Annotated in this window: 24 protein-coding genes (2 of these 24 running past the window's edge); 13 read left to right on the forward strand and 11 right to left on the reverse strand. The window is 73.5% G+C overall.

Annotated elements, in window-relative coordinates; translation table 11 throughout:
• The 5 genes in view from ABFJ78_RS17105 to ABFJ78_RS17125 are tightly spaced (at most 11 nt apart) and all read left to right on the forward strand, a layout consistent with a single transcriptional unit that may run on beyond the window.
• Nucleotides 1–11,431, forward strand: the 3' portion of a protein-coding gene (locus ABFJ78_RS17105) for a type I polyketide synthase (protein ID WP_436387328.1). Its footprint begins 12,827 nt before the window's first position; 11,431 of the gene's 24,258 nt are visible here — the last part of the coding sequence; its start codon lies off the left edge, out of view; its stop codon occupies nucleotides 11,429–11,431.
• Nucleotides 11,428–20,226: a type I polyketide synthase gene (locus ABFJ78_RS17110; RefSeq protein WP_436387329.1), complete on the forward strand. Its 8,799-nt coding sequence runs from the start codon at nucleotides 11,428–11,430 to the stop codon at nucleotides 20,224–20,226. Before ABFJ78_RS17105 ends, ABFJ78_RS17110 begins: the two co-directional genes overlap by 4 nt.
• Before the next feature lie 10 nt (nucleotides 20,227–20,236).
• Nucleotides 20,237–30,658, forward strand: coding sequence for a type I polyketide synthase (locus tag ABFJ78_RS17115; protein WP_436387330.1), 10,422 nt, complete (start codon nucleotides 20,237–20,239; stop codon nucleotides 30,656–30,658).
• Complete coding sequence (locus ABFJ78_RS17120; RefSeq protein WP_436387331.1) at nucleotides 30,655–31,413, forward strand: thioesterase II family protein; 759 nt, start codon at nucleotides 30,655–30,657, stop codon at nucleotides 31,411–31,413. The genes ABFJ78_RS17115 and ABFJ78_RS17120 overlap by 4 nt, the downstream gene beginning before the upstream one ends.
• Before the next feature lie 11 nt (nucleotides 31,414–31,424).
• Entirely contained in the window at nucleotides 31,425–32,675 is a 1,251-nt protein-coding gene (locus ABFJ78_RS17125; RefSeq protein ID WP_436387332.1) for an activator-dependent family glycosyltransferase, read from the forward strand.
• Nucleotides 32,676–32,727: 52 nt separating this feature from the next.
• Here ABFJ78_RS17125 and ABFJ78_RS17130 read toward each other — a convergent pair whose 3' ends face one another.
• Nucleotides 32,728–33,921: an aminotransferase class I/II-fold pyridoxal phosphate-dependent enzyme gene (locus tag ABFJ78_RS17130; protein WP_436387333.1), complete on the reverse strand. Its 1,194-nt coding sequence runs from the start codon at nucleotides 33,919–33,921 to the stop codon at nucleotides 32,728–32,730.
• Nucleotides 33,922–34,185: 264 nt separating this feature from the next.
• Between ABFJ78_RS17130 and ABFJ78_RS17135 the strand changes: the two genes are divergently transcribed.
• Nucleotides 34,186–35,400 carry a macrolide family glycosyltransferase gene (locus ABFJ78_RS17135; protein WP_436387334.1) on the forward strand — a complete coding sequence of 405 codons (1,215 nt, stop codon included), beginning with the start codon at nucleotides 34,186–34,188 and terminating at the stop codon, nucleotides 35,398–35,400.
• On the forward strand, nucleotides 35,397–36,455 hold the full coding sequence (locus ABFJ78_RS17140) for a ketoacyl-ACP synthase III family protein (protein WP_436387335.1): 1,059 nt from the start codon (nucleotides 35,397–35,399) through the stop codon (nucleotides 36,453–36,455). The genes ABFJ78_RS17135 and ABFJ78_RS17140 overlap by 4 nt, the downstream gene beginning before the upstream one ends.
• Nucleotides 36,456–36,647: 192 nt before the next feature.
• Here the strand turns inward: ABFJ78_RS17140 and ABFJ78_RS17145 are convergent, their stop codons facing one another.
• The 4 genes from ABFJ78_RS17145 to ABFJ78_RS17160 form a co-directional block, all read right to left on the reverse strand.
• Nucleotides 36,648–36,869 (reverse strand): hypothetical protein, encoded by a 222-nt coding sequence (locus ABFJ78_RS17145; RefSeq protein ID WP_436387336.1) that lies wholly within the window; start codon nucleotides 36,867–36,869, stop codon nucleotides 36,648–36,650.
• Between the two features lie 15 nt (nucleotides 36,870–36,884).
• Nucleotides 36,885–37,577 carry a helix-turn-helix transcriptional regulator gene (locus tag ABFJ78_RS17150; RefSeq protein ID WP_436387337.1) on the reverse strand — a complete coding sequence of 231 codons (693 nt, stop codon included), beginning with the start codon at nucleotides 37,575–37,577 and terminating at the stop codon, nucleotides 36,885–36,887.
• A 351-nt stretch (nucleotides 37,578–37,928) separates the two neighbouring features.
• On the reverse strand, nucleotides 37,929–39,044 hold the full coding sequence (locus ABFJ78_RS17155; RefSeq protein WP_436387792.1) for a cytochrome P450: 1,116 nt from the start codon (nucleotides 39,042–39,044) through the stop codon (nucleotides 37,929–37,931).
• An 85-nt stretch (nucleotides 39,045–39,129) separates the two neighbouring features.
• Complete coding sequence (locus ABFJ78_RS17160) at nucleotides 39,130–40,353, reverse strand: macrolide family glycosyltransferase (RefSeq protein ID WP_436387338.1); 1,224 nt, start codon at nucleotides 40,351–40,353, stop codon at nucleotides 39,130–39,132.
• Between the two features lie 141 nt (nucleotides 40,354–40,494).
• Here ABFJ78_RS17160 and ABFJ78_RS17165 point away from each other — a divergent pair, with 141 nt between their 5' ends.
• Nucleotides 40,495–41,466, forward strand: coding sequence for an ATP-binding cassette domain-containing protein (locus ABFJ78_RS17165; RefSeq protein WP_436387339.1), 972 nt, complete (start codon nucleotides 40,495–40,497; stop codon nucleotides 41,464–41,466).
• Nucleotides 41,467–41,470: 4 nt separating this feature from the next.
• On the forward strand, nucleotides 41,471–42,310 hold the full coding sequence (locus tag ABFJ78_RS17170; protein WP_436387340.1) for an ABC transporter permease: 840 nt from the start codon (nucleotides 41,471–41,473) through the stop codon (nucleotides 42,308–42,310).
• A gap of 85 nt (nucleotides 42,311–42,395) precedes the next feature.
• On the opposite strand, the gene ABFJ78_RS17175 is transcribed toward ABFJ78_RS17170, so the two are convergent.
• On the reverse strand, nucleotides 42,396–43,622 hold the full coding sequence (locus ABFJ78_RS17175) for a macrolide family glycosyltransferase (protein WP_436387341.1): 1,227 nt from the start codon (nucleotides 43,620–43,622) through the stop codon (nucleotides 42,396–42,398).
• Nucleotides 43,623–43,828: 206 nt separating this feature from the next.
• Here ABFJ78_RS17175 and ABFJ78_RS17180 point away from each other — a divergent pair, with 206 nt between their 5' ends.
• Nucleotides 43,829–45,283 (forward strand): ArnT family glycosyltransferase, encoded by a 1,455-nt coding sequence (locus ABFJ78_RS17180; protein WP_436387342.1) that lies wholly within the window; start codon nucleotides 43,829–43,831, stop codon nucleotides 45,281–45,283.
• Between the two features lies 1 nt (nucleotide 45,284).
• Here ABFJ78_RS17180 and rfbB read toward each other — a convergent pair whose 3' ends face one another.
• The 4 genes from rfbB to ABFJ78_RS17200 all read right to left on the reverse strand — a co-directional run bounded on the left by rfbB (nucleotide 45,285) and on the right by ABFJ78_RS17200 (nucleotide 49,557).
• The gene (rfbB, locus tag ABFJ78_RS17185; protein WP_436387343.1) at nucleotides 45,285–46,256 is read right to left on the reverse strand and encodes a dTDP-glucose 4,6-dehydratase; all 972 of its coding nucleotides are present in this window, start codon (nucleotides 46,254–46,256) and stop codon (nucleotides 45,285–45,287) included.
• Nucleotides 46,257–46,275: 19 nt separating this feature from the next.
• Nucleotides 46,276–47,163: a glucose-1-phosphate thymidylyltransferase RfbA gene (rfbA, locus tag ABFJ78_RS17190; RefSeq protein WP_436387344.1), complete on the reverse strand. Its 888-nt coding sequence runs from the start codon at nucleotides 47,161–47,163 to the stop codon at nucleotides 46,276–46,278.
• 374 nt (nucleotides 47,164–47,537) lie between these two features.
• Entirely contained in the window at nucleotides 47,538–48,821 is a 1,284-nt protein-coding gene (locus ABFJ78_RS17195) for a sensor histidine kinase (RefSeq protein WP_436387345.1), read from the reverse strand.
• A 256-nt stretch (nucleotides 48,822–49,077) separates the two neighbouring features.
• Nucleotides 49,078–49,557: a hypothetical protein gene (locus ABFJ78_RS17200; RefSeq protein WP_436387346.1), complete on the reverse strand. Its 480-nt coding sequence runs from the start codon at nucleotides 49,555–49,557 to the stop codon at nucleotides 49,078–49,080.
• Between the two features lie 42 nt (nucleotides 49,558–49,599).
• Here ABFJ78_RS17200 and ABFJ78_RS17205 point away from each other — a divergent pair, with 42 nt between their 5' ends.
• From ABFJ78_RS17205 to ABFJ78_RS17215, 3 genes are read left to right on the forward strand one after another with little or no spacing between them, the layout of a single operon-like run.
• Entirely contained in the window at nucleotides 49,600–51,804 is a 2,205-nt protein-coding gene (locus ABFJ78_RS17205; protein WP_436387347.1) for a LuxR C-terminal-related transcriptional regulator, read from the forward strand.
• On the forward strand, nucleotides 51,788–54,505 hold the full coding sequence (locus tag ABFJ78_RS17210; RefSeq protein ID WP_436387348.1) for an AAA family ATPase: 2,718 nt from the start codon (nucleotides 51,788–51,790) through the stop codon (nucleotides 54,503–54,505). The genes ABFJ78_RS17205 and ABFJ78_RS17210 overlap by 17 nt, the downstream gene beginning before the upstream one ends.
• On the forward strand, nucleotides 54,502–57,249 hold the full coding sequence (locus ABFJ78_RS17215; protein ID WP_436387349.1) for an AAA family ATPase: 2,748 nt from the start codon (nucleotides 54,502–54,504) through the stop codon (nucleotides 57,247–57,249). The genes ABFJ78_RS17210 and ABFJ78_RS17215 overlap by 4 nt, the downstream gene beginning before the upstream one ends.
• A gap of 1 nt (nucleotide 57,250) precedes the next feature.
• Here the strand turns inward: ABFJ78_RS17215 and ABFJ78_RS17220 are convergent, their stop codons facing one another.
• Nucleotides 57,251–57,671, reverse strand: partial view of a response regulator transcription factor gene (locus tag ABFJ78_RS17220; protein ID WP_364462079.1) — the 3' portion only. Its footprint extends 227 nt past the window's final position; only the last 421 of its 648 coding nucleotides appear in the window; its start codon lies beyond the right edge, outside the window — the gene reads right to left on this strand; it ends in the stop codon at nucleotides 57,251–57,253.

Below are 57,671 nucleotides of genomic sequence, written 5' to 3' on the forward strand. Positions count from 1 at the left end.
CGGTGACGCGGATCTGCCGGAGGTGGTGGCTTGCGACCCCGCCGACCGGTACGAACTGGCGCGGGCGCTCCGAGACGTCCCGGACGTCACCACGGCCGTCCACATCGGACTCGCGGACGGCGTGGCCGACCTGCGCGACCGCGCCGACATCGCCTTCAACCTCGCCGAGCTGGACGTCGACCTCGTGGTCCTGACCGCCGCGGGCGGCGAGGGATTGGCCGCGGCGCAGACCGCGGTGCTCGAAGCCGTCGCGCACAGTGCGCTCGCGTACCGTCCCGGTGAGACGTTCGACCTGCTGGGCACCAGGGGCGCGCTCCGCGTCGTCGAAAACGTCCCGGCAAAGGTCAAGACCCGCCGGGTGGTCGCCCAGGTGGCCGACGCGGGCAACGCGCTGCACCAGAAGCTCGCCCGGCTGCCCGAGACCGACCGGCACCGGGCGCTGCTCGACATCGTCCGGACCGAAGCCGCACTCGTCCTCGGCCACGCCGGGCCCGAGGCGGTCGGCGCGGACCGCGCGTTCAAGGAACTCGGCGTCGACTCGCTGACCGCCGTCCAGCTGCGCACCGCGCTGAACACCGCGACCGGCCTGCGCCTGCCCGCGACCTCGGTCTTCGACCACCCGACTCCCACCGCATTGGCGAAGGCCCTGCACGCCGAGCTGTTCGGCGCGGAGGAAGAGCAGACCGAGGCCGTCACCCGGGTCGACGAGCCGATCGCGATCGTCGGCATGGCCTGCCGCTACCCCGGCGGCATCGCCGACCCCGACGACCTCTGGCGGCTGGTCGCCGAGGGCGGCGACGCGATCTCGCCGTTCCCGACCGACCGTGGCTGGGACCTCGAAGCCCTCTACGACACCGACCCCGACGCACCGGGCACCTGCTACGCCCGCGAAGGCGGTTTCCTGCACGACGCCGGCGCGTTCGACCCCGGCTTCTTCGGGATCAGCCCGCGCGAGGCCGTCGCGATGGACCCGCAGCACCGCTTGCTCCTCGAAGTGTCCTGGGAGTCGATGGAACGCGCCGGGATCGACCCGGCCACACTGCGCGGCAGCCGCACCGGCGTCTTCGCCGGCATCACCTACCAGGACTACGGCGGCCTGCTCGGCGCCGCGACCGACAGCTTCGAGGGGTTCCTCGGCACCGGCAACTCGCCGAGCGTGCTGTCCGGCCGCGTCGCCTACACCTTCGGCCTGGAAGGCCCCGCGGTCTCGATCGACACCGCGTGCTCGTCCTCGCTGGTCGCGATCCACTGGGCCTGCCAGTCCCTGCGCGACGGCGACTGCACGCTGGCTCTCGCCGGCGGCGTCACGGTCATGTCCACCCCGGTCTCCCTGGTCGAGTTCAGCCGCCAACGCGCGCTCGCTGCGGACGGCCGCAGCAAGCCGTTCTCGGCCGACGCCGACGGCGCCAGCTGGGCCGAGGGCGCCGGGATGCTGATGCTGGAACGGCTTTCCGACGCCGAGCGCAACGGCCACCGCGTCCTCGCGGTGATCAAGGGCTCCGCGATCAACTCCGACGGCGCGTCCAACGGCCTCACCGCCCCGAACGGACCCTCGCAGCAGCGGGTGATCCGGCGGGCGCTCGCCAACGCGCGGCTCACACCGTCCGAAGTGGACGTCGTCGAGGCGCACGGCACCGGCACCAAGCTCGGCGACCCGATCGAGGCGCAGGCCATCATCGCCACCTACGGCCAGGACCGCGACCGGCCGGTGTACCTGGGGTCGTTCAAGTCCAACGTCGGGCACACGCAGGCGGCCTCCGGCGTCGGCGGCGTGATCAAGATGGTCCAGGCCATCCGGCACGGCGTGCTGCCGAAGACGCTGCACGCGGAAGTCCCGTCCCCGCACGTCGACTGGGACGCGGGCGAGGTGAGCCTGCTCACCGAGACCCGGCCGTGGCTCACCGACGGCCCGCGCCGGGCGGGAGTCTCGTCGTTCGGCATGAGCGGGACGAACGCGCACCTGATCCTGGAGCAGTCGCCAGAACGCCCCAATGTGGCCTTCGGTGCGTCAGACGCACCCAAGGCGGCCTTCGGTGCGTCTGACGCAACCAAGGCCACATTGGGGCGCTTGGGGCCGGTGCCGCTGCTCGTGTCCGGCCGGACCGCCGATGCGCTGCAGCAGCAGGCCGAGCGGCTGGCCACCACCTTGGCCACTTCCGACGTCGCGGATGTCGCGGTGTCGCTGGCCACCACCCGGTCGGCCTTCGAACACCGGGCCGTCGTCGTCGGTGCCGACCGGGACGCGCTGCTCGCCGGGCTGGCCGATCCCGCCGCGCGCGGGGTCGCCGGGACGCCCGGCAAGACCGTGTTCGTCTTCCCCGGCCAGGGCTCGCAGTGGGTCGGCATGGCGCTCGAACTCGCCGAGACCGCGCCGGTGTTCGCCGAGCGGCTCGCCGAGTGCGCGGCCGCGCTCGAACCGTTCGTCGGCTGGCGGCTGACCGACGTCCTCGGCGACGCCGAGGCCCTGACCAGGGTCGACGTCGTGCAGCCCGCCTGCTGGGCGGTCATGGTGTCGCTCGCCGCGCTGTGGGAGTCCTACGGCGTCCGCCCCGACGCCGTCGTCGGCCACTCCCAGGGCGAGATCGCCGCCGCCTGCGTCTCCGGTGGCCTATCCCTGGAAGACGGCGCGCGGGTCGTGGCCCTGCGCAGCCAGGTCATCCGGACGTCGCTGGCGGGCCGGGGCGCGATGGCGTCGGTGGCGCTGCCGGCCGACGACCTCGAGCTGCTGCCTGGCCTGTCCATCGCCGCGTTGAACGGCGCCGTCGCGGTCACCGTCTCCGGCGACCCGGAGCAGGTCGACGCCCTGCTGGCCCGCTGCGCGGCCGACGGCGTCCGCGCCCGCAAGGTCCAGGTCGACTACGCGTCGCACTCCGCGCACGTCGAGGCGATCGAGGCCGAGCTCCTCGACGTGCTGGCCCCGGTGGCTCCGCGAGAGGCGCGGATCCCGTTCTACTCGACCGTCACCGGCGACTGGCTCGACACGACCGAGCTGACCGCCGCGTACTGGTACCGGAACCTGCGGCAGCGCGTGCTCTTCGCGCCCGCCACCCTGGCACTCGGCGAACAGGGCTTCGACGTGTTCGTCGAGTCCAGCGCGCACCCCGTGCTGGGCACCGCGATCGCGGGGACCCTCGACGACGCCGTGGTCACCGGCTCGCTGCGCCGCGACGAAGGCGGGCTCGCCCGGTTCCTGACCTCGGCCGGCGAGCTGTGGGCGCGCGGCGTCGCCGTGGACTTCACGCCCGTGTTGACCGGGTCCATTGTGGACTTGCCGACGTACCCGTTCCAGCGGCAGCGCTACTGGCCGACGCTGCCCGGCCCGGCCGACGTCGCCGCGGCGTCCGACGCCGCTGACGCCGGGTTCTGGTCGGCCGTCGAACGCGACGACGCCGGCGAGCTGGCCAAGACGCTCGGGCTCGACGCGTCGGCCGTCGAAGGCGTGCTGCCCGCGCTGGCCGCGTACCGCAGGCAACGACGTGAAGAATCCACAGTGGACAATTGGCGTTACCGCGTCGGATGGCAGCCGGTCACTGTCGACTCGGCGCCACGCCTCGACGGCACGTGGCTCGTCGTGCGCCGTCCGGACGACGAGACCCCGCTTCCCCTGGAGCGCTTCGGCGCGGAGGTCGTCACAGTCGAGGTCGAGCCCGGGATCGCCCGGGCCGCCCTGGCCGAGCGGATCGCGGACGTCGACGCGGCGGGTATCGTGAACCTGCTGGGGACCGACGAGTCCTATCGCGGGCTCGTCGACACGCTGACCCTGATCCAGGCCGCCGGCGAGGCTCCCTTGTGGACGCTCACCCGCGGCGCGGTGTCGACCGGCAAGGCCGACGCGCTCCGCCAGCCGGCCCAGGCGCCGGTGTGGGGCCTCGGCCGCGTCGCCGCGCTCGAACACCCCGGCCGCTGGGGTGGGCTGCTCGACCTGCCCGCCGGCCTCGACGACCGCGCGATCGACCGGGTGGCCGCCGCGCTCACCGGCGACGAAGACCAGGTCGCCGTCCGCGCGTCCGGTGTCTTCGCCCGCCGCCTCCTGCGGTCGCCGTCGAGCGAGACCCCGCCGGCCCGCGAGTGGACGCCGGAAGGCACGGTCCTGATCACCGGCGGTACCGGTGGGCTGGGCGCCAAGGTCGCCCGCTGGCTGGCCGGCCGCGGCGCCGAGCACCTGGTGCTCACGAGCCGTCGTGGCGCGGACGCTCCCGGCGCTGCCGAACTGTGCGACGAACTCGCCGCGCTCGGTGCCCGTGCGACCGTCGTGGCCTGCGACGTCGCCGACCGCGAGGCGCTAGCCGCCGTGCTCACCGAACACCCGCCGACCGCTGTCGTCCACGCCGCCGGTGTCCTCGACGACGGCGTCCTGGACGCGCTCACCCCGGATCGCCTCACCGCGGTGCTCAAGCCCAAGGCGCTGGCCGCGTTCCACCTGCACGAGCTGACCCGCGACCTCGACCTGACGGCGTTCGTCTCCTTCGCCTCGACGGCCGGGGTCTGGGGTGGCCCCGGCCAGGGCAACTACGCCGCGGCCAACGCCTACCTCGACGCGCTCGCCGAGCACCGGCGCTCGCTCGGGCTGGCCGCGACGTCGATCTCGTGGGGCCCGTGGGCCGACACCGGGATGGCCGACGCCGCCGCTGTCGCCGAGCGCCAGCGCCTCGGCGGCATCCACGCGCTCGACCCGGAGCTGGCGATCGCGGCGCTGCAGCAGGCTCTCGACCACGGCGAGACGACGCTGACCGTGGCCGGTGTCGACTGGGCGCGGTACGTGCCGTCGTTCACCGCCGTCCGCCCGAGCCCGCTGCTGCTCGGCATCCCCGAGGCCCGCGCGGCGATGGAGACCGCGGCGGAGCACCCGCGGGGCCTGACCGAGCGCGACGTGCTGGCGTTCGTCCGCACCCAGGTCGCCGGCGTGCTCGGCTACGCCGGGCCGGGCGACGTCGAGCCGAACCGCGCGTTCACCGACCTCGGCTTCGACTCGCTGACCGCGGTCGACCTGCGCAACCGCCTGTCCGCGGCCACCGGGCTCAAGCTGCCGGCGACGCTCATCTTCGACTATCCGACGACGACCGCGCTGGTCGCCCATCTCAAGACCGAGCTGGGCGAACCGGCCGAGGCAGCGTCCACAGTGGACGTGTCGCCGAAGGCCGTCGAGGACGACCCGATCGCGATCGTCGCCATGGCCTGCCGGTTCCCCGGCGGGGTGCGATCGCCGGAGGACCTGTGGGCTCTCCTGTCCGGCGGCGAAGACGCGATCACCGACTTCCCGGACGACCGCGGCTGGGACCTCGACGCGCTCTACGACCCGGACCCCGACCACCAGGGCACGTCCTACACCCGCCGCGGCGGGTTCCTCGACGGCGCCAGCCGGTTCGACGCCGCGTTCTTCGGCATCAACCCGCGCGAGGCCCTGGCGATGGACCCGCAGCAGCGCCTGCTGCTCGAAACGGCGTGGGAAGCCGTCGAGCGCGCCGGGATCGACGCGGCGTCGCTGCGCGGCGGTCCGGTCGGCGTGTTCGCCGGCTCCAACGGGCAGGACTACACGCCGCTGCTCGCGCTCGGCGACGACGAGGGCGTCGAGGGCTACACCATGACCGGCAACGCGGGTTCCGTGGTGTCCGGCCGGATCTCCTACGCGCTCGGCCTGGAGGGCCCGGCCGTCACGGTCGACACGGCCTGCTCGTCGTCGTTGGTCGCGGTGCACCTCGCGGCGCGGGCGCTGAGGGCGGGGGAGTGCTCCCTCGCGCTGGCCGGCGGCGTCACGATCATGTCGACGCCGTCCGGGTTCATCCAGTTCAGCCGCCAGCGCGGGCTCGCGCTCGACGGCCGCTGCAAGGCGTTCTCCGACGACGCCGACGGCACCGGCTGGGGCGAAGGCGCCGGGATGGTGCTCCTCGAACGGCTTTCCGACGCGCGTCGCAACGGCCACCCCGTGCTCGCCCTCGTCCGCGGCAGCGCGGTCAACCAGGACGGCGCGTCGAACGGCCTGACCGCCCCCAACGGACCGTCGCAGCAGCGGGTGATCCGCGCGGCCCTGGCCGATGCCGGGCTCCGCGCGTCCGAAGTGGACGCCGTCGAGGCGCACGGCACCGGCACGGTGCTCGGCGACCCGATCGAGGCGCAGGCCGTCCTGGCCACGTACGGGCAGGACCGCGACCGGCCGCTGTGGCTCGGCTCGGTCAAGTCCAACATCGGGCACACCCAGGCCGCCGCGGGCGCGGCCGGGATCATGAAGATGGTCCTGGCGCTGGGCCACGACCTGCTGCCGAAGACCCTGCACGCCGACGTCCCGTCGTCCCATGTGGACTGGACTTCGGGGGACGTGCGGCTGCTGTCCGACGCCGTCGAGTGGACGCCGGACGGGCACCCGCGCCGGGCCGGGATCTCGTCGTTCGGCGTGAGCGGCACCAACGCGCACGTGATCGTCGAGCAGGCGCCCGAAGAGCCCGCTGTGGCCGAGCCGGCGTGGTCCGGCCCGGTGCCGTGGGTGCTGTCGGGCCGGTCCGAAGCCGCACTGCGGGCGCAGGCAGCACAGCTCGCCGAACAGCTCGACGAAGGAGCGCGGCCGGCCGACGTCGGCTGGTCCCTGGCCACCGGACGGTCGGCGTTCGAGCACCGCGCGGTGGTGGTCGGCACCGAGACCGAAGAACTGCTGCGGGGTCTGCGCGCCCTCGTCGACGGGCCTCTCCCGGTCCCGGTGAGCGAAGGCCGGATCGGCTTCCTCTTCACCGGACAGGGTGCCCAGCGGCTCGGCATGGGCCGCGAGCTGCACGACGAATACCCCGTCTACGCCGAAGCGTTCGACGCGGTGTGCGCGCACTTCGACACCGAGCTGGACCGGCCGCTGCGAGACGTCGTCTTCGGCGACGAGGACCTGCTGAACGAGACCGGCTACACCCAGCCCGCGCTGTTCGCGGTCGAGGTCGCGCTGTTCCGGCTGCTGGAGTCGTGGGGCGTGCGCCCCGAGTACCTGGCCGGGCACTCGATCGGTGAGCTGGCCGCCGCGCACGTTGCCGGGGTGTTTTCACTTGCGGACGCGTGCCGGCTGGTCGCCGCCCGTGGCCGGCTGATGCAGGCATTGCCGCGCGGAGGCGGGATGCTGGCCGTGTCGGCCACCGAAGACGAGGTCACCCCGCTGCTCACGGACACGGTGAGCATCGCCGCGATCAACGGGCCGACGTCCATTGTGGTCTCCGGCGAAGTCGACGACCTCGACGGGATCGAGCGGCACTTCACCGCACTGGGCCGCAAGACCAAGCGGCTCACGGTCTCCCACGCGTTCCACTCGCCGTCGATGGATCCGATGCTGGCCGAGTTCGCGAAGGTGGCCGAGCGGATCACCTACGCCGAACCGACTCTGCCGATCGTGTCCACAGTGACCGGTGCGGTCGCGTCCGTGGTCACGCCGGAGTACTGGGTGAGCCAGGTGCGGGCGGCCGTGCGGTTCGCCGACGCCGTCACGACCTTGCAGGGCCTGGGCGTCAACCGGTTCGTCGAGATCGGGCCGGACGCCGTCCTCACGCCGATGGTCGACGCGGCCGTGGCGGTGGCCACCCTGCGCGCGGGCCGCGACGAGCGGGTCACCGTGCTGGCCGCCGTCGGTGAGCTGCACGTCCACGGGCAGAGTCCCGATTGGACGGCGGTGTTCGCGGGCACTGGTGCCCGCCGGGTCGACTTGCCGACGTACGCGTTCCAGTACCAGCGGTTCTGGCCGCACCTGACCGGGCTTCCGGTCGGTGACGTCACCGCCGCCGGCCTCACCGCGGTCGACCACCCGCTCCTCGGCGCGGCCGTCTCCGTGGCCGGCTCCGAGGAGGTGCTGTTCACCAGCCGGCTCGCGCTGTCCACCCACCCGTGGCTGGCCGGGCACGAGGTCATGGGGCAGGTGCTGCTGCCGGGCACGGCGTTCCTCGAGCTGGCCGTCCGGGCCGGCGACCAGGCCGGCTGCGCCCGTGTGGAGGAGCTGACGCTCGCCGCGCCGCTGGTACTGCCCGAGCGCGGCGGCGTCCAGCTGCAGTGCTCGGTGGGCGCGCCTGGCGACGACGGAACCCGGACTTTCACGGCGCACTCCCGGGTCGAGGGCACCGACGACTGGGTCCTGCACGCCACCGGCCTGCTCGCCGTCGACGCCGGTGAACCGGGCGGACGGCTGACCGAGTGGCCGCCCGAGAAGGCGGAACCCCTTGCCGTGGAAGACTTCTACGACACCTATGCGGCCGGCGGGTTCGCCTACGGGGACGCCTTCCGCGGCCTGACCGCCGCGTGGCGTCACGGCGACGACGTCTACGCCGAGATCGCGTTGCCCGAACCGGCCCGCGAAGACGCGCGGCGCTTCGGGCTGCACCCGGCGTTGCTCGACGCCGCCCTGCAGGCCCTGCTTTACCTTCCGCTGAAAGGGGCCGGGCAGAGCCGGCTCCCGTTCTCCTGGTCGGACGTCACCCTGCACGCGTCCGGCGCCGCCGCGCTGCGCGTCCGCCTGAGCCTGGCCGGGCCGGACGCCCTGGCCCTGACCATCGCCGACGCTGCGGGCAACCCGGTCGCCACCGTGGGTTCGCTGGCCATGCGCCAGGTCTCGGCCGAACTGCTGGCCGAGCCGCGGCGGCTGCACGACTCGCTGTTCCAAGTGGACTGGGTCCCGCTGACCGGCGGGTCCGGACCGGACACCGCGACCTGGGCCGTCCTCGGCCCGGACCCGCACAAGCTCGGCGTCCAGCTCGGCACCGCCGGCCCTCTGACGTCCTATGTGGACATCGACGCGGTGATCGCCGAAGGTGGCACGCCACCCGAAGTGGTCTTCGCGCCGCTCGTGCCGGACCGTGCGACGGACCTGCCGGACGCGGTCCGTGCGGCCACCGGGCTCGTGTTGGCCACCGTGCAGCGGTGGCTGGCCGAGGACACCCTCGAGGCGGCAAAGCTGGTGTTCGTCACCTCGGGCGCGGTGGCCCACCGCGGCGAGGTGACCGACCTCGCCAACGCCGCGGTCTGGGGCCTGGTCCGCTCGGCCCAGGCCGAGAACCCCGGCCGGTTCGTGCTGGTGGACGTCGACGGCAAGGAAGCGTCGTACGGCGCGATCCCCGCCGCCCTCACCACCGGCGAGCCGCAACTGTCCCTTCGCGACGGTGAACCGCACGCGGCCCGACTGGTACGCGCGGAAACCGCGGGCGGGGTGCTCGCCGCGCCGGCGGACGGGCCGTGGCGGCTCGACGTCGTCGACAAGGGCACCCTCGAGAACCTGACGCTGCTGCCGTGCCCCGAGGTCGAGGGCCCACTGCCGGACGGGCACGTGCGGATCGCGGTCCGGGCGGCGGGCGTCAACTTCCGCGACGTCCTCAACGCGCTCGGCATGTACCCGGGCGAGGCCGGGCAGATGGGCCTGGAAGGCGCGGGCGTCGTCACCGAAGTCGGCCCGGGCGTCACCGGGCTCGCCGTGGGCGACCGGGTACTCGGCATGTTCCCCGGCGCGTTCGGCCCCCTGGCCGTCGCCGACCAGCGGCTGGTCGCTCGCGTCCCGGACGGCTGGTCGTTCGCCGAGGCGGCGTCCGTGCCGATCGTGTTCCTCACCGCCTACTACGCGCTGGTCGACCTCGGCGGTGTCCAGCCGGGGGAGACGGTGCTGGTCCACGCGGCCGCCGGCGGCGTCGGCATGGCCGCGGTCCAGCTCGCGAAGCACCTCGGCGCCGACGTGTTCGGCACCGCGGGCGCCGGCAAGTGGGCCGCCCTGCGCGACCACGGCCTCGCCGACGACCGGATCGCGTCCTCACGCACCCTCGACTTCGAGGAGCGGTTCCTCGCGGCCACCGAGGGCCGGGGCGTCGACGTCGTCCTCGACTCGCTGGCCGGGGAGTTCGTCGACGCGTCCCTGCGGCTGCTGCCGCGCGGCGGCCGGTTCCTGGAGATGGGCAAGACCGACGTCCGCGATCCCGCCGCCGTCGCCGCGGAACACCCGGGCGTCGCCTACCGGGCGTTCGACCTCATCGAAGCCGGGCCGGACCGGATCGCCGAGATGCTGCGGGAAGTCCTCGACCTGCTCGGGAAGGGCGCCCTGCGGCCGGTGCCGGTCACCGCGTGGGACGTCCACCGCGCCCCGGCCGCGTTCAAGCACCTCCAGCAGGCCAAGCACGTCGGCAAGGTCGTGCTGACCGTGCCCGCGCCGCTCGACCCCGCCGGCACGGTCCTGATCACCGGCGGCACCGGCGGCCTCGGCGGGCTGCTGGCCCGGCACCTCGTCACCGAGCACGGCGCGCGGCACCTGCTGCTCACCAGCCGCCGTGGCCTCGCGGCCGAGGGGGCGGCCGAGCTGCGGGACGAGCTGACCGGGCTGGGCGCGACCGTCACCGTGGCGGCGTGCGACGCGGCCGATCGCGACGCGCTGGCCGCGTTGCTGGCCGGGATTCCCGCCGAGCACCCGCTGCGCGCGGTCATGCACACCGCCGGCGTGCTCGACGACGGCGTCATCGGCTCCCTGGACGCGGCCCGCCTGGACAAGGTGCTGCGGCCCAAGGTCGACGCCGCCGTCCACCTCGACGAGCTGACCCGGCACGCCGACCTCACCGCGTTCGTGCTGTTCTCCGGGGCCGCCGGGCTGTTCGGCGGCGCCGGGCAGGCGAACTACGCGGCCGCGAACGCGTTCGTCGACGCCTTCGCCACGCACCGGCACGCCCTCGGGCTGCCCGCGGTGGCGCTCGCGTGGGGGCCGTGGTCGGCCGCCGCCGGCATGACCAGCGGGCTGACCGAGACGGACCTGAGCCGGATGGCCCGCGCGGGCTTGCTGCCACTGTCCGCCGAACTCGGCCTCGCCCTGCTCGACGCGGGCGTGGCTTCCGGCGCGGCGGCCGTGGTGCCGATGCGGGTCGACCCGGCCGCGCTGGCGTCGTCGGGCGCACCGCTCTTCCGGGAATTCGCCACGGCCCCGGCACGGCGGACGGTCGCCGCCGTCGCCGAGGCCGAACCGGTCGGGCTGGCCGAGCGGCTCGCCGCGACGCCGGTGGCGGACCGCGAGGACTTCCTGGTGGACCTGGTGTCCGGTCAGGTCGCCGCGGTGCTGGGCCACGCGTCCACAGTGGACATCGACCCGGCCAAGGCGTTCTCCGAGCTGGGCTTCGACTCGCTCACCGCGGTCGAGCTGCGCAACCGGCTCGGCGCGGTCGCCGGGAAGCGGCTGCCCGCGACGCTGGTGTTCGACTACCCGACGGTCCACGAGCTGGCCGGCTACCTGCTCGCCGAGATCGCACCGGCGGCACCGTCCGCGACCGGCGCCGTCGACGAGCTCCGCAGTTCCCTCGCCGCGCTGCCCGCGGGTTTCGAGGGCCGCGACGAGATCACCGAGCGGCTGCGGTCCCTCCTCGACTGGTGGACCGGCGAACCGCAACTGGACGACGAAGTGGCGGCGGCCTCCGCCGACGAGCTGTTCGACCTGATCGACAAGGAGTTCGGGGCGTGACCTCCGACAACGAGAAGAAGCTGCTCGACTACCTCAAGAAGGTCACCACCGACCTGCGCGCGGCGAACCAGCGGCTGCGCGAGGTGGAGGAGCGCGACGCCGAACCGGTCGCGGTGATCGGGATGGGCTGCCGGTTCCCCGGCGGTGTCCGCACCCCCGAACAGCTGTGGCAGCTGCTGGCCGACGGCGGCGACGGGATGGCGGGCTTCCCCGCCGACCGCGGCTGGCCGGCGGCGCTGTACTCCGGCGACGCCGGGCAGGCGGGCACCAGCTACGTCCGCGAGGGCGGGTTCGTCTACGACGCGGCCGAGTTCGACCCCGGCTTCTTCGGGATGAGCCCGCGCGAGGCGCTGGCCACCGACCCGCAGCAGCGGTTGCTGCTCGAAACGGCGTGGGAGACCGTCGAACGCGCCGGGATCGACCCGCTCTCCCTGCGCGGCACGCGGGCCGGGGTGTTCGTCGGTGGCACGTCGACCGGCTACGGCTCCGGCCTGACCGCGCTGCCCGACGGCGTCGAAGGGCACCTGCTCACCGGCAACTCGACCGCGGTGATCTCCGGCCGGGTCGCCTACCAGCTCGGGCTCAAGGGCCCGGCGGTCACGGTGGACACCGCGTGCTCGTCGTCGCTGGTCGCGTTGCACTGGGCCGCCCAATCCCTGCGACGCGGCGAGTGCTCGCTGGCGCTCGTCGGCGGCGTGACGGTGATGTCGACGCCGGGCATGTTCCTCGAGTTCAGCCGCCAGCGCGGGCTCGCGCCCGACGGGCGGTGCAAGCCGTTCGCGGCCGCGGCCGACGGCACCGGCTGGTCCGAGGGCGTCGGGCTCGTCCTGGTCGAGAAGCTGTCGGACGCGCTGGCCAACGGACACCCGGTGCTGGCCGTGGTCCGCGGTTCGGCGGTGAACTCCGACGGCGCGTCCAACGGCCTCACCGCGCCCAACGGCCCGGCCCAGCAGCAGGCCATCCGGGCCGCGCTGGCGAGCGCCGGCCTGGCGCCGTCCGAAGTGGACGTCGTCGAGGCGCACGGCACCGGCACCACGCTGGGCGACCCGATCGAGGCGCACGCGCTGCTGGCGACCTACGGCCAGGACCGCGACCGGCCGCTGTGGCTCGGCTCGGTGAAGTCGAACCTCGGCCACACCCAGGCCGCCGCCGGCGTCGCCGGGGTGCTCAAGGTGATCCTGTCGATGCGGCACGGGTTGCTGCCGCGGACGGTCCACGTCGACGAGCCGTCGCCGCACATCGACTGGACGGCCGGGCGCGTCGAGCTGCTCACCGAGAACGTCGAGTGGCCCGCCGGGGAAACCCCGCGCCGGGCCGGCGTGTCGTCGTTCGGCATCAGTGGCACCAACGCGCACGTGATCCTGGAGAGCTACGACTCCGCGCCCGCCGAGGCGACCGCGGTGGACGGCGTTGTCCCGCTCGTGCTGTCCGCCCGGTCCGCGGAAGCCCTTCGGGAGCAAGCCGTCCGGCTGCGTGAGCACCTGACGACGGGCCCGTCGCTGGTGGACACGGCGTTTTCGCTGGTCACCGGGCGGTCGGCGTTCGAGCACCGGGCTGTCGTGCTGGCCGACGACACCGCTTCGGCGGTGGCCGGGTTGGACGCGCTGGCATCCGGTTCGCCGAGCCCGTCCGTTGTGGACGGTGTGGTCGGCAAGGCGGGCAAGACCGCGTTCCTGTTCTCCGGCCAGGGTTCCCAGCGGATCGGGATGGGTGCCGGACTGCGCCGCGAGTTCCCGGTCTTCGCCTCGGCCTTCGACGAGGTGTGCGCGGGTCTCGGCCTTCCGCTGGCCGAAGTGATCTCGGGCGAGTCCCTGAACGACACCGGCTACACCCAGCCGGCGCTGTTCGCCGTCGAGGTGGCCCTGTTCCGGTTGCTGGAATCCTGGGGCGTGAAACCGGACTTCCTGGCCGGGCACTCCATCGGCGAGCTGGCGGCGGCGCACGTCGCCGGAATCCTTTCGCTGACCGATGCCTGCGAGCTGGTCGCGGCGCGCGCCCGGCTGATGCAGGCCCTCCCCGCCGGCGGGGCGATGGTCGCCGTGCAGGCGACCGAAGCCGAGGTCACGCCGCTGCTGGGCGAGCGCGTGAACCTGGCCGCGGTCAACGCGCCCGGCTCCGTCGTGCTGTCCGGGGACGAAGACGCGGTGCTCGCGGCCGCGGCCGAACTGGCTTCCCGCGGTCGCAAGACGAAGCGGCTCTCCGTGTCGCACGCCTTCCACTCGGCGCTGATGGACCCGATGCTGGCGGAGTTCCGGCAGGTCGTGGCCGGGCTGACCTTCTCGGCTCCTCGGCTGCCGATCGTCACCGGCGGGGCCGCCGACCTGACCGACCCGGAGTACTGGGTGCGGCACGTGCGCGAACCGGTCCGGTTCGCCGACCGCGTGACGGCGCTGGAAGCCCGGGGTGTCACGCGGTTCGTCGAGGTCGGCCCGGACGGGACCCTCGCCGGCATGGCGAGCGTGCCCGTCGTGGCGATGCTGCGTGCTTCGCGTGATGAACGCGAGTCGGCGCTGTCCGCGCTCGCCGAGCTGCACGTCCGGGGCGGTGCGCCCGACTGGACGGCCCTGCTCGACGGTGCCCGGCGGGTCGAGCTGCCGACGTACGCCTTCCAGCACGAACGCTTCTGGCTCACCTCGCCGGAGTCCGCCGCGGCTGTCGACACCGGCGCGGACGACTTCTGGTCGGCGGTCGAGCACGAGGACCTCGCCGCGTTGACCGATGCGTTGGCTGTACCCGCGGAGACTCCGCTGAGCGACGTCGTCCCCGCGCTGGCTGCTTGGCGTCGTCGTCAGCACGAAGAGTCTCTTGTGGACCGGTGGCGGTACCGGATCGCCTGGCGCCCGGTCACTGCGACGACCACGACCCGGCTGTCCGGCCGCTGGCTTCTGCTCGCGCGGGAGGACTTCGGCGAGCTGGCCGAGGGGTTGCGGGCCCGGGGCGCGGAGGTCGTCGAGCTGTCCGACGTCGCCCAGCCGGCGGACGAGCCCGCCGGAGTTCTTTCGACGCTGGCCGTGGACGACACGCTCGCGCTGATCCAGGCCCTGGGCACGCGCGGCTGGTCCGCGCCGCTGTGGTGCTTGACCCGGGGCGCCGTGTCGACCGGCCGCTCCGACCCGCTTGACCACCCGGCGCAGGCCCAGGTGTGGGGGCTCGGCCGGTCCGCCGCGGTGGAACACCCGCGCCGGTGGGGCGGCCTGATCGACCTGCCCGAGCAGCTCGACGACCGTGGTCTCGACCGGCTGTGCGGAGTGCTCGCCGACGGCGCCGAGGACGAGGTCGCCATCCGGCCTTCCGGGGTCTTCGCGCGCCGGCTCGTGCGCGCGCCGCTGTCCGGCGAATGTCCCGAATGGACGGTCACCGGGACGGTGCTGATCACCGGCGGCACCGGTGCGCTCGGCGGCCACCTCGCGCGCTGGGCGCTCGACCGCGGCGCGTCCCGCGTCGTGCTGGCCAGCCGTCGCGGCCCGGCGGCGAGTGAACCGACCGGGCCCGAGATCACCGTCGTGGCCTGCGACTGCACCGACCGGGACGCGGTCACCGCACTCGTGGCATCCCTGCCGGACCTGACCGCCGTGGTCCACGCGGCGGGCGTGCTCGACGACGGCGTGCTCGACGGGCTCACGCCCGAAAAGCTCGACCGCGTGCTGCGGGCCAAGGCAGTCTCCGCCGAGGTGCTGCACGAGGCCACCGCGGACCGCGAGCTGTCGGCGTTCGTGCTGTTCTCGTCGCTGGCGGGGACCGTCGGCTCGGCCGGGCAGGGCAACTACGCGGCGGCGAACGCGTACCTCGACGCGCTGGCCGCGTACCGGCGGGCCCGTGGGCTCCCGGCGACGTCGCTCGCCTGGGGACCGTGGGCCGACGCGGGGATGGCGGCCGACGATGCCGTCCGCGACCGGCTGCGGCGCGGCGGTCTCACGCCCCTCGACCCGGAACGCGCGGTCGCCGCGCTCGACCGGGCGCTGGGGGCCGGTGACGTCTCGGTCGCACTCGCCGACGTCGACTGGCCCGTCTACGGTCCCGCGCTCACCGCCGTGCGGCCGAGCCGGCTGCTGACCGAACTGCCCGAGGCCGCCGGTGCCCCGGTTGCCGAGCTGTCCGATGTGGACATGCTTACCCTGGTACGCCGTCAGGTCGCGGCGGTGCTCGGCTACACCGAAGAGGTTCCCGCGGACAAGGCGTTCAAGGACCTCGGGTTCGACTCGCTGACCGCCGTCGAGCTGCGCAACCGGCTCGGCGCGGCCACCGGTACGGACCTGCCCGCGACGCTGATCTACGACTACCCGACGGCCGCCGACCTGGCCGCGCGCCTGGCGGGCACGTCAAGCGAAATATCGGTGGTCTCGCAGCCCGCGGTGTCCACAGAGGACCCGATCGTCGTCGTGGCGATGGGCTGCCGCTTCCCCGGCGGCGTGCGGACACCGGAAGACCTGTGGGAGCTGCTGGTTTCCGGGCGCGACGCGGTCTCCGGCTTCCCCGCCGACCGGCACTGGGACCTCGCGGGCCTCGCGGCGGCCGGGGTCGTCACGGGCGGCGGCGCGTTCGTCGACGGCGTCACGGAGTTCGACCCGGCCTTCTTCGGCATCTCGCCGCGTGAAGCACTCGCGATGGATCCGCAACAGCGGCTCGTGCTGGAGACGGCCTGGGAAACCCTGGAACGCGCCGGCGTCGATCCGGCGGGCAGCCCGGACGTGGGCGTGTTCCTCGGGACCAACGGGCAGGACTACCCGGCGGTGCTCGCCGGCTCGGGCGAGGACTTCGGCGGGTTCGTCGGCACCGGGAACGCGGCTTCGGTCGTTTCGGGCCGCGTGTCGTACGTGCTGGGCCTCGGCGGCCCGGCGGTCACAGTGGACACGGCGTGCTCGGCGTCGCTGGTCGCGCTGCACCTGGCGGCGCAGTCGGTGCGCGCGGGGGAGTGCGCGATGGCGCTGGCCGGCGGTGTGACGGTGATGGCGACGCCCGGCGCGTTCGTCGAGTTCTCCCGGCAGGGCGGACTCGCCGCGGACGGCCGGTGCAAGGCCTTCGCCGACGACGCGGACGGCACGGGCTGGGGCGAAGGCGCCGGCGTCGTGCTGGTCGAACGGCTGTCGGACGCGCGCCGGCTCGGGCACCCGGTGCTCGCGGTGCTGCGCGGCTCGGCGATGAACCAGGACGGCGCGTCGAACGGCCTCACCGCGCCGAACGGGCCGTCGCAGCAACGGGTCATCCTCTCCGCGCTGGCCGCCGCCGGGCTGACACCGTCCGATGTGGACGCTGTCGAAGCGCACGGAACCGGCACCGCGCTCGGCGATCCGATCGAGGCCCAAGCGCTGCTGGCGACCTACGGCCGTGACCGCGCCACGCCGTTGTGGCTGGGGTCGCTGAAGTCGAACATCGGGCACACGCAGGCGGCGGCGGGGATCGCCGGCGTCATCAAGATGATCCTTTCCCTGGGGCACGGCGTCCTGCCGAAGACGCTGCACGCGGACCGCCCGTCGCGGCACGTCGACTGGACCGGCGGCGCGGTGGCGCTGCTGACCTCGCCGCAGCCCTGGCCGGCCGGCGAGCGGCCGCGTCGGGCCGGGGTGTCGTCGTTCGGCTTCAGCGGCACGAACGCGCACGTCGTCATCGAGGAGCCGCCGGCCTCGGACGTTACGCCGGTCGAGGCCGGCGTCGTGGCGTGGCCGTTGTCGGCGCGGTCGGAGCCGGCGTTGCGGGAGCAGGCCCGCCGGCTCGCGGCCTTCGACTCGGACGCCGCTCCGGCCGACGTCAGCCTGACCCTGGCCGGCCGGGCGGCGTTCGACCACCGGGCGGTGGTGACCGGCGCGTCACGGGCGGACCTGCTGGCCGGGCTGGCCGCGGTGGCGTCGGGCGGGAAGGGCCCGGGCGTGGTCACCGGGCAGGCCGTCCCCGGTGCGACGGCGCTGGTGTTCGCCGGGCAGGGCTCGCAGCGCGCCGGGATGGGGGCGGAGCTGTACGCGCGGTTCCCGGCGTTCGCGGACGCGTTCGACGCGGCGTGCGCGGTGCTGGACCCGTCGCTGGATCGGCCGTTGCGGGAGGTCGTGTTCGGCGACGCCGCGGCACTCGACCAGACGGGGTACACGCAGCCGGCGCTGTTCGCGCTGGAGGTCGCGTTGTTCCGGCTGCTGGAGTCGTGGGGCGTCTTGCCGGACTACCTGGTCGGGCACTCGATCGGCGAGCTGGCGGCGGCGCACGTCGCCGGGGTGTTCTCGCTGGCGGACGCGGGCAAGCTGGTCGCGGCCCGGGCGGGCCTGATGCAGGCGCTGCCGCCCGGGGGCGCGATGCTGGCGGTGCAGGCCGCTGAGCAGGAGGTTTTGCCGGTCGCGGCAGGCCGGGCGGACCTCGCGGCGGTGAACGGGCCGCAGTCGGTGGTCCTGTCCGGCGAGGCGGATGTGCTGGCGGAGATCGCCGCCGAACTGACCGCGCGCGGGGTGAAGTCTAGGGATTTGCGGGTCTCGCATGCGTTTCACTCGGCTCGTATGGACGCGATGGTGGAGGACTACGCCGAGGTGGCGCGCGGGATCGGCTACGCCGGGCCGCGCGTTCCCGTGGTGTCCACGGTGACCGGGCGGGTCGCGGAGGAGCTGACGGACCCGGGGTACTGGGTCCGCCAGGTGCGCGAGCCGGTGCGGTTCGCAGCGGCGGTCGAGACGGTGCGGTCGGCCGGGGTGTCGCGGTTGGTCGAGCTGGGCCCGGACGGCACGTTGTCGGCTTTCGCGCCCGGTTGTGTCCCGATGCTGCGCAAGGACCGGCCGGAGGTCTCGACGGCGCTGCTGGCCTTGGGGTCGCTGCACGTCAGCGGGCAGACGGTGGATTGGAAGCCGCTGTCACGGGGGACGCGGTGCGTGGCGTTGCCGACGTACCCGTTCGAGCGGCAGGTGTTCTGGCCGGAGCCCGCGGTGCCGAGTGGGTCGCCTTCGGACGCTTGGCGCTATCGCGTGGCGTGGCGGTCGGTGGCGGATGGGCCGCGCGCGGGGTTGACCGGCCGTTGGCTGGTGGCGGTTCCCGCTGGGTTCGACGGGGATCCGCTGGTCAAGGGGGTGTTTGCGGCGTTGGCCGAGGCCGGAGCCGAGCCGGTGGCGGTGACGGTCGGGGAGAGCGACCTCGACCGGGACGCGCTGGCCGGCCGGCTGCTGGGGATCGGCGCCGAGTCGACGCCCGGGCCGGTCGCCGGTGTGCTCTCTCTGCTGGGCCTGGCCGTCCAACCCACCTCAGACTTCCCGTCCGTCCCCCTCGGCCTGGCGCTCAGCACCACCCTCCTCCAGTCCCTCGGCGACGCCGGCATCACCGCGCCGCTGTGGCACGTCACCTCCGGAGCCGTGGCCGTCGAAGCCGAGACCGTCGCCGAGCCGTTGTCCGCGGCAATCTGGGGCCTCGGGCGGACCGCAGCCCTCGAACACCCGGACCGGTGGGGCGGCCTCGCCGACCTGCCCGCCGACCCCGGAGAACCCGAGCTGACCAGCCTCATCACCGCCCTCACCGGCACCGAAGGGGAAGACCAGCTCGCCATCCGCCCGCACGGCACCTTCGCCCGCCGGCTCGTGCGCGCCCCGGTCACCCCAGCCGAGCCGTGGACTCCGCGCGGCACCGTGCTCGTCACCGGTGGGACCGGCGCGCTCGGGAGCGAAGTCGCGCGGTGGCTGGCCCGCACCGGCGCGCCGCACGTCGTGCTCGTCGGGCGGCGGGGCCCCTCCGCTCCCGGGGCCGCCGAACTCGAAGCCGAACTCAGCTCGCTCGGCACAAAAGTCACCGTCGCCGCCTGCGATCTCGCCGATCGCGCAGCCGTCGCCGAACTTCTCGACGAGCTGCCCGACCTCGACGCGGTCGTGCACGCCGCCGGAGTTCTCGACGACGGCGTCCTCGACTCCCTGACGCCACCGCGGCTCGCCACCGTCCTGAAGGCCAAAGTGGACTCCGCCCGCTACCTCGACGAGCTGACGCGCGACCGGGACCTCTCCGCCTTCGTCCTGTTCTCCTCCCTCGCGGCCACCCTCGGCGCCGCCGGGCAGGGCAACTACGTCGCCGCCAACGCCGTCCTCGACGCCCTCGCCGAACAGCGGGCCGGGCTCGGCCTGCCCGCCACCTCCATCGCCTGGGGCCCGTGGGCCGGCGCCGGCATGGCCGCCGGGAACAGCGCCCGCGCCGAACGCGGCGGGATCCGGCCGATGGCCCCCGCCCTGGCCACCGCCGCCCTGCACCGCGCGCTCACGAGCGGCGAGCCGGTCGCGGTCGCCGACGTCGATTGGACGCAGTTCCGCGCCGGCCGGCTCCTCGACGAGCTGCCCGAAGCCCGCCGCAAGGAGCCGGAGCCGGACTTCCGCGCGAAGCTCGACACCCTGACCGGCCCCGAGCGGGACCGCGCGCTGCTCGAGCTGGTGCGCGCGGAGGTCGCCGCCGTGCTCGGTCACGCGAGCCCGTCCACAGTGGACCCCGGCCTCGCGTTCAAGGAATTGGGCCTCGACTCGCTCACGGCGGTCGAGCTGCGCAACGGGCTGGCCGCCGCCACCGGCCTGGCCCTCCCCGCGACGCTCGGCTTCGACTACGCGAACCCGGCCGCGCTCGCCGCGCACCTCGGCCGCGAACTCGGACCGGCGGACCCGGCCGAGGCCGCGCTCGAACGCATCGAAGCGGCCTTGGCCGGTCTGACCGCCGAGCAGGGCACCCGCGTCACCGCCCGGCTGCAGCCCCTGCTGAGCCGGCTGGGCGCGGAACCGGCGGAAAGCACGCGGCAGAAGCTCGAAACGGCCAGCGAAACCGAGATCTTCGACTTCATCGACAACGAGCTGGGGCTCGCGTGACGGGGGCGACGTGAACGAGGAGAAGCTGCTCGGCTACCTGCGCAAGGTCACCGCCGACCTGCACGAGACGCGGGAGCGGCTGCGGGCGGCCGAAGCGGGCGCGCCGGAGCCGATCGCGATCGTGGCCATGGCCTGCCGGTTCCCCGGCGGCGTCGAGACGCCGGAGGACCTCTGGCGGGTCCTGGAAACCGGTACCGACACGCTGACGGACTTCCCGGACGACCGCGGCTGGGACCTGGACGCGGTCTACCACCCCGACCCGGCGCACCCGGGCACGAGCTACGTCCGCCAGGGCGGGTTCGTCCGCGACGCGGGCGCGTTCGACGCCGCCTTCTTCGGGATCTCGCCCCGCGAGGCCCTCGCCATGGACCCGCAGCAGCGGCTGCTGCTCGAAACCTCCTGGGAGGCCTTGGAACGCGCCGGGATCGACCCGCACTCCCTGCGGGGCGCGCCGGTCGGCGTGTTCGCCGGCACCAACGGCCAGGACTACCCGGGGCTGCTCAGCCTCGCGCCCGGCGTCGGCGACGGCTACGAAAGCACCGGCAACGCGGCCAGTGTCCTTTCCGGACGGATCGCCTACGCGCTCGGCCTGGAGGGGCCGGCCGTCACCGTCGACACGGCGTGCTCGTCGTCGCTGGTCGCGCTGCACTGGGCCGCGCACGCGCTGCGCGAAGGGGAATGCGACCTCGCGCTCGCCGGTGGCGTCACGGTCATGACGACGCCCGGCGCGTTCATCGGGTTCAGCAGGCAGCAGGGGCTGGCCGCGGACGGCCGGTGCAAGGCCTTCGCCGACACCGCCGACGGCACCGGCTGGGGCGAAGGCGCCGGCGTCGTCCTGCTGGAACGGCTGTCCGACGCCCGCCGCAACGGCCACCCCGTGCTCGCGATCGTCGCGGGCTCGGCGATCAACTCCGACGGCGCGTCGAACGGGCTCACCGCCCCGAACGGCCCGTCGCAGCAACGCGTCATCCGCGCCGCGCTCGCCGACGCCGGACTGTCACCGTCCGATGTGGACGCCGTCGAGGCCCACGGCACCGGCACGTCGCTCGGTGACCCGATCGAAGCACAGGCCCTGCTGGCCACCTACGGCCGCGACCGCCGGACGCCGCTGTGGCTCGGCTCGATCAAGTCGAACCTCGGGCACACCCAGGCCGCCGCCGGGGTGGCCGGGGTGCTCAAGATGACCCTCGCGTTGCGCAACGGCGTCCTGCCGAAGACGCTGCACGTCGATCAGCCGTCGTCCCGGGTGGACTGGTCGGCCGGTGACGTCCGCCTGCTGACCGAGCCGGTCCCGTGGCCGGACGAGGGGCGGGTGCGTCACGCGGGCGTATCGGCGTTCGGCGTCAGCGGGACCAACGCGCACGTGCTCCTGGCCGCACCGCCGGCCGAAGAGGTCACTCCGCGGCAGGAATGCCCCACCGTCGTGCCGTGGGTCCTTTCCGGACGGTCGGAAGCGGCCCTGCGCGCCCAAGCCGCGCGGCTGGCCGGTGTGGCAGGCGACCCCGCCGAAATCGGGCTGGCGCTCGCCACGACCCGCTCGGCCTTCGAGCACCGGGCCGTGCTGATCGGTGACGCGGCGGAACTGGCCGAAGGAGTGCGTGCCCTCGCCCAAGGCGAGGAAGTACCCGTACGCGGCGTGGTCACCGAAGGGCTGACCGCGTTCCTGTTCACCGGCCAGGGCGCGCAGCGCGTCGGCATGGGCCGCGAACTCTACGCCCGATTCCCGGCGTACGCCAACGCCTTCGACGAAATCTGCGCGGAGTTCGACCGCCACCTCGACCGTCCACTCAAGACGGTCATCGAGTCCGGAGCGGACCTCGACGAGACGGCGTACACCCAGCCCGCGCTGTTCGCGGTCGAGGTCGCGCTGTTCCGGCTGCTGGAGTCCTGGGGCGTGACGCCCGACCACCTCGCCGGTCACTCCATCGGCGAGCTGGCGGCCGCGCACGTCGCCGGCGTCTTCTCCCTCGCCGACGCGGCCGAGCTGGTCGCCGCGCGTGGACGGCTGATGCAGGCACTCCCGCGTGGCGGGGCGATGGTCGCGATCCAGGCCACCGAAGCCGAAGTGACGCCGCTGCTCACCGAGACCGTCTCGCTCGCCGCCGTCAACGGCCCGGATTCCGTTGTGGTGTCCGGCGACGGCACCGAGGAGATCGAGCGGCACTTCGCCGACCTCGGCCGCCGGACCCGGCGGCTCACCGTCTCCCACGCCTTCCACTCGCCGCTGATGGACCCGATGCTCGCGGAGTTCCGCCGGGTCGCCGAGCGCGTCACCTACTCCCGGCCGCGGCTCCCGATCGTTTCGACGGTCACCGGGACAGCGCTCACCGACGAGCTGACCACCCCCGAATACTGGGTCGGGCAGGTCCGGCAGCCTGTCCGGTTCGCCGCTGCCGTGGCGGCGCTCGCGGACCTCGGGACCACCCGGTTCCTCGAGGTCGGGCCGCACGGCGTGCTCGCCGCCATGACCGAGGAATGCCTGCCCGGCGCGACAACCGCCGCGCTGCTGCGCAAGGACCGCGACGAGGTCCGGACCGCGCTGACCGCCGTGGCGACGATGTACGTCCAGGGCGCGCGGGCCGGCTGGAGCGCGCTGTTCCCCGGCGCGCGGGCGTGTGCCCTGCCGACCTACGCGTTCCAGCGCGAGACCTACTGGCCGGAACTGCCCCGCCCGGTGGGCGTTACCACCCGCGACGCCTTGCTCAAGCTCGACTGGGTTCCGGTCGAGCTTGAACAGGGAGTGCCCGGGCCGGCGACGTGGGCCCTGCTCGGCTCCGGCCACCGGGAACTCGCCGCCGCCCTGTTCGCCGAGCTGGGCGCGCTGGCCTGCCACCCCGACCTCGACGGCGTCGCCGAGGCGGGCTCGCTGCCCGACGTCCTCGTCGCCCCGTTCGTCTCGCGGTCCGAAGTGGACAATCCGGGCGAGGCGGCGCGCCGCGCGCTGCAGCTCGTGCGGTCCTGGCTGGCCGACGCGCGGTTCGACGGCCGCACCCTGGTCGTGCTGACCCGTGGCGCCGCCGTCGCCGAGGGCGTTACCGACCTCGCGCAGGCCCCGGTCTGGGGCCTGGTGCGCTCGGCCGCGGCGGAGAACCCCGGCCGGTTCGTGCTCGCCGACGTCGACGACCCGGCGGCCGCGCGGCTGCTGCCCGCCGCGCTCGCCACCGGCGAACCGGAGTTCCTGCTGCGCGACGGCGAGATCCGGGCGTCCCGCCTGGCCAGGGCGGCCGAGCCGGGCACGTCCGCGTCCTTCGGTCCGGAAGGGACGGTGCTGATCACCGGCGGGACCGGGGCGTTGGGCGCGCAGATCGCGCGGCACCTGGTTGCCGGCCACGGCGTGCGGCACCTGGTGCTCGCGAGCCGCCGCGGCCCGGCCGCCGACGGCGCCGCCGAGCTGGCCGCCGACCTCACCGCGCTGGGCGCGGAACCGGTCGTCGCGGCCTGCGACGCCGCCGACCGCGACGCGCTGGCCTCGCTCCTCGCGGCCATCCCGGAAGACCGGCCGCTGACCGGCGTCGTCCACGTCGCCGGCGTGCTCGACGACGGCGTCGTGTCCGCGCTGACCCCCGAGCGCCTCGACACGGTGCTGCGGCCCAAGATCGACGCCGTCACGAACCTCCACGAGCTGACCGCCGGCACCGAGCTGACGGCGTTCGTCGTGTTCTCCTCGATCTCCGGCACCCTGGGCCCGGCCGGTCAGGCGAACTACGCGGCGGCCAACGTCTGGCTCGACGCGCTGGCCCGCCACCGCCGCGACCAGGGCCTGCCCGGGCTCGCGCTCGGCTGGGGCCTGTGGGCGCAGGACGGCGGCATGACCGGCGGGCTCGCCGACCGCGACCGCCGTCGCCTGGGCGCCACCGGCATGATCCCGCTGTCCACCGTGGAAGGCCTGCGGCTGTTCGACGCGGCTTGCCGCGGCGGCGAACCCGCCGTGCTGCCGATCCGGTTCGACTTCGACGTGCTGCGCGCCGCGCCGGCGCTCCCGCCGATCTTCGCCGGGCTCGTCCCACCGCGACCGGTCGCCGAGCCCACCGCCGACCGGCCGGCCGACGTACTCGACGTCGTCCGCACGGCCGTGGCCCTCGTGCTCGGCTACGCCGGCGCGGCGGCCGTCGAGCCGGACCGGGCGTTCAAGGACCTCGGCTTCGACTCGCTGACCGCCGTCGAACTGCGCAACCGGCTGGCCGCGGCGACCGGGCAGCGCCTGCCCGCCACCCTGATCTACGACTACGCCACCCCGAACGCCCTGGCCGCGCACCTGGCCGGCGATGCCACCCCAGTGGCACCGGCCGCAGCGGCCCGGACCGACGACGAGCCGATCGCGATCGTGTCGATGGCCTGCCGCTTCCCCGGCGGCGTCCGCACCCCGGACGACCTCTGGGCGTTGCTCGCCGAGGGCCGGGACGCGATCGGCGGCTTCCCGGCCGACCGCGGCTGGGACCTCGACGCGCTCTACGACCCGGACCCGGACAGCGAGGGCACGTCGTACGCCCGCGAAGGCGGTTTCCTCGACGACGCCGCGTTGTTCGACCCTGCCTTCTTCGGGATCTCGCCGCGGGAAGCCCTCGCGATGGACCCGCAGCAGCGGCTGCTGCTCGAGACGTCGTGGGAAGCCCTGGAGCGCGCGGGGATCGACCCGGAGTCGCTGCGCGGCGCGCCGGTGGGCGTGTTCGCCGGGACCAACGGTCAGGACTACCCCGCGCTGCTCGCGCTGTCGCCGAAGAGCGCCGAAGGCTACCTGGGCACCGGCAACGCCGCTTCCGTGCTGTCGGGCCGGATCTCCTACGCGCTCGGGCTCGAGGGCCCGGCCGTCACCGTCGACACCGCGTGCTCGTCGTCCCTGGTCGCGCTGCACTGGGCGATCCAGGCGCTGCGTGCGGGGGAGTGTTCGCTCGTACTGGCCGGCGGCGTCACGGTGCTGTCGACGCCCGGCTCGTTCGTCGAGTTCAGCCGCCAGCGCGGGCTGGCCCCGGACGGGCGGTGCAAGGCGTTCTCCGACGACGCCGACGGCACCGGCTGGGGCGAAGGTTCGGGAATGCTGGTGCTGGAACGGCTTTCCGACGCACGCCGCAACGGGCACCCGGTGCTCGCGATCGTGCGCGGCAGCGCGGTCAACCAGGACGGCGCGTCGAACGGGCTCACCGCACCGAACGGGCCTTCGCAGCAACGCGTGATCCGGGCCGCACTGGCGAACGCGGGACTGGAGCCGTCCGAAGTGGACGCCGTCGAAGCGCACGGTACCGGGACGTCGCTGGGTGACCCGATCGAAGCGCAGGCGCTGATCGCGACCTACGGCCAGGACCGCGACCGGCCGCTCTGGCTCGGGTCGATCAAGTCCAATGTGGGCCACACCCAGGCGGCCGCGGGAGTCGCCGGCGTCATGAAGATGGTGCTGGCGCTCCGGAACGGGCTGCTCCCGCAGACCCTGCACGCCGACGTGCCGTCGTCCCATGTGGACTGGTCCGGCGGCGACGTGCGGCTGCTGTCGGGGCCCGTCCCGTGGCCGGACGACGACCGCGTGCGCCGCGCCGGGGTTTCGTCGTTCGGCGTGAGCGGAACGAACGCCCACGTCATCATCGAAGCCGCCCCCGAAGCGGCACCTTCCCGGGAAAGTGCCGCTTCCGGATCGCTGACGGCGTGGAGCGTGTCCGGCCACAGCCCGGAAGCGCTGCGCGGTCAGGCCGAACGACTGCTGAGCCACGTTGCGAACCACGAAGCCGAGCCCGCCCAGATCGGGACGGCGCTGGCGGGCCGGACCGTCTTCGGGCACCGCGCGGTCGTCGTGGGCACCGACCGGGACGAGCTGATCAAGGGCATGGCCGCCGTGGCCGCCGACCGGCCCGCGCCCGGCGTCGCCACGGGCGTGCGCGCCGAGGGCGGGACCGCGTTCCTCTTCACCGGCCAGGGCGCGCAACGGCTCGGCATGGGCGCCGGGCTGCGCCGCGAGTTCCCGGTGTTCGCCGACGCCTTCGCCGAGGTCTGCGCGGAGTTCGACACCCACCTCGACCGGCCCCTGCGCGAAGTGATCGACACCGAACCCGGACTGCTCGACCGGACCGAGTACACCCAGCCCGCGCTGTTCGCGGTCGAAGTGGCCCTGTTCCGGCTGCTGGAATCCTGGGGGGTCCGGCCGGACCGGCTGGCCGGGCATTCGATCGGCGAGCTGGCCGCCGCGCACGTCGCGGGCGTGTGGTCGCTGGCCGACGCCTGCACCGTCGTCGCCGCGCGCGGCCGCCTCATGCAGGCCCTCCCCGCCGGCGGTGCGATGCTCGCGATCGAGGCGACCGAGGCCGAGGTCGTCCCGACGCTGCCTCCCGGTGTCGACCTCGCCGCGGTCAACGGACCCACGTCCGTGGTCGTCTCCGGTGCCGAAGACGGCGTCTTGGCGGTCGAACAGCACTGGGCCGGCCGCAAGACCCGCCGGCTGCGTGTCTCGCACGCCTTCCACTCGGCGGACATGGACGCGATGCTCGCGGACTTCGGCCGCGTGCTGAACGGCGTCACCTTCGCCCCGCCGGCCATTCCGGTCGTCTCGACGCTGACCGGGGCGCCCGCGACCGAGCTGACCTCGCCGGGCTACTGGCTGCGTCAGGCCCGCGGAACAGTCCGGTTCGCCGACGCCGTCGCGACCCTCGCCGGGCTGGGCGTGACCCGGTTCGCCGAGCTGGGCCCGGACGGTGTCCTCACCGCGATGGCCGCCGCCTGCCTGGACGACCGCGCACTGGCGGTCGCGCTCGTGCGCAAGGATGAGCCGCGGGATTTGCTGACCGGCTTGGCGAAGCTGCACGTCAACGGCTCCACAGTGGACTGGATTCGTGTCCTCGGCGGACCCGGTGACCCGGCGTCCCTGCCGACGTACGCCTTCCAGCACGAACGGTTCTGGCCCGAGTTCTCCCTGGCCCCGGCCGGTGACGTCACGCTGGCGGGCCTCGACCGCCCGGACCACCCGCTGCTGGGCGCGTCGGTCACGAACGCCGAGAACGGCACCGTGGTGTGCACGGGCCGGGTCTCGCCGCGCACCCACCCCTGGCTCGCCGATCACGTCGTCGCGGGCCGGACGCTGTTCCCGGGCACCGGGTTCGTCGAGCTGGTCCTGCGCGCGGCCGAGCTGGCCGGCGCGGGCGGCATCGACGAACTGGTCATCGAGACGCCCTTGGACCTGCCCCGTGAAGGCGTACAGCTGCAGGTCGTCCTCGGCGCGCCGGACGAGTCGGGTATCCGTGGTGTCACCGTCCATTCGCGACTCGACGACGAGCCGTGGACCCGGCACGCCAGTGGCCGGCTCGCCGCCGAACCCGGTTCCGTCCCCGATGACCTCGCCGAGTGGCCGCCGGCCGGCGCCGAACCCCTGGACCTCGGCGGCCTCTACAGCGCGGACAGCGAGTTCGGCTACGGCCCGGCCTTCCAGGGGCTGCGGGCCGCCTGGCGGCTCGGCGACGAGGTGCACGCCGAAGTGGCCCTGCGGCCCGAGGAGCACGCGGACGCGGCCCGGTCCGGTCTGCACCCGGCGCTGCTCGACGCGTCGCTGCACGTCCTGGGGACGGTCGCCGAGTGGGCGGGCCGGAGCTACCTGCCGTTCTCGTGGAGTGGGGTGACGCTGCACGCGAGCGGCGCCACCGCGGTCCGGGTCACGGTCACCCCGAACGGCCACGACACGGTCAAGCTGAGCCTGGCCGACCCGGCCGGCCGCCCGGTGGCCTCGGTCGGCGCACTGGTGCTGCGGCCGCTGACCGACGGCCCCCAACCGGTCCGGAAGGCCCACGATTCGCTGTTCCGGCTGGACTGGCGGCCGGTGCTGTCGGCGCCGGTGGAAGGCGCCCGGCGGTGGGCTGTCATCGGCACCGACGACCTCGGGCTCGGGCCGGTGCTCGACGCGAGCGGCGTCACCTGTGAGTCCTATGTGGACCTAGACGCGCTCGGGACCGCGGTCGGGCTCGGCATGGCGGTGCCCGAAGCGGTGCTGACCGTCCGGACGACGGCTGGGGGCGCGCTGCCGGACGCCGCCCGGGCGGCTGCCCACGACGTGCTGTCCCTGCTGCGGGAGTGGCTGGCCGACGAGCGGTTCGCCGCCTCCCGGCTGGTCGTGATGACCCGCGGCGCGGTAGCCGCCGCGGCCGGCGACGACGTCCCCGACCTGGCGGCCGCGCCGATCTGGGGCCTGGTCCGCTCGGCGCAGTCGGAGCACCCCGGCCGGATCCGGCTCATCGACCTCGACGCCTCGGCCGATGCGCTGCCGGCCGCGGTTGTGGGTGGTGCCGAGGGGGTCTCGGGTGGCGTGGAGCGGGTCCGGCTCGTTGACCTCGACGCCTCGACGGACGCGCTGCCGGCTGCGGTTGTGGGCGATGGTGCGCTGGGGGCCGGTGGCGGGGCGCACTCCGGCCCGTCGATCGACCGGTCCATGGCGGCGTTGCCGGCCGCGGTCCTCAGTGACGAGCCGCAGCTGGCCGTGCGGGAAGGCACCCTGCTCGCCGCCCGGCTGAGCCGTGCCACCACCGAGTCCGCCACCGGGAAACGGCCGTTCGGGCCGGACGGCACGGTGCTGCTCACCGGCGCCACCGGGAGCCTGGGCCGCGTGCTGGCCCGGCACCTCGTCACCGCGCACGACGTCCGGCGGCTCGTGCTGGCCAGCCGGAGCGCGGCCGGTGCCGCCGAGCTGCGGGAAGAGCTGACCGCACTGGGCGCGGACGTCCGGCTCGCCGCGTGCGACACGGCGGACCGGGACGCACTCGCCGAACTGCTGGCGCAGATCCCCGACCTCGCCGCGGTCGTGCACGCCGCCGGGGTGCTCGACGACGGCGTCATCGACAGCCTCACCCCGGAACGGCTGGACGCGGTGCTGCGACCCAAGGTCGACGCCGCCTGGCACCTGCACGAACTGACCGCCGACCGGCACCTTTCGGCGTTCGTGCTCTTCTCCTCGGTCTCGGCCACGTTCGGCGCACCCGGGCAGGGCAACTACGCCGCGGCGAACGCCTTCCTCGACGCGCTCGCCGCCCATCGCGCCGCCCGCGGGCTGCCCGCCCAGGCGCTGGCCTGGGGACTGTGGGAGACCGGGATGAGCTCCACACTGGACTCCGCGGACCGGCAGCGGATGTCGCGCGGTGGCGTCCGCGCGTTGCCGGTCGAGCAGGGGCTGGCGTTGTTCGACGCCGCGACCGCGCTCGCCGAACCGGCGTTGGTTCCGGCGAAGCTGGACCTGTCCGGCGGCCCGGTCGCCACCGTCCTCAAGGGACTGGTACGCCCGGTGAGGCGGGCCGCGCAAGTGTCCGGTGGGGACACCTTGAATCGAGCGCTGACCGGGAAGTCCGAACAGGACCGGGAAGCGGTGCTGCTGGACCTGGTCCGCGGCGCCGCGGCCACGGTGCTCGGGCACGCCGGTCCCGAAGCGGTCCGCCCGGACGTCGGCTTCCTCGTCGCCGGCTTCGATTCGCTCACGGCGGTCGAGCTGCGCAACACCCTCGGCGCGGCCACCGGCCTGCGGCTGCCGCCGACGCTGGTCTTCGACTTCCCGACCCCCGAAGACCTCGCCGCACACCTGCGCGCGGAGCTGAACGTCACCGAGGAGCCGAAGACGTCCACTGTGGACATCGGTGACACGCTCGGCGCGCTGTTCCGCACGGCTTGTGAACTCGGCAAGATGAAGGAAGGCTTCGAGTTGCTGCAGAATGCGGCGCTGCTCCGCCCCACCTTCGACTCGGCCGCGGACCTGAAGAGCGGCCTCGGATCAGTGAAGCTGGCCGCCGGCGAGCGTACGCCCAAGCTGATCTGCTTCAGCTCGTACGTGGCGCTGGCCGGCGTGCACCAGTACGCCCGGTTCGCCTCGCCGTTCCGGGGCGACCGGGACGTCCACGCGCTGCCGGCACCGGGGTTCGTCAAGGGCGAGGCGCTGCCCGCCACCGTCCGCGCGGTCGCCGAGGTACAAGCCGACGCGGTGCTGAGCGTCGCCGACGGCGAGCCGTTCGTGCTGCTCGGCTCGTCCTCGGGCGGGATGCTCGCGCACGCCGCCGCCGAAGTCCTCGACGAGCGGGGCACGCCGCCGTTGGCGGTCGTGCTGCTCGACAGCTACCTGCCGCGCGCGGACTCGCCGCTCGACCGGTTTCGCGACGAGCTGTTCGGCGGCATGTTCGACCGCGAAGAGGTGTTCGCGCCGATGGACGCCGCGCGGCTGTCGGCGATGAGCTGGTACTTCCGGCTGATGGCCGGCTGGGAACCCGCGAAGCTGCCGGTGCCGCTGCTGCTCGTCCGCTCGTCCGAGCCCCCGGTCGCCGACGCGCGGCTGGCGCCCGAAGAGTGGCAGACGCACTGGGACACCGCCGACACCGTCGTCGACGTGCCGGGCAACCACTTCACCATGGTCGAGGACCACGCCGCCACCACCGCCGAGACCGTGCGCGGCTGGCTCGGCACCACCCTCCAGGACGGAGTGCACGCATGACTGACGACCCGGAGCTGTGGCTCCGCCGCTACCACGACGCGGACGAGGGCGCCGTCCGGCTGTTCTGCCTGCCGCACGCGGGCGGCTCGGCCAGCTTCTACTTCCCGATGTCCGCCGGGCTCGGCCGCTCGGTCGAGGTCCTGTCCGTCCAGTACCCGGGGCGCCAGGACCGGCGGCTGGAGCCGGGGATCGACAGCCTGCCCGTGCTCGCGGACACCCTCGCCGAGGTGCTCGCCGAGCGGACGCGGGAGCCGTTCGCGCTGTTCGGCCACAGCATGGGCGCGACGCTGGCGTTCGAGGTCGCCGCCCGGCTGGAACGGACCGGGGCGACCCCGCTGCACCTGTTCGCGTCCGGCCGGCGCGCTCCGTCTTGCCGCCGCGACGAGTCCGTGCACCTGCTCGACGACGACGGCGTCATCGCCGAGGTGCGCCGGCTCGGCGGCACGAACGCGGCCGTGCTGGGCGACGAGGAGATCCTCCGGATGGCCCTGCCCGCGATCCGCAACGACTACAAGGCCGCCGAGACCTACGTGCGGCGGCCGGGACCGAAGCTGGCCACGCCGATCACCGTGCTGACCGGGGACACCGACCCGAAGACCACGCTCGACGAGGCCCGCGCCTGGGCGGACCACACCGACGGCGAGTTCGAGCTGAAGGTCTTCCGCGGCGGGCACTTCTTCCTCGCCGACCACCAGCCCGAGGTGCTGCGGCTGATCTCCGCGCGGCTGGCGGGCACGTTGTCCGGCCACCACTGAAAGGCGAACCCGTGCGCGTGCTGTTCGTGACGCTGGACGAGAAGTCCCACCTGTACTGCATGGTCCCGACGGCCTGGGCGCTCGTCGCGGCCGGGCACGAGGTGCGGGTCGCGGCCTCGCCGGGGTTCACCGACGTCGTCACGGCGACCGGGCTGACCGCGGTGCCGGTCGGCGCGGACAACACGATGCACGAGGGCATGAAGCAGAACCGCGATGCCCAGGAAGCCGACATAGCGAACTGGAACGACACCGATCCGGCGTCGCACACGTGGGCGGCGTTGCACCAGCGCTACACGTTCACCGTGTGGGCGGGGTTCGCCATCTACAACGACGAGATGGTCGCCGACCTGGTCGCCCACGCGCGGGACTGGCGGCCGGACCTGGTCGTCTGGGACGCGCTGACCTACGCCGGGGCGATCGCGGCTAAGGCCTGCGGCGCCGCGCACGTCCGGCAGCTGTGCTGGGCCGACGTCTGGTGCGCCATGCGCCGGACGTTCCTCGAGGTGATGGCCGAGCAACCGCTGCCGGAGCAGGAGGATCCGCTGTACGACTGGCTGGAGCTGACCGGCCGGCCCTACGGGGTGGACTTCGACGAGGAGCTCGTCACCGGCCAGGCAACCATCGACCCGCTGCCGGAGTCGCTCGGCGCGCGCTCCGGCGTCCGGCGGCTGCCGGTGCGGCACGTGCCCTACAACGGCCGCGCGGTCGTCTGGGACTGGCTGCGTGAACCGCCGTCACGGCCCCGGGTGTGCTTGACGCTGGGTTCGTCCAACACGGACGCCTTCGGCGGCGACTACGTGTCCATTCCGGACATGTTGGCCGCGTTGTCTACTTTGGACATCGAAGTGATCGCCGCCTTGGTGCCCGCGCAGCGGAAGGTGCTGGACGAGGTTCCGGCCAACGTCCGGGTCGTCGAGTCGGTCGCGTTGCACACGGTCTTGCCGAGTTGCGCGGCGATCGTGCACCACGGCGGGTTCGGCAGCTACGGGGCCGCGCTGGTGGCTGGTGTGCCGCAGCTGACGGTGACGACGCCGATCGCCGACCACCTGCTGCGGGCTCAGCGGTTGGTCGACGAGGGGGCGGGGTTGTTGTTCACCCACAACGGGTTTACGGCCGATGACCTGCGGACTTCGGTGGCGAGACTGGTTGGTGAGCCGGGGTTCCGGGTCAACGCCCTGCGGTTGCGTGACCTCGCGCTGGCTCAGCCGACTCCGCACGAGCTCGTGGCTGAGTTGGAAAAGCTGGTGGCCGAGATGACGTGAATGACTCATTCATGTCGCCAGACGACATGAATGAGTCATTCACGTCGTTTGGTCAGGCGCGAGCGGCGAGGCGACGGCGGATCTCGGGCGCGTGCTCGATCGCGAAGGCGATGAGCGCCGAGACGTCCCGGACCTGCTCACTGGTGACCGAGGGACCCGTCGGCAGCGTCAGCACCCGGCGCGAGAACGCGTCGGTGGCCGGCAGCGAGACCGGCCGCTCGGTGCGGTACGGCTCGCACTCGTGCACGCACGGCGAGAAGTACCGCTGCGCCAGCACGTTGTCCGCGCGCAGCAGCTCGAGGATCGTGTCGCGGGACAGGCCGCACTCCTGCTCGTCGACCTTGACGACGTTGTACTGGTAGCTGTTGCGGTTGTCTTCGTCGTAGCGGTGCATCTCCAGGCCGGGCAGCCCGTCCAGCTCGGCGGAGTACTCCTCGTAGTGCGCGAGGTTGGCGGCGATGGTCGCGGGCAGCGCGTCGAGGGAGGTCAGGCCCATCGCCGCCGACGCCTCGCTCATCTTGGCGTTGGTGCCGGCGAACTCGGTGACGTGCTCCTCGCCCCAGCCGAAGTTGTGGGTGTAGCGGGCGAGCTGGGCGAAGTCGTCGTCGTTGGTCACGATCGCGCCGCCTTCGAAGGTGGTGACGACCTTCGCCGCGTGGAAGCTGAACATCTCCGCCCGGCCGAACCCGCCGAGCGGCTGGGAGCCGAAGGTGCAGCCGATGCCGTGCGCGGCGTCGAAGAACAGGGTCAGGTCGTGCACTTCGGCGATCTTCTCGAGTTCCTGGATGGCCGCGGGCTGGCCCCAGAGGTGCACGCCCACCAGGCCGGTCGTGCGGTCGGTGATCAGGCTTTCGACCTGCTCGGGGTCGATGCACCCGGTGGCCGGGTCGAGGTCGCAGAAGACCGGCGTCAACCCGAGGTAGCGCATCGCGTGCGCGGTCGCGACGTAGGTCATCGACGGCATGATGACCTCGCCGGTCAGCCCGGCCGCCCGCGCCATCACTTCGAGGGCGATCGTGCCGTTGCAGGTGGCGACGCAGTGCTTCGCACCGGTGTGGTCGGCGATCCGCGCTTCGAACTCCTTCACCAGCGGGCCGCCGCTGGTCAAGCGGCCGCTGTCGAGCGCCACTTCGAGCCGCTCGTAGAACTTCGCCCGGTCCCCGGTGCTCGGCTTCCCCACCACCAAGGTCTTCTCGAAGGCCATCGGGCCGCCGAACAACGCCAGGTCGTCAACGCTCGTCTTCATGAAGGTCCTTCCCCAGGGGTCGCGGACTGCCCTTACCCGCGGCGACGTGCAGTTCGTTGCTTTTAAACGACTGTTGAGTTCCCCCTCGTTGCGTCGTCTGCAGGATAGGGACGGCGGGTACCGGTGCCCGGTTTTGCCGGAGAACTCTGTGGAAGCCCCTAGTCGTCCCGTGGCGGCACCGTACGAAGTGGACTCGGGGGAAACCGCCAGACCTCGCGTGGTAGCCGGTGCGCCCCGCGGACCGCATCCTGCGACGATGCGGTGGTGAGCAGGCACATCGCTGTCTTCAGCTTCCCCGCGTACGCCCACGTCGCGCCGGTCCTCCCGGTCGTCGCCGAGCTGGTGCGCCGCGGCCACCGCGTCACCTTCGCCGTGGTCGACGAGTTCGCCGCGAAGGTGGCGGCGACCGGGGCCGAAGTGCTGCCCTACACCTCGACGTTCCCGTGGGCGACCGGGCTGGGCGACACCGCGTCCGACGGCTACGCGCTGCGGGCCATGCTGGCGTTCATGGGCGAAGGCCTCGCCCCGCTTCCGGCGGCCATGGAACGGTTCGCCGACGACCCGCCGGACCTCGTCCTGCACGACCTGGCGGCGTCCGAGACGGCGCGGCTGGTCGCGCGGAAGTGGTCGGTGCCGACCGTGCAGTCGTGCCCGGAGTTCGCCTCCAACGCCCATTTCCGGCTGAACGAAGCCCAGGCCGAATCCGACGCCGCCCAGCCGCCCGACCTGACCGATCCCGAACTCGCCGCGTTCGTCGAGCACGCCCAGCGGCTGCTGGCCGAACACGGACTGTCCGATGTGGACGGCAGCGGCGGTGAGCCGCCCTACCACCTCGTCTACCTGCCCAAGGCGTTCCAGATCCACGGCGAGACCTTCGACGACCGCTTCGCGTTCGTCGGGCCGTGCTTCGACCGGACGGTCGCGCCGGGGGAGTGGACGCCGCCCGCGGACGGGCTGCCGGTCGTCCTGATCTCGCTGGGCACCTCGCGCAGCCGGGAGCAGGTCGGCTTCTTCCGCAAGTGCGTGCGCGCCTTCACCGGGCAGCCGTGGCACGTCGTGCTGACGCTCGGCCGGTGGGTCGACCCCGCCGAGCTGGGCCCGCTGCCGGAGAACATCGAGGCACACCCGTTCGTCGCGCACGCGGCGCTGCTGCCGCACACCCGCGTCTTCGTCACCCACGGCGGCCTCGGCAGCACCATGGAGGCGCTGCACTACGGCGTGCCGATGGTGCTGACCCCGTCCCAGAGCGACCAGGTGGTGACCGCGGCCCGGGTCGCCGACCTCGGGCTGGGCCACGTGGTGTCGCGGACCGAAGTCGCCGAAGCGGAACTGCTCGACGCCGTCACGAAGACCGCGTCCGATCCGGTGGTCGCCCAGCGGGTCCGGTGGATGAGCGAGCAGGTCGCGCTGGCCGGCGGGGAGATCCGCGCGGCCGACGCCGTCGAGTCGTGGCTGCGGGCGAAAGTGGAGGCGAAGTGAAGCTGGCGGACGTCTACCTCAGCGGGATCGGCACCTACGTGCCCGAGACCACCGGTGTCGGGCACGCGATCGAGCAGGGGTGGATCACCGCCGAAGACGCGGAGACGTCCGGGCTGACCGGCGCGGCCTGCGCCGGCGAGACCCCGGCCCCGGACATGGCGCTCTGGGCCGGGCAGCAGGCCGTCGCCCGCGCGGACGTCGACCCGGAGGCGCTGGACGTCCTGCTCTACGCCGACAACTACCACTCGGGCCCGGACGGCTGGTTCCCGCAGTTCTGGCTGCAGCGGCACCTGGTGGGCGGCGACCTGCTCGCCGCGCAGCTGCGCCAGGGCTGCAACGGCATGTTCGGGGCGCTGGAGCTGGCGGCGACGTACCTGATCGCGCGCGGCGGCGGGACGGCGATGACGGTCGCGTCCGACAATTCGACGTCTCCGCTGGTCAACCGCTGGCGCTGCCTGCGCCCGGACTTCATCATCGGCGACGGCGCGACGGCGGTCGTGCTGAACACGACGTCCGGCTTCGCGCGGCTCAAGTCGGCGAGCTCGATCACGGTTCCGGAGCTGGAGGGCATGCACCGCGGCGACGAGCCGATGTTCCCGCCGGGCGCGACCATCGGCCGGTTCATGGACTTCGCCGAGCGCATCGACTTCTTCGGCTTCGAGCACCGCGACACGATGCTGCACAGTGGACTCAACCTGCTGAAGACGCGGTCGGAGCTGATCGACCGCGTGCTGGCCGAGGCGGGCATCGGGCTCGACGGGGTCAGCCGCATCGCCTACAACCACGGCTCGCGCAAGTACGTCGAGGACGGCCTGCTGACGATGCTGGGGATCCCCCTCGAGAAGTCGAACTGGGACTTCGGCCGCGGGCTCGGCCACCTCGGGGCGAGCGACCAGGTGGCGTCACTGGCGCACATGCTGGGGACCGGGCAGCTGGCGCCGGGCGACCACGTGCTGATGGTCGGGATCGCGCCGGGCGTCAGCGTGGCGGGCGCGGTCGTGGAGATCCTGGCCGTGCCGGAGTGGGCCGGGCCGGTGGTACCCCGGGCGCGCTGACGCCGGGTGCGGTCGTCACCGTCGGTGCGACCGCTGTTGTCGCAGGGTAGCCATTCTTTGCTGCTGATGGAAACTGACCAACAGTCGGTGAACTCCCGGCGTGATCCGGTCAAACACCCCGAAAAACGCGAATCGGGTGGGTCGAGGTTTCCCTCGGCCCACCCGATCCGGTCGCCTCGTCAGTCCGCCGGCTCAGCCGCCGGAGCCGCCGCCGTACGCGCCACCCAAAAGGCGGCTGCGGCGCTTGCGGTTCTTTTCGTCGTCAGCCTTGGCGTTGTCCGCCTTGGTGTCCGCCGGCTTCTTCTTGGAATCGTCTTCCTTTTTCCCGAAAATTCCCACCAGTTCATCCCTTTCCGGCATTTTGGAAATCGAACCGTGCCCTCGCAGGATAGCGCAGGGGATCTTGGCCCGCACACCGCTGAAAGCGGCTCAGCGGATGTACTGCGGAGTCACCTTCGGCGGCCACTGGCCGATGCAGAGGATGCCCTGCGAGTACGCCTTCGAAACCAGCGCCGAGCGGTTCGGCGACTTGAACTGCCGCAGCATCGCGCCGACGTGGTACTCGATGCCCTGCCTGCTCAGGTAGAGCTTCGACGCCAGCTGGACGGTCGAAATCCCGGCGGCGACGCCTTCGAGGACCTTCGCGTCGAGCTCGCTGAGCAGCTTGGTCTTTTCGACGGCCGGCCTCGGGGTCTCCGCGGTGCGGTCCGGTTTGATCAGCACGACGATCGTGGTGACCTGGCCGGACCGGCTGCGCACCGCGATGCCCGTCAGGCCGCCGGAGAGCACCGGCTGCGCGGGCCGCACGCCGACCAGGCGCGCGCTGAAGCGGTCCCGGCGACCTTCGTTCAGCCGCGCCAGCTGCTGCAGCGTGAACTGCTTGGCGCTCGGGTGCACGAAGTCCACAAAGCTCTGTCCGAAAACGTCGGACGCGGTGCGTCCCAGCTGCCGGAGGAAATCGCCGTTGGCTTCGATGACCCGGAGATCGGGACCCAGGTTCGCGATGCAGACGTCGGACATGTCGAAGGAAGGGACGTTCTGGTTCTGTCTTTCGGCGACGGCCGGGAGGCCGTGCGGTGCGGTGACCGGCCGGTCGACCACGGAATCGAGACGCGTGTTCATAGAGTTCGAACCCCCAGATTCGGTTCTACGTTCGAGGCAGTGCCCACGGACAAAAGACGTCGACGACCCTCGAGCTCCCCTCAGGAGGGTCCGCGGCGGCGGTCCGGATGGTTCTTCTCACCACCCCAGCGGAAACCTCGAGTCCTTCCCCAGAACGATCCTCGAGTCCACCCGGACATCCAGCCGCTTCGGTCCGTTTCGTTGGAAACAAACCAAACGACGTCTCGTACGCTAGCCAACGGGGTATGGCCCGTCAATGCCGGCACGGCGGTTCGGCGCTAACACTGTGGTCCGCCCGACCGCAGGTACGGCACCCCCGGCCCGGCCTTCGGTCGGTGCGGTGCCGCAGCGTCAGCGACCGCTGCCGAAAGTGGTCGTGACCGGCAGCTGCTGCACGCCGAACACGCCGCCGGCGTGGAACGGGACCTCCGCGCCCGGGGCCACCCGCAGGTGCTCGAACCGCTCGAACAGCAGCTCCAGCGCGACGCGCCCCTCCAGCCGCGCCAGCGGCGCGCCGAGGCAGAAGTGGATGCCGTGGCCGAACGCGGCGTGCGAGTTGGGCTTGCGGTGCAGGTCGAACCGCGCGGGGTCGGTGAACTCGCGCTCGTCGTAGTTGGCCGACACCACCCAGGCCCAGACGATCGAGTCGGCGGGGATGACCGTGCCCGCCACCTCGACGTCGGCCGTGGTCACCCGGACCACCCGGGGGAACGGCGGCCGCAGCCGCAGCACTTCCTCCAGCAGCGGTTCCACCAGCGCCGGGTCGGCCCGGACCCGCTCGTAGACGCCGGGCGCGTCCTCCAGGCAGAGCAGGACGTTGCCGAGCAGCATGGTGGTGGTGACGTGGCCGGCGAGCAGCAGCAGCGCGGTGAAGTTGCCGACCTCCTCGTCGGTCAGCCGCTCGCCGTCGATCGACGACTCCACCAGGCGGGTCAGCAGGTCGTCGCGGGGCCGCGCGCGCCGGTCGGCGATCTGCGCGCCCAGGTAGGCCTCCATCTCCTCGATGGCGACCGCCAGCTTTTCGCCGGTGCTCGGGTCGTCGACCTGCAGGGCCATCAGCGCCTCGGCCCAGCCCCGGAACAGCGCGCGGTCCCCGGCGGGCACGCCGAGCAGCTCGGCGATGACGATCACCGGCAGCGGGTAGGCCAGCACGTCGACCAGGTCGAACGCCGTCGCGTCCGGCTCGACCGCGGCCAGCAGCTCCCGGGTGACCTCGGTGATCCGCGGCTCGAGGTCGGCGACGACCTTCGGGGTGAACGCCTGGCTGACCAGGCGGCGCAGCTTGCGGTGCTCGGGCGGGTCGATGACCAGCAGGGTGCCCGGCGGCGCCTGGTCGCCGGGCGAGGTCAAGCGGGTCGTGTCCGAAGAGAACAGCTGCGCGTCGGTGCTGACGCGGCGGACGTCGGCGGACCGGAACACGTGCCACGCCCCGGCCCCGTCCTGCCAGACGGGTGTGTCCGCGCGCATCTTTTCGAGCCAGGTCAGCAGGGCCGCGCCGCCGTCCGGGGCGATCTCCGGGGCGGCGGTCGGCTCGGTGGTGTCCACTTCGGATTCACTCCCAGGGTCGGGCGGTCAGTCGGGCCTCGACGCGGTCCGCGGCCGCCGCGGCGCCCCCGGCGCCGGTGATGTGCTCGCGCATCCGCGCCACGCGCTCGTGCGCCGCGGCGTCCTCGGCGAGGCCGGTGACGGCCGCCCGCAGCGTCTCCGCGTCGACTTCGGCCGGGTCGACCCGGACTCCGAGGCCGAGCTCGGCGATCCGGTCGGCGACGATCTCCTGCTCCAGCGTGCGCGGCACGACCACCGGCGGGACGCCCAGCGCGAGCGACTCCATGGTGCTGCCCATCCCGGCGTGCGAGACGAACCCGCTCGCCCGGCTCAGGACGGCCGGCTGCGGCACCCACGGGTGCAGCTCGAAGTTCGGTGGCACCGGGCCCAGGTCGGCCGGCGAGACCAGGCGGCCGATCGTCATCACGACGTGCCACGGCGTCCCGGCGAACGCTTCGAGGCACGAGGCGAAGAACTCGCGCTGGCGGTGGTAGCCGAAGCTGCCCATGGCGATCAGCAGCACCGGCCGGTGGTCCGGCGGGGTCCAGCCGCCCGCGCGGTCGCCGAGGCACGGCCCGACGAAGGCGAACCCGTCGTCGAAGGTGTCGCCGCCGGGCTGGAACTCCCGCGGCAGGAACACGAGTTTGGTGTCTTCGTCGCCCTGCGCGAACTCTGCGGCGGACGTGCCCGGCAGGTGCTCGGCGAGCGCGTCCTCGACCACCGCCGCGGCCTTGGCCAGCGCGGGGTGCGCCGGATCGGGCGCGGGAACCTTGCCCGCCATCGACGCGTACGGCGAGAACCGTTCGTTCGCGACGAACGTCGAGCACAGCAGGATGGCCGGGACGGCCCACTTGCGCGCCAGCAGCCGCCCGGTGGGGTAGCCGAAGGCGTCGTACAGGAAGACGTCCGGCCGGTCGCGTTCGAAGGCGCCGAGCGCGGTCCGCAGCGGCGCGAAGCCTTCCAGCGCCTGGGCGAGCCCGGCCTCCGCGACGACGTCGCCGGTGATCTCCTCCGGGATCGCCACGGTGTCCCAGGACTTCGGCACGTGGGACTCGTACGGCAGCACGGTGGCCCCGGTGGCGCGCACGGCTTCGGCGTACTGCCCGGCGACGACGTAGCTCACCCGGTGGCCGCGCCGGACGAGCTCGGCCGCCACGGGCAGCGTCGGGTTGACGTGCCCGTGGGCGGGATAGGTGAGGAAGGCGACGTGGCTTCCCGGCGGGGGAGTCATGGTTCGAGGGTCGGACCGCCCGTGGCCGGCGTCAATCATGTCTAGGCGAACCCCTCGGGTCGCGCTTCCGTGCGGGGAAAGGGGTTTCCCGGTGTGCTAACTGTAGCGATGTCCGATCCGGCGCAGCGGAAGGAAACGGCCGTGACCCTGTTCGTCGAGGCCGAGGGGATCACCAAGACCTTCGGCAAGGTCCGCGCGCTGGACGACGTCAGCCTGCAGGTGCCGCGCGGCACCGTCTGCGGCCTGCTGGGCCACAACGGGGCCGGCAAGACCACCCTGGTCAACGTGCTCACCACGCTGGTGACGCCGACGACGGGCCGGGCCAGCGTCGCGGGGCTCGACGTCCAGCGCGACGCCGTGGCCCTGCGCAGCCGCATCGGGCTCACCGGTCAGTTCGCGTCGGTGGACGAGCAGCTTTCCGGCTTCCGCAACCTGATCCTGATCGCCCGCCTGCTCGGCGCCTCCACGAAGGCGGCCAAGGAACGGGCCGACGAGCTGCTGACCGCGTTCGGCCTGCAGGAAGCCGCCGGCCGTCCGGCGAAGACGTACTCCGGCGGCATGCGGCGACGGCTCGACCTCGCCGCCAGCCTGGTCGGCCACCCCGACGTGATCTTCCTCGACGAACCGACGACCGGGCTCGACCCGGCGGCCCGGATCGCCATGTGGGAGATCGTGGAACAGCTCGTGCGCGACGGCTCGACCGTGCTGCTGACGACCCAGATGCTCGACGAAGCCGACCGGCTCGCCGACAAGATCGTCGTGCTGGCCCAGGGAAAGGTGATCGCCGCCGGCACCGCGGCGTCGCTCAAGGCGCAGGTCGGCAAGCGCACGGTCACCCTGACCCTGGCCGACCGGCCCGACGCCGACCGCGCCGCGGACGCCGTGCGCAATGCCGGGCTCGAGCCGCGAGTGTCCGGAGTGGACGAACTGGCCGGGCTCGCGCTGACCGTCCCGGTGGAGAAGTCCACCGACCTCGTGCGCGTGGTCCGCGCGCTCGACGACGTCGCGGTCGAGCCGGTCGAGCTGGCGCTGGTCGACCCGCGGCTCGACGACGTGTACCTCGCTCTCTCCGGCGGGCCGCGGGAGTCCCACCCCGAAACCGAAAGGCCCTGAACCGATGAGCGCACCGACACTGTCCGCTTCGGACCCGGCGTCCACAGTGGCCGGACCGGCCCCGTGGCGCGGCACCTCCGTGCCGATGCAGATCCTCATCCTGACCGGCCGGTCGCTGCGCGCGGTCGTGGCCTCGCGGGCGCTCGTGCTGCTGGGCCTGCTGCAGCCGCTCATCGTGCTGATCCTGTTCAGCCAGGTGTTCGCGAGCCTCGCCGGCACCAGCTCGTTCCCGGCCGGGGTGTCCTACATCGACTACCTGATGCCCGCGGTGCTGGTGATGGGCTCGCTGTCGGTGGCGCTGCAGTCGGGCGTCGGCCTGCTCGACGACATGCGCAACGGCGTCGTGGCCCGCTTCCGCACCCTGCCGATCGCGTCGGCGTCGGTGCTGGTGGCGCGCAGCCTCGCCGACGTCGTGCGGCACGCGCTGCAGCTGGCGATCATGCTGGTGCTGGCGGCGACGCTGTTCGGGTTCTCGCCCGGCGGCGGCTTCACCGGCGTGCTGCTGGCGTGGCTGATGTGCATCGCGGTGGGCTGGTCGCTGTCCTGGATGTTCATGGCCATCGGCGTGTGGATCACCAACGTCGAGGTGATGCAGGGCGTGACGTCGATGGTGATGTTCCCGCTGATGTTCGCGTCCTCGGCGTACGTGCCGCTTTCGTCGTTGCCGGCGTGGCTGCGCGCGGTGGCGACGGTGAACCCGCTGACGTACTCGGTGGACGCGTCCCGCAACCTGGCGCTGGGCAACCCGGTCGGCGTGGGCGGCCTGGCGGCCCTCGGCGCGGCCGGCCTGATCGGGTTGACGGGCGCGATCGTGGCCACGCGGGGTTTCCGCCGCTCCGCCTGACCCCGGCTCCGGATGTAGTGAATGACTCATTCCTGTCGCCAGGCGACAGGAATGAGTCATTCATGTCATTGGAGCGGCGGACTGCTTACGGGAGCAGGGCTTCCAGGGCGTCGGCGGCCGCGGCGGCGCCGCCGGCCTGCTCGATCTCCTTGGCCATCAGCGCGAGCCGGGTGGTCAGCGTCTCGTCGGCCGCCAGAGCCTCGACCGCCGCGTGGATCGCCGGGCCGGTCGCCTCGGTGACCGGGATGTGCGTGCCCAGCCCCAGTTCCGCGACGCGGTGGGCGTTGGCCAGCGTCTCGCCGCTGTGGGAGACCGCGACGACCGGGACCTCGTAGCGCAGCGCCTCCAGGACGCTGCCCATCCCGGCCTGGCAGACCAGCGCGGAGGCGTACCGCAGCACCGACGGGTGCGGCATCCACTCGTGCGCCTCGACGTTCGGCGGCAGCTCGCCGAGCGCGCCCAGGTCGGCGCCGCGGCCCAGCGTCAGCACCACGTGCCACGGCTCGCCGCGGAACGCCTCGACGCAGCCGGTGAAGAAGCCGAGGTCCTTGCTCATCGACGTGCCCAGCGAGATCAGCACCACCGGCCGGCCGTCGCCCGGCGGGGTCCAGTGGCCCTCCAGCGCGCGGCAGTCCGCGGTCGGCCCGACGAACCGGTACCGCTCGCTGAACGTTTCGCTGCCGTAGTGGAACGCCTGGGGGATGTAGACCAGGCGGAGTTCGTCGCCTACGGGCGAGAGGCTGCCGGTCGCCAGCCGCGGATCCAGGCCGTACCGCGTCAGCAATGCCGAGACGCCCGCGCCGAACTCCTCGCCGAACCGCGCCAGCCGCGGGTCCCGGTGGTCGAAGTCCGTGGCGGCGGGGTGGTCGTCGGGTGGCTGGGGCGCGCCGGGGATCTCGTCGGCGTCGTTCTCGATGAAGACGGGGCAGCTTTCGGCCAGCGGGACGTCCCACGCCCGGCCCAGCACCCGTGCGGCGTTCCCGCTGATGGTGTCGTGGACGATCAGGTCGGGCCGGTCGCCGGAGCACCGCTCCAGCGCCGCCTCGAGCGGCGCGAAGCCTTCGCGCATGAGGTCGATGATCATCGTGACCGCGTCTTCGGCGCTGTCCACTTTGGTCACCGACGCGGGGAAGTCCGAGTGGTAGGGCAGGACCTCGGCCGGGCTGTCGCGCAGCAGGTGCGCGAACCGCTCGGCGACGGCGAACGTGACCCGGTGGCCCCGCTCGGCGAGCGCTTCGACCGGGCCCAGCATCGGGTTGATGTGCCCGACGCCGGGAAAGCTGAAGAAGACGATGTGCCGACCTTGGGTCATGGGCGCCAGTATCGCGGGAAACGCCTGATCAGCGCCGGTCCGCGGGCGAAGTCTAGGGGAATCGCTACCCTCACGGTCCGTGGCTAAACATCACTTCCGAGTGACTACGAAGGTTGCGGCTCCCCGCCGCGTGATCGACTTTCGTTGTGCGGAACGAGGACTCCCGGCCGCAGAGAACGCGAGGTCGGAGCGCGTCTACTGGTGGTATGACCCTTACCAGTGAGAAAACCGACACCCGCTCGGCGTTCGCGCGGACCCCGGTTCTCCTGATCGCGGGAGTCGCCGGCGCCCTGCTTCTCATTGCCAGCCGCAACTACGGGTTCTCGTTCGACGAGGCCTACTTCGTGGTGGCCGGCCGCGACCACCCCGCGTGGGGTTACTTCGACCAGCCGCCGCTGCTCCCGTTCCTCGCGGCCGGGCTGGACCACCTGTTCCCCGGTTCGCTGCTTGCCTTGCGGCTGCCCGCGACGCTGGCCGCGGTGGGCGGGATCGTGCTGAGCGCGTTGATCGCCCGCGAGCTGGGCGGCCGCCGGGTCGCGCAAACCGTCGCCGCGGCCGCGTACGCGATGTCCGGCGCGACGCTCATCTGCCACTACCTCGCGACCTACTCGATCGACCCGTTCTTCTGGTCGCTCATCCTGTTCCTGGTCGTGCGCTGGACCCAGGTGCGCGACGACCGGCTGCTGTTCGCCGCCGGGCTCGTCACGGCCGTGTCGCTGCAGACGAAGTTCCTGGTCCCGGCGCTGTGGGTGGCGCTGGCCGTCGCGTCGCTGGTCTTCGGGCCACGCGACCTCGTCCGGCGGCCGCCGCTGTGGGCGGGCGCGCTGGTCGCGACCCTGACCACCGTGCCGACGCTGATCTGGCAGGCCGCGAACGGCTGGCCCTACACCCGGATGTCCGAGGTCGTGTCGGCCGAGTTCCCCGGCACCGGCGCGTTCCTGCTCGAGCTGCTGTCCGGCCCGGGCCTGGTGATCGGCGTGCCGCTCGCGCTGTTCGGCTTCGCGCGCCTGCTCATCGGGCGGGAGCAACGGTTCCTCGGCGTCGCGTTCCTGCTTCTCGTCGTGGCCTACCTGCTGACGTCCGGCCGGTCCTACTACGTCTACAGCCTGTACGCGCCGTTGTTCGCCGCCGGCGCCGTCGGCCTGCAGGACGTCAAGTGGCCGACGGCGGCGAAGGCCGTCGGCTGGCTGCTCGTCGCGGCGTCGGTCGTCCAGGCGCTCGTCGCGCTGCCGATCTACCCGAAGTCGTGGGCCGAGCGCATCCCCGACGTACCGCTGGTGCCGTTGACCGCCAAGGTGTTCGTGCAGTCCGACGGCCAGCTCGGGCAGCTGTCCGACGCCGTCGTGCAGGTGTACCGGTCGTTGCCGCCCGAGCAGCGGGCCCGGACGGCGATCATGACCGACAGCTACGCGTTCGCCGCCGACCTCGAGCTCTTCGGGGCCCAGCGGGGCCTGCCGTCCGTCTACAGTGCACACCGCGGGTACTACTACTTCGGGCACCCGGACGAGAACGTCGACAGCGTCCTGTTCGTCGGCGACGCGAGCCCGGTGGTGGCCGGGGCGTTCGCCCGTCGCCAGGACGTCGTGCCGCAGCTGATGACCGTCCTCGGCGGACGGACCATCGCGTGGGACGTCCTGTGGCCGCGGCTGCGCACGCAGTGACTCAGCCCTTGAGCGGTTCCCACCAGTCGCGGTTGTTCTTGTACCAGTCGACGGTGTCGCGCAGGCCGGTGTCGATGCCGACCCGCGGGGCGTAGCCGAGCTCGGTGGAGATCTTGGTGATGTCCACCGAGTAGCGGCGGTCGTGGCCCTTGCGGTCCTCGACGGGCCGGATCGCGGTGTGGTCCCGGCCGGTGATGGCCAGGAGCCGTTCGGTGAGCTCCCGGTTGGTCAGCTCGGTGCCGCCGCCGATGTTGTAGACCTCGCCGGCGCGGCCCTTCTCGGCCACCAGCTGGATGCCGCGGCAGTGGTCGTCGACGTGCAGCCAGTCGCGGACGTTGAGGCCGTCTCCGTAGAGCGGGACCTGGAAGCCGTCGACGAGGTTGGTGACGAACAGCGGGATGACCTTCTCGGGGTACTGGTAGGGCCCGTAGTTGTTGGAGCAGCGCGTGATCGAGGCGTCGAGCCCGTGGGTGCTGTGGAAGGAACGGACCAGCAGGTCGGAGGACGCCTTCGACGCCGAGTACGGCGAGTTGGGGGCGATCGGGTGCGTCTCGGGCCAGGAGCCTTCGTCGATGGAGCCGTAGACCTCGTCGGTGGAGACGTGCACGAACTTGCCGACTTCGCGCTCGAGCGCGGCCTGCAGCAGCGTCTGGGTGCCGAGGACGTTGGTGCGCACGAACTCCGCCGACCCGGCGATCGACCGGTCCACATGGGACTCGGCGGCGAAGTGCACCACGAGGTCGGTGCCGGCCAGTTCCCGCTCGACGATGTCGGGGTCGCAGATGTCGCCGGCGACGATCTTGAGCCGTTCGTCCCCGGCGACCGGCGCGAGGTTCGCCCGGTTGCCCGCGTAGGTGAACTTGTCGAGCACGACCAGCTCGTCGGGCTCGAAGCCGGCGTACTGTCCGGAAAGGACGTTGCGGACGTAGGCCGAGCCGATGAACCCGGCACCGCCGGTGACCACCATGCGCATGGGAAGGTTCCTCCGGGGTTCAGACCGCGGTGAGCGGCCGCGCGCGGCGCGCGAAGTCCATGACGTACTCGCCGTAGCCCGAGCTGCCGATCCGCTCGCCCAGCGCGTAGCACTGGTCGGCGTCGATGAAGCCCATGCGCAGCGCGATTTCTTCGAGGCAGGCGATCTGGACGCCCTGGCGGGCTTCCATCGTCTGCACGTACTGCCCGGCGTCCAGCAGCGACTTGTGCGTGCCGGTGTCCAGCCAGGCGAAGCCGCGGCCGAGGTCGACGCAGGCGGCGCGGCCCCGGTCGAGGTAGACGTTGTTGAGGTCGGTGATCTCCAGCTCGCCGCGCGCGGACGGCCTGAGGCTCTTGGCTATCTCGACGACGTCGTTGTCGTAGAAGTACAGGCCGGTGAGCGCCCGGTTCGACTTGGGGTGGGCGGGTTTTTCCTCGATGGAGACGAGGTTCCCGTCGGCGTCGACCTCGCCGATGCCGTGCCGGTGCGGGTCGGAGACCTCGTAGCCGAACAGGACGCAGCCCTTGAGGTCCTGGGTGGCGGCGCGCAGGACGTCGGAGAAACCCTGGCCGTGGAAGATGTTGTCGCCGAGGATGAGGGCGGAGGTGTCGTCGCCGATGTGCTCTTCGCCGATGATGAAGGCCTCGGCGAGGCCGTTCGGGTGCGCCTGTTCGGCGTAGTCGAGCTGGAGGCCGAGCTCCGCGCCGTCGCCGAGCAGGCGCTTGAAGGCGGGCAGGTCGTGCGGGGTCGAGATGAGCAGGATCTCGGTGATGCCGGCGAGCATCAGGACCGAGAGCGGGTAGTAGATCATCGGCTTGTTGTAGACCGGGACGAGCTGCTTCGAGACGCCCAGCGTGACCGGGTGCAGTCGGGAGCCGCTGCCGCCGGCCAGGATGATGCCTTTCATGGGGGCTCCACGTTCTGGGTCGGGAGGTTCGCGTCCGGCCCCGACCCTAAGCGGGGGAGGAGTAGGAGAATGCCCAGTCCTGGCGAGGGGTTCGGCTTCTCGGGGCGCGCGGCCGGCCGGCGGGTGACATGAATGACTCATTCATGTCACCGGACGTGAGGGCCCCGGCAAAGTCGGGTCAGCGCGGCCGATCCGGTCGCCCGCACGTCATGAACGGGTCGTTCACCTCGTCAGACGACATGAACGACCCTTTCATGACATCGCCGCGACGCCGGGCAGGCCGCGCGGCCACGACTTTGCCGGAGCCCTGTCACCGGACGTAGTGAATGACTCATCCACTACATCGCCGCGGGGAATCGGCCCAGGGTGGGGGCTCAGCGGTGCGCGGACTTCTGCCGCGTCTCCGTCGTCGGCACATACGCCGGCAAGTCGGCGGCGATCCGGAACCCGCCGTCCGGCGTCGCCCCGGCCTGCAGCGTCCCGCCCACCAACTCGACCCGGTGCCGCAAGCTCGACAACCCCAGCCCCGACCCGCTCCCCGCCAGCACTTCGTCCGGCTGCCGCGAAGGCCGCGTGTTGATCACCCGGATCCCGACCCCGTCCGGCCGGTAGCGCAGCTTCACCCGGACCTCCGCGCCCGCCGCGTGCTTGCGGGCGTTCGTCAGCGCCTCCTGGACGATCCGGTGGACCGTGCGCGCGATCGTCGGGGACATCTGGGACCGCTCGCCCTCGACGTCCAGCTCCACCGGCATCCCCGCCGAGACCGACTCCGCGACGAGCGTCGCGGGATCCGGCGTCGGCTGCGACGAAACGCTGGGGCTCGGGCTCGCCATTCGCTCGGACACGTCGGCCGACGTCGTGTTCAGCACCCCGACCAAGTCGCGCAGCTCGTCCAGCGCCGTCGCGCCGCGCTTGCGGATATCCTCCGCCGCCTTGCGGACCTCGGGGTCCGTCGAACTGATCCCGAGCGCTCCCGCGTGCAGGACCATCAGGCTGAGGCCGTGGGTGAGCACGTCGTGCATCTCCGCTGCCAGCCGGCGGCGCTCTTCGAACCGGGCCTGCTCGGCCAGCAGGTGCGTCTCGCGCTCGGCCCGCTCGGCGCGGTCGCGCAGCTCCTGCAGCAGCTGCCGGCGCGCGTCCAGGTACAGCACGACCGCCGCGGGGCCGATCGTGCTGAGCAGGCCGACCGGCGTGAGCGTCCAGCTGGGCGCCCACGGCGCGCTGCCGAGGAGCGCCAGCGCGCCGATGAAGGTGAACGCCACCCGCGGCGGCTCCAGCCGGACCAGGAAGATGACGATCACCGACGTCACGCGGGGCAGGATCAGCGGGCTGGCCGGGTCCTCCGGGGAGAGCAGGCCGGGGGCGAGCGCGTCGGCCAGCACCGTCGCGAACGTCACGGCCAGCGCGATGCTCGCGACCGTCTTGGGGAACCGCCGCAGCCCGAGCACCGAGACGTCGACCAGCAGCTGCAGGATCAGGTCCGCGCGGGGACCCGCCCAGCCGGTGGTGGGGTGGCTGTTGAGGCAGATCGCCACGTCGAGCGCGCCGAAGATCACCGCCAGGCTGAGCAGGGTCGCCAGTTCGTGCTTGGGACCCACCCGCGTGCCGAGGTGCTCACGCAGCGTGGTTCGAGGACCGGGAGTGGTGACGTCCGACACGGGCTCCACGGTAGCTTCCGGACCCCTGTTCCGGCGGTGGACCGCCGGTTCCGGACCGGACTAGCGACGAAAGTTGCCCGCGGGCGGCGGAGGCGACAACTTTCGTTGGTAGCCCGTCACCCCGTCGGCCCACGGGCGCCGAAGGGCACCTCAAGTCTTGGTTAAATGTCCAGTTTCGGGGTCTGACTAATGCTACAAGTATGTCACCCGTACGGGTGGTGGCCTTCGCTGACAGCAACGGTCACTCCTGGTACGGTCACTCCACAGTGGAGGAAGTGGCGCGCAATCGGGCACCGACGGTGGTTTCCTCTCCGGCGGCGGTGTCAATAGTGTTCGGACGGTCAGATCCTTCGGCGGCTCTGGGGGCTGCGGGAAAAGGCTCGGTTTTGCCGAGCTTGCAGGAAAGGTCGATGGCGGCATGTCGGATCCCACTCCGAATCCGGTCTTCGCCCGGGATCCGGGCGCGCTGTCCCGGTGTGCGGTACTGGCGTGGACAGAGTCCGCGCAGGCCGTGCTGGTGGACGGGGTGCCCGGCGGGGGCGTCCGGGCCCTCCTCGCGGGCCTGGAATCGGGAAAATCGGGCCAGTCTGCGAATATTTTTCGCTTTTGCGCCGAACCGGCGGGTGAACCGGCCGAGTTCCACGCGCTCGCCGAACTGTTCACGAAAAACCACGATCCGGGCGGCGCCATTCGGCGGACCCTGGAACTGCCCGCGGAAGACGGTTCCGGGTTGCACCGGAAATTCCGCACTCTGCGATCGCTGCTCTTGGCCGGGCCATTGCGGAAAAACAATTCGGCCATCGTCGTCGAAGAAGCGCAGTGGTGCGACGAATCTTCACTGCGATTCCTCGACTTCCTGCTGCGGTGCGGCCGCGGAGAGCGGTTTCTCATCGTCCTCTGCCGCCGTCCCGACGAGCCCGGCCCCGGGGTGTGGGCGCTCGGGCAGCTCGGGGCGCAGGACCGGTGCCACCGCTGGGAAGTCGCCGCGCCGAGCCCGGTCGACGCGCTCGCCGGCCTGTCCGCGCAGGCACGGACCGTGGCCACCGCCCTCGCGGTGCTCGACGAACAGAACGTGACGAGGGTGGCCGCTTTGTGCGGGCTGCCCGCACGGTCGGTGCGGATCGCGATCGACGCAATTCGACGCGCGAATCTCTTCACCGGTTGCGTGCTCGACCGGTCGGTCCGATCCCGCCTGCTCGCCGAAACCCCCGCCGAAGAACTCGCCCGTATGCATTTGCATGCGGCCCGGATGCTCAACGACGACGCGCGCCCCGCCGCCGAAGTCGCCCCGCACCTCGGGGCGTTGCCGCGGCTCGACGAGCGCTGGATGGTCGACCTCGCGCTGGAAGCCGCGGCCGCCGCACAGGACCCGGCGACCGCCGTCGCCCACCTGTCCCGCGCGGCCGCCGCCGAGCCGGCGCGGCTCGACGTCCGGCTGGCGCTGGCCGCCGCCCGGCTCGGCCTCGACCCGGACGCGGCGATGACGGAGCTGCGCACGGCCGCCGGGCACGCCCGCGACCCGCGTGACCACTGCGCCATCGCCGTGCTCTACGCGCTCGCGGCGACCGCGCCGGACGCCCCCGGCCACCGGGCCCCCGTCGGCGGCCTCGTCGACCGGCTGGCCCGGCGGTTCGGCACCGCCGCGCCCGCGGTGCCCGTGGCGGCCCTCGCCGCCGCGGCCACGACCCGGGAGGCCGCGCGCGGCCTGCTGCGGGACCGGGCCGCGACCGCCCCCCGCGCGGCCGCGGCCCGCCACCCCGGCGCCCGAGACCTCGCCGACCGGGCCGCCGCGCTCGCGCTGACCGGCCGTGGCACCGAGGTCGCCGCGGCCTGCGCCCGCGCCGTCGTCCGGATGCCCGCGGCGGCCGCGTCGAGCGACGACCTGCTCGCCGCCGCGCGGACCCTGCGGCTGGTCGACGACGCGCCGAACACCGTGCGGGCCCTCGATCGCGCGGTGGCCGAGGCCGCGGTGGGCGGCGACGGGACCGCCCTCGGCCGGGCGCTCGCCGCGCGTTCCCGCGTGCTGCGGGAAAGCGGCGACCGCGACGGCGCGCTCGCCGACGTCCGCGTCGCCGTCCTGGCGAGCGCCGGGCACCGCCCGGGCCTGATGGTCCGGACGACGCTCGCGACCGCCCTGCGCGACGACGGCGAACTGGCCGCCGCCGACCGGCTGCTGCACGCCGTGCGCGCGGAGGAACTGGAGGCCGCGCCGGCGGACCGCCACCTCTGGCTGCTCGGCCGGGCGCGGGGCCGCGCACTGTGTTCCGACGTCGACGGTGCGCTGGACCTGCTGCTCGAATCCGGCCGGGGACAGGCCGAAGCCGGCATCGGCAACCCGGTGTTCGCGCCCTGGTGGTTCACCGCCACGCTGCTGCTCGTCGGCGCGGGCCGGCACCGCGAAGCGGCCGGCTACGCCGAACGCGGGCAGGAGCTCGCCGCGAGCTGGCCGACCGCGACGGCCCGGGGCCTGGTGCTGCTCGGCCGCGGCGCCGGGGCGTCGGGGACGCGGGCGGTGGAACTGCTGGCCGAGGCGAGCCGCGTGCTGGCGACCTCGCCCTGCCGCGTCGAATACGCGCGGTCGGAATACCTGCTGGGCAAGGCGTTGACGCTCGTCGGCGACCGCAAGACCGCGCGTCAGCACCTGCGCCAGGCGGCGCTGCTGGCCGCCGGCTCGGGGTGGCGCTCGATCGGCGCGCTGGCCAGGGAGCTGCTCGAGGAGTCCGGTGGCCGGCTGCGGAAGCCGCGCGCCGACGTGCTGACGCTGCGCGAACGCGAGGTGGCCGACCTGGTCGCCGGCGGCGCGAGCAACCGCGACGTCGCGAGCGCCCTGTTCGTCTCGCCGCGGACCGTCGAGCTGCACCTGACCAACGTCTACCGGAAGCTGGCCGTGGACAGCCGCGCCGAACTGGCCGCGGCGCTGCGGGCGAGCGCGGGACCGGCCGTCCCGGAGGCCGCGAAGAGGACGCATGGGCTCGCCGGGTGAGGACGAGGAGGCCGGGCTCGTCGCCGGCCTGCCGTACCAGCGCGGCGTTTCCGCGACGCGGCTGGCCGAGCGGGACGCGGAAGCCGCGCTGCTGACCGGCCTGGTCGGCGACCTGTGCGACGGACGTTCGGCGGTCGTCACGGTCACCGGCGCGCCGGGTTCCGGGCGCAGCGCCCTGCTGGCGTCCGTGGCCGCGACGGCCGTGGCCGCCGGGCTGCCGGTGGCGCACGTGCCGTGCTGCCCGGCCGACCGGGACGAGCCCTTCACCGTGCTGCACGAGGTGTTCGCCGGGCTCGGCGTCCCGCTGCCCACGGCCATCGCGGACCCGCCGGACGACCGCGTCCTCGGCGAGCTGTGCCGGGACCTCTACGCCGGGCTCGGCGGGCGGCCGCTCGTGCTCGTCGTCGACGACCTGCACTGGGCCGACGCCCCCACCCGGGCGTGGCTGCGCGTGCTTTCCGGGTACCGGGCCGGGGTTCCGCTGCTGCTGGTGGTCAGCGAGACCAGCGGGCTGGACACCTGGGAGCCCGCGACGGACGCCACCCACGGGGTCCGGCTGCGCCCGCTCGGCGACGCGGCGGTGGCCGCGCTGGTCCGCGTGCGGCTGGCCGGGGCCGACGACCGGGTCGTCGAGCACGCGGTGCGCGGCAGTGGCGGCAACCCGGCGGTGCTGACCGAGGCGCTCGCCCGGCTGAGCATGGACCCCGGCGGCGCGCCGGAACCGGCCGGGCTGTTCACGCGGGTCGCCACCGAGCGCCTGCTGCGCCTGGTCGACGGCCTGCCAGCCGGGCTCGTCGCGGTACTGCGCGCGGTTTCGGTGTGCCAGGAGGGGTTCGGCCCGGCGTTGCTGGCCGAGGTCGCCGGCTGCCCGCCGGAAAGGCTCGCCGCGGACCTCGCGCGGCTGCGTGCGCTCGGCCTGCTCGCCGCGGACGGCAAGCTCGCCGGACCGGACGTCGGCCAGCGCGCGCTCGGCGGGATGACCGAAGAGGACCGCGACGCGTTCTTCGCCCGCGCGGCGAAGCTGGGCCACGAACACGGCGTCGCGAACGCGGCCGTCGCGGCGATCCTGCGCCGGACCCGCGCGCTCGGCGAGCCGTGGGTGGTCGACGTGCTGCGCGCGGCCGCCCGGCTGGGCCCGGCGGGCGGCCGGGACGGGCAGGCGACGGCGTCGCTGCGCCGGGCGCTGCGGGAACCGCTCGAACCGGCGCAGCGCGCGGCCGTGCTGATCGACCTCGGCGCCGGGGAACTCCTGCTGGACCACGAGGCGGGCGACCGCCACCTCGCCCAGGTCCTGTCCGAAGTGGACGGTCCGGGGCTCGGCCGGTACCGGCTGCTGGCGGCGGACCTGCTCAACGCGCGCGGCGGCCTGAGCGCGCGCACGCTGATCGCCGCCTTCCGCCGCCCCGACGTCTCGGCGGCCGAACGCGATGCCCTGGCGGCCCTGTACTGGCTGGCCGACGGCGAACCGCAGGACCGGTCCGCGGTCGGCGGCTACGGCATGCCGCCGCTGCCCGAGCGGCCGGCCGATCCGGCGCAGGCCGCCGTGGCCGCGCTGCTGCTCGCCCGGCGCGGTGTGCGCCCGGCCCGGGTGCGCGGGCTCGCGCGGGCCGCGCTGGCGCAGCCGATCGCGGACGCCGGCTCGCTGACCGTGCGCGCCGCGGCGGTCCGCGCGCTGACCCTCACCGGCGACTTCGGGGAAGCCGACGTCCATGGCCGAGAACTGCTCGCGGCGGCCCGCCGCCAGGGCGCCCGCACGCTGATCGCCCGTGCCCTCGTCGACCGGGCCGAACGGCACCTCGCGACGGGACTCCTCGACGACGCGGAGGCCGATCTGGCCGAGGCGCACGAGCTGGTACCGCCCCGGCACTGGCACTCGGTGCTGCGCGCCCGGGTCGTCGCGATCGAGACGCGGGTGCACCTCGAAGCCGGCCGTCCCGACCTCGCCCGGCGGACGCTCGATCGCGACCACGTCGAGCCGGGACCCGGGCTCGGCAGCGCGTTCCTGTTGTACGCCAAGGGAGCGACGCTGCTCGCCGAGGGGCGGGCCGACCAGGCGCTCGCCCCGCTGCGCGAGTGCGGCCGCCGGCTTTCCGCGCGCGGCTGGGAAAACCCGGAGCTGCTGCCCTGGCGCGCCGCCGTGGCCCGGTGCCTCGTGGCGAGCGGCGAGCGGGCGGCCGCCCGGCTGCTGCTCGGCGAGGAGCTCGCCGCCGCGAACGCGTGGGGCACCCGGGCCGCCGTCGGCGGGGCGCACTTGGCCGCCGCGCTCACCCTCGGCCCCGAAGAACCCGGCAGCGCCGACCACCTGGCCCGGGCGGCCGGGCTGCTGGACGGCACCGGCAGCCACCTGCGGCACGCGACGGCGCTGGTGGAGCTGGCCGCGGTCGCCGACGACGCCGAGGACCTCCTCGCGCAGGCGGGCGCGCTGGCGGCGCGGTACCGCTGGCCGGCCGTCCTCGACCGGCTGCGGGAACTGACCGGCGACCGGCTGCCCGCGCTTTCCGAGGCCCAGCGCCGGGTCGCGGAGCTGGCCGCCGCGGGCACCTCCAACGCCGAGATCGCGGACCGGCTCGAAGTGACCCGGCGGACGGTCGAGCTGCACCTGACCAACGTCTACCGCAAGCTGGGGATCGGGGGCCGGCGCCAGCTCGCCGAAGCGCTGACCGCCGCGGGGCGGCCGGGCGGTGGGGAGGGGCAGGGGTGACGCTGCCGGAACGCGAGACCGAGCTGCGCCTGCTGTGCGGCGCGATCACCGCGGCCGGAGCGGGGGAGGGCTCGGTCACGATGCTCACCGGACCGCTCGGCGTGGGCAAAACCGCGCTGCTCAAGGAAGTCCTGCGGAGCGCGGAGGCACGACCCGGGGCGCCGCGGGTGCTCACCGCGTCGGCGAGCCGGACCGAACAGGACTTCGACTTCGGGGTGGCCTGCCAGGTGCTCGAGCCGGTGGTCGCCGAGGCGGACGAGCACGACGCGGAACGCTGGTTCGCCGGCACCGCTTCGGCGGCGCGGTGGCTGTTCCCCGGCGCCCCGGGCTGGCCGGGGTGGGAACCGGACGGCCACAACGACGTGCTGACCACGCACGGCCTGGTCGCCCTGCTCGCCGCGATCGCCGCCGACCGGCCGCTCGTCGTGCTGGCCGACGACCTGCACGTCGGCGACCGGCAGTCGCTGACCTGGCTGCGGCAGTGCGCGCGGCGGATCCGCGACCTGCCGTGCGCGATCGTCGTCGCGGTCCGCGAAGGCGACCCGGGAGCCGACCGGCCCGCGCTCCGAGAGCTGTGGGAGCTGGCGGAGACGCGGATCCGGCCGCCGAACCTCTCGGAGGCCGGCGTCGCGGCGGCGTTGCGCGCGGCGTCCGACAGCCGGGCCGGCGACGCGCGGTTCGTCGCCGCCTGCCACGCGGCGAGCGCCGGAAACCCGTTGTACCTCACCGAAGCCGTGCGCGGTGACCACCGCACCGGGCCGTCGCTGCTGAAGGAACGGCTCGCCGCCCAGCTCGCCGTGCTGCCACCGGCGGTCGGTGAGTGCGCCAAGGCGATCGCGGTGCTCGGCGACCACGCCGAGCCGTGGCTGGTCGAGCGCCTCACCGGCGGCGACTCGGTGGCCGTCGCGGAGGCCGTGCGGGCGCTGGGCCGGCTGGGCGTCCTCGGCTCGGCGTCCCCGCCGCGGTTCGCCGCGCCTGTGGTGCGCGCCGCGGTCGAGGCGTCGACGACGGCGCCGGAGGACCTGCGGCTGCGGGTGCGCGCGGCGACGGTGTTCCACGAGGCCGGGTTCGCCGCGGAGACCGTCGCGGCCCAGCTGCTCGAAGTGCCCGCGCCGTCGCCGGCACCGTGGATGCCGGAGGAGCTGCGCACGGCGGCCGACGCGGCGACCCGGCGCGGGCAGCCCGAGACGGCGGCGCGCTACCTGCGCCGCGCGCTGCTCGACCTGCCGCCCGACGGCCCGGAGCGCGGCTGGCGGCTGGTGGACCTGGCGCTCACCGAAGCCGCGTTCGACGTCCCCGCCGCGATCCGGCACCTCACGCAGGCGGTCGGCCTGCTGCCCACCCCGCGCGAACGGGCCGAGGCGGTCACGCTGCTGCCGCTGTCGGCGTTCCTCCGGCCGGAAGCCGCCGTCCTCGTCGAGCGCGTCCGGCCGGAGGATGCCGGCGCGCAGGCCGGGATCCGCCTGGAGGCGCGGACCCGGCTCACCCGCTGCGAAGACCCGGTGCTGCTGGCCGGCGCCGTCGACCGCCTGCGCGAGCTGGGCCCGGAGCCGCCGGTCGGCACGCTCGCCGAGCGCGAGCTGCTGGCGGTGCTGCTGCACGCGGCCGCGCTGAGCGCCGGGATGCCCGCGCGGACCGTGGCGGAGCTGACCGAGCGGCTGCTGCGCTGCGCTCCCGCGTCGTCCACGGAGTTCGCGGGTACCGCGCCACTGTTGATCATCTGCGCGTTCGCCGCGGGTTCGGCCGGGCAGCCGTCGTCCTGGCTGGAGAGCGCCGTCGGGGACCCGGCCGAGGGGCGGCCGGCGTCGCTGATCGCGGCGCGCGCGGCCGAGCTGGCCCAGAGCGGGCAGCTGACCCGTGCGCGGTCCACGGCCTGGGAGGCGTACGAGCTGATCGGCGGCGACCTGGCCGACGCGGCCGAATCGCTGGTGATGGCGCTCGTCTCGGTCGCGATCATCGCCCGGGACGAGCGGCTCGCGGCCACGTTGGTCGCGCACTTCGACGAGGCGACGCTGGGGCGGGCCGGCCTGCACGTCCGGGCCGCGCTGCTGATGCTGCGCGGGTCGGTGGCGGCGGTCGAGGACCCCCGCGGCGCGCTGGCGCGGTTCCTCGACTGCGGTGCGGCCCTGCACCGCGCGGGGTGGCGCAACCCGGCGCTGTTCCCGTGGCGGACGTGGAGCGCCTGGCTCCAGCGCCGGCTCGGCGACCGCGTCTCGGCCCGCGAGCTGATCGAAGACGAAGTCCGCTGGGCACGCCGCTGGGGCGCGCCGGTGGCGCTCGGCCGCGCGTTGCGGATCCAGGCGTCGCTGGCTTCGGGCGCCGAAGCCGACGACGTGCTCGCGGAGTCGATCGAGATTTCCCGGGCTTCGGGCGACCGGCTGGAGCTCGCGCGGGCCTTGCTGGCGGAGGGCGCGTCGCTACCCGACGGCGCCGCGGCGAGCGACCGGTTCCGCGAGGCGTACCGGCTCGCCGAGGGCTGCGGCGCGCCGTGGCTCACCGGCCGGACGGCCGAGGAGAAGACCGCGGCGGGCCCGTCGGTCGCGCTCAGCGAGGCGGAGGGCCGGGTGGTCGCGTTCGCCTTGGACGGGCTGACCAACGGCGAGATCGCGGCCGAGATCAACGTGAGCCGGCGGGCCGTCGAGAAGCATTTGACGAACTGCTACCGGAAACTGGGCATCTCGGGCCGCGCGGAACTCGCCGAGGTGTTCGGCGCGTGGGGTTTCGGGGCCCGCAGCAGCGCGTGAGTCAGCCCGCGAGACCCGCTTCGTGCGCGAGGAGACCGGCCTGGGTCCGGTTGGCGCACCCCAGCTTCGTCAGCATCCGCGAGACGTAGCTCTTCACCGTCGCTTCGGACAGGTGCAGCTTGGCCGCGATGGCGGCGTTCGACATGCCTTCACCGAGGCAGACGAGCATGTCCAGCTCGCGGTCCGTGAGGTCGGCGGTGCGCTCCCGCGCCTCCTGCGAACGCTCGTGCTCGCCGGCCGACGCGGAGACCATCCGGCGCGCCGCTTCCTTGGACAGCACCGTGTGCCCGTCGGCGGCCACGCGCACGAGCCCGATCAGGTCCTCCGGGGGCGTCGACTTGAGCAGGAAGCCCGAGGCGCCGGCCCGCAGCGCCTTGAGGACGTAGCTGTCGGTGTCGAACGTCGTGAGCGCGACGAGGGCG

This window comes from Amycolatopsis sp. MEPSY49 (assembly GCF_051337345.1).
In the GTDB taxonomy this organism is placed as follows: Bacteria; Actinomycetota; Actinomycetes; order Mycobacteriales; family Pseudonocardiaceae; genus Amycolatopsis.

Bases quoted from the DNA above. Each gene is read 5' to 3' on its own strand.
- ABFJ78_RS17175 (WP_436387341.1), bottom strand. From the start codon at position 43,622: ATGACCCAAGGTCGGCACATCGTCTTCTTCAGCTTTCCCGGCGTCGGG.
- ABFJ78_RS17210 (WP_436387348.1), top strand. From the start codon at position 51,788: ATGGGCTCGCCGGGTGAGGACGAGGAGGCCGGGCTCGTCGCCGGCCTG.
- ABFJ78_RS17150 (WP_436387337.1), bottom strand. From the start codon at position 37,577: ATGAACACGCGTCTCGATTCCGTGGTCGACCGGCCGGTCACCGCACCG.
- ABFJ78_RS17180 (WP_436387342.1), top strand. From the start codon at position 43,829: ATGACCCTTACCAGTGAGAAAACCGACACCCGCTCGGCGTTCGCGCGG.
- ABFJ78_RS17160 (WP_436387338.1), bottom strand. From the start codon at position 40,353: ATGACTCCCCCGCCGGGAAGCCACGTCGCCTTCCTCACCTATCCCGCC.
- rfbA (WP_436387344.1), bottom strand. From the start codon at position 47,163: ATGAAAGGCATCATCCTGGCCGGCGGCAGCGGCTCCCGACTGCACCCG.
- ABFJ78_RS17170 (WP_436387340.1), top strand. From the start codon at position 41,471: ATGAGCGCACCGACACTGTCCGCTTCGGACCCGGCGTCCACAGTGGCC.
- ABFJ78_RS17130 (WP_436387333.1), bottom strand. From the start codon at position 33,921: ATGAAGACGAGCGTTGACGACCTGGCGTTGTTCGGCGGCCCGATGGCC.
- ABFJ78_RS17155 (WP_436387792.1), bottom strand. From the start codon at position 39,044: ATGCGCGCGGACACACCCGTCTGGCAGGACGGGGCCGGGGCGTGGCAC.
- ABFJ78_RS17120 (WP_436387331.1), top strand. From the start codon at position 30,655: ATGACTGACGACCCGGAGCTGTGGCTCCGCCGCTACCACGACGCGGAC.
- rfbB (WP_436387343.1), bottom strand. From the start codon at position 46,256: ATGCGCATGGTGGTCACCGGCGGTGCCGGGTTCATCGGCTCGGCCTAC.